Source organism: Cyclobacterium sp. 10D3-21 (assembly GCF_055809755.1).
In genome coordinates this window covers 6,727,056-6,784,726 of record NZ_CM147924.1, presented here as the reverse complement: position 1 = coordinate 6,784,726, position 57,671 = coordinate 6,727,056, and the positions used below count along the sequence as shown (strand labels likewise).

The following is a 57,671-nucleotide window of genomic DNA, read 5'->3' as shown; positions in this document are numbered from 1 at the left end:
TCCCATGTTTTGGAATGGGAAGGCCAGTTGATGGCCACGACTTTCCCCGATTCTTTGTCGTGGTAGATCAAAGACTTCTTGCTTTCCAAGTGAAGCATATGGGTCAGGTCAAGGGTATTGTTATTGAAACCTTCAGGGTATTTCCATTCAGCTTCTCCTGTACTAGGAGAACGTAGGATAAAATTATCCGGACTGACGCTTAGTATAGTGCTTCCAAGATCCACGGCAAAGGAATAGTAGATAAGATGGCCATAGTTGGGCTCGTCATAATTGAAAACCTCCCAGTATTCATTACAAGTATTTGGATCTATGGAAAGCAAATTTCTACCTCCACGTACCACCATCAGCACCAGCTTGTCATCTCTGAAAAGGAAATTTCTAATATTGTCTACTAATAACTCCTCGCATGCGATCTCGTCATTGCCTGTTTCCAAACTTACCTTGTAGAGGGAAGTTTCCCTTTTTCTTAAGCCAAACCAGTTACCATCTACCTGCCCGGATGGGAATGTTCCGGAAGGCTTTTCAAATAGCACATTGCCATCTGAAGGATCCACTTTGATTATCGTTGGATTGTTAATGTCGTAGGTCATGGCCCAAATATGGTCTCCAATTGTTTTCATGGTAAAGGGGCCTCCTATACTTTCTTTATTAATGTTCCAGTTGGTTTCCTGATTGTTTTTGTTCAAAGATACAATTCCCTTTCCACCATAGGGGCTGTATAGGTAAAGGTCGCTTTCACCCACATGTAAAAACGGGGAAAAGGAGCCGCCAATTTCATCACCTTCCTTGTTAATGGACCAGTTGACGGTAAAGGGCAGGTCTGTAGTGTCCTCTAATAAATCTTCTTCCTCCTCTTCCTCTTGCTCTTCCTCCTCCTTGTCTTTATCATCTATAATCTTTTTAGTGTCTTCCGGTGAGATGCAAAATTGGAAAATCAAAAGTAAGAGTGATGGTAATAAAATGCGTTGCGAATACCTCATGTTGGTTTTTATTTGAAGGATGTAAGGGTTTAATTCGCAAATTAAAAATTAAACTATAACAATAAGGATAAATACAGATTAAAAAATGGTTTTTTCGGAATTGATCTTCCCTATTACGCTTCTATGGTCAATAAGCCTAATATTTCCATCTTTCAGTGTAAAACAATTTTATAACTGAATACCCAGATAGACATTTTAAGCCGGAAGCATCAATAGATTAAAATGGATTAACCCGAAAAATAACCGTCGATTTTGCATCCATCTTGATCTTGATTTGGTTGGTGGAATCTGATAAGACCTTGTTAGCTATTGGGTCAATTACCTGCGCATAATAAGGGAGCTGAATGTTTTTTTCTCCCCCATCCACAGAATGTAAACTCAGCCAATTTCTTCCTACATAACAGATGTCTTCTGTAGTTATGTATTGGTGAACACCAGCCTCTGACCAGACTTTCTTTAGCTCAGAAGGTGTCCATTGCAACTTATCAGGTAGAAATTTGGCGGCTTTTCCCGGGAAGTAAAGGGTTGTTCCTTTATCGTTGGTCCACAAGACTGTTTTTCCCATTCCTTGCCATTTCTTGATCTGTGCAGCTTCTTTATCGGTCAATTGAAGCAATCCCATAAGCCAGATTACCTGGTATTGGCTGTCAGCAATTTCATGTAGATCCGTTCTTAGATAAAGGTCATAGGCACTTCCTGTTTTGGCTATCGGATATCGGTTAGACAATATTTTCTCAGTAAGCCTTCCGTAACTTTTGTCCCAAAAGGAAAGTTCTTCATCTACAATCACCAATACAGAAGGCTTCATTTTTTCAGGATTTTTGGACGGATAGTCTTGGTGAAATTGCTGGGTTTTTTCCAATACCTGAAGCATTTCAGGATCACTAAACCAGCCTCCCCACATGTCAAACCACCAACCCCCATAGCCATAAGCCAGCATTCTTGCTGCATTTTTCCATAGCAATGAGACAGAGGCATCATGTTCTTTAGGGCCAAGCCAAACCCCACCTTCATATTGGCCAGGAGGGGCTATTCCTTGAGAGCGGTCTTTTAGAAGCGTAGTAATAGAAGTCCGTGTATCGTTTTCTGCCAGCCAAAGTTTGCCATGCTTGTGAACGGAGTTCACCGCCACCATAGGTGGCCAGTCTTCCCCAATGGCCCTATTGTATACATTTGGGCTGGAGAGGTAATCTAGGTCCGGACAATCCAATAGCTTTGCCAGAGAACCATGGCCTCTCCTTGGGTCAGTGACAAAATAATGGTACCCATAAAATGCCCCCGTCAACAATTTGCCATCACTTTTCTCTTTGACAATCTTGCAGAAATAGGCAATATTGTCCACCAAAACTTCAGTGTGGAACCGATAGGTGTCGATGTAGTTTTGGTCTTTATTGGGATCTCTCCATGAGATATCAGTGACAGGCTCATCGATATTGCTCAGCTTGGCATTGTCAAAAGTGACAGACGGTGCATTCCATGCCGCTCTCAGCGCAGGAATGGTAACATATTTATTCAATAACCAGTTACGGAAGGCCTCAAGTCGAACAGGGTTTTGGTCCTGATACTGTTTAGGATGGTAAAACCATTCTTCGGTAAATCCACTGGCCACATGAATTCCCGCCAGGTTATTGCGGTATTTGGATTTTAGCAACCACTCCAGGCAATCCTGAAAAGCGATTTTTGTTTTTTCTCTCCACTCCTCCGAAGCATAGCTTTGGCGAAATAATGAACCATCTGGCAATTGTGCTGCCGCGGTGGGGTTTGCTAAAGTCCACCAGCGAGGTGGATCCAGGTAAAAACGGATGACTACTTTGGCTTTTGGATCTGCATTAAGTATTTTTTCAAAATCTACTTCTATACTTGAAAAGTCATAGTCTTTCTCTCCCTTCCATATTGAATTTCTAAATGCACCAATACCTGAGATGGTATTAATACCTCCTTCTCCCAAGTAGGCCGGTAAATTGTAAAGATGAATACCAGTAGCTGCTATCTCATTATAATATTCTTCCTCTCCCAAATAGGACATGTAGGCAAAGGGAGGGTATTGCTCTCCATCAATAATCAAAGAAGGGCTTCCATTCTCCCAGTGAATTTCCGATTTTATTTGTGCGCTTACTTGATGAGCTATAGGAAGGAGAAAGAGTAAGAGAATTAAAAGAGATAATTTTTGAAAGTTTCGGGTCAATATATTTGGGTCTTTTATCATGAAAAGGATGGTATGGCGCTGGTCTAATTGAGAATGCTTCAGTTCTTAAAATCAAACAGTCATTCTGGAAGATGTATTTTTTTTCTTGAGACAATGATCTTTTAAAAGTAACTGTAAAAGCCATGCAATTCCAGATTTTCCCTTCAAAAAGTTTCGCTTATTGGTAAACGGTAAAAATTACCCAAGGAGGTGTTGGCCATTATAATCTTTCGAGCCATCTAAAATTCATTCTATAGACTTTGCCAATACCCATTTTTATTTGGTATTTTTAGTTTCATCTAAACAATTTAAATATGGCATACGATGAAAGGCTTGCAGATAGGGTTCGGGAATATCTTTTCATAGTGGGACAACTGGAAGTGGAAGAAAAAGCGATGTTTGGAGGCCTGGCTTTTTTAGTCAATAAAAAAATGTGCGTGAATGTAAGTGGTCCAAGGCTCATGTGTAGGTTTGATCCCGAAAGATTGGAAGAGGTTGCAGAAAAAAATGGCTTTCAATCCATGGTCATGAAAGGGCGGGTGTACAAGGGCTATTGTTACGTGGATGCTGCCGCGATTACCTCAAACCAAGAGTTGGCCTATTGGATTGACCTTAGCCTGGACTTCAATGAGAAAGCCAAATCTTCAAAAAAGTAGTGTTAAGCAGTAGATAGATTCGGTGGTTGTGGTTTCAAGTGAGAAGAGTTCAACTAAATTATGTTTTTCGCCGTTATTTTTCTTGTTTGGACGAGAACCCGAGAGTGATCAATTAAGTTAAAGATACTATAGCTTATTTTCTAATGATACCTTCAACCTTCTATAAAGGATATTTTTCGCGCATTATTCCCGCACTCATTGTCGTGTTTGGAATATTGTTACCTATAGAGAATGTTTTTTCTCAAAAAGTTAGCCTGGACCCGATACCGTTAAAGGTAGTTTCTCAGGTTTTCAGCCCTGATGAATATTATATCTCAAAAGTTATAGATGAGAGAAAGGATCTTAATCCTACTGCATTTTTGGTCCCAGATGTTGAAAGCGGAAGTAATCTGCTAACTGTAAACCTTGAAGGAGGAACCATAGCGGCCTTGGAACAGTATATTCTGGACGCTTATCCCAGCAGTAAGAAACTTCGGTCCGTAGTGATCAAAATTAAGGATGTCAAAATAATTGAAAACATTAAGGATGCTAGAACAGGCTTAGTAGAAGGAGATATTCACCTGGACTTCACCTTTGCTTTGGAAAGGGGAGATGAATTGGTTGATTTGTTGGGTTTTCAGGGAGGCATAAGTTACCAACGAGGGGTAAGACAGTTTAACTTATTGGAGCCGTTCCTAAGGAGGTCGGTGAATTTGGCCATGAAATATTTTGATGATTGGATAGAGAAAGACGCGCCGAATAACAATGTCCTGGCACAATCGGTGCGATTGGAAATGAGGGATTATAGCCATTTGGGTGAGAGTGACACTGTTTTCTATGCTACTGACAGGCCATTGACCTGGAAAGATTTTACAGGGAGACCTGCTTTTAATAATTATGCTGCTTCTATTTTTGCAAGCATCGGCTATGAGTCGAATAGTAGCGTGGAAAATGGAGTAGTGATTGTAGATTTGGTCTTTAAAACCTATATGTTGAAGAGTTCTTCCTGGGTAAGGTCTGCAAACAGTAGCTACGGTTTAAATCATGAACAAAGGCATTTTGATATCGCTAAAATAATCATTGAACGGCTCAAAAATACGCTACAAAAAGTTGAACTCAATCCCAATGATTATGAGCGCAAGATCTCTTTTCATTACCTGGAAGCTTTTAGAGAAATGAACCGTATGCAGGAACAATATGACGGTCAAACTTCCAATGGCTCCAATGCTTCAGCTCAGGAGAAGTGGGACAAAAAAATAGATGCCGAATTAGATGAATTAGGCGTAGATTAGTCCCAGTAGTAAAAGGGGATCGAAATAAATTTTTTCTTGAGCAGGTACGCACAGGACAGGTATTTGACCAAATAATTTTATCTTGGCTTATTAACCAAAATGACTATCCAAATGAGTTTCATGCACAAGGCTGTAAGGCCAGTTTTTTCAATTCTACTTTTCCTGGCAATGTGTTCCAATGCCAATGCCCAACTTCCACCTGCCTTTAACAATGGCAGGGATTATAAAGTAGCCGATGATTCCCGAACGCGGAAATACATTGCTCCAGTTAAAATATTTTGGAAATCTACGGAGAATACGGATTTAATAAAAAATGAAAATCACCTCCTGAACCAACCAATAGGCCAAGCCATTCTTACAAACAAGCAGGATTTTTTGGTCATGAAAAGTACGGCAACTGAAAAGCCAGGTATCTTGTTGGATTTTGGTGTCAACCTACATGGCGGAATTCAATTGGTAACGGGCATGATAGGATCAAAAGATCCTGTGCGCGTGCGAATAAGATTGGGAGAGTCAGTAACTGAAGCGATGTCGTCTATTGACACCATCCATGGGGCTACAAATGACCACGCCATGCGTGATTTCATCGTGTCTTTGCCATGGCTTGGAAAACTTGAAATTGGGAACTCGGGATTCAGGTATGCACGTATTGATCTGGTTGACCCTAATAAAGAGTTGCTGCTAAAAGAAGCCAATGCCATATTGGTGTACAGAGACATCCCTTACTTGGGTAGCTTTAAGAGCAATGATAAACGTTTGAATAAAATTTGGGACATGGGGGCTTATACGGTTCACATGAATATGCAGGAGTACCTTTGGGACGGCATAAAAAGAGACCGTTTGGTTTGGGTGGGAGATTTGCACCCTGAGGTTTCCACAATCAGTGCGGTCTTTGGGTACAATGAGGTAGTGCCTAAAAGCCTTGACCTGATCCGTGACATTACGCCTATGCCTGAATGGATGAATGGGATCAGTACCTATTCAATGTGGTGGATCATTATCCACCGTGACTGGTACCTGCATTATGGAGATAAAACTTATTTGAAGGAACAAGAAAACTATTTGAAACTACTTACCAGGCACATGGCAAGTAGGGTAGAAGGCAATAAAGAAAAATTAGATGGTACCCGTTTTCTGGATTGGCCATCAAGTGAAAACCCTGAAGCCATACATGCTGGTTTGCAGTCCATGTTGATTTGGGCTTTTGATGCTTCTGAAGAAATATATACAGTACTTGAAAATCCAGAAATGGCCAAAGAAGCCAAGGACATGGCGGCTAAGTTAAGAACCTACCGTCCTGATCATGCAGGATCAAAGCAAGCTGCTTCTTTAATGTCCCTGACAGGAATAATGGATCCTACTAAAGCCAATCAACAGGTAATTTCCAAAAATGGAGTGGCTGATTTCTCTACTTTCTATGGCTATTATATGCTGGAGGCCAAGGCCAAGGCTGGAGACTATGTTGGGGCGATTGAAAATATCAGAGAATATTGGGGTGCGATGATTGACCTGGGAGCAACCACTTTTTGGGAAGATTTTAATATCAAGTGGTTGGAAAACGCTGCTAGAATTGATGATTTCGTGCCTGATGATAAAGTAGATGTTCATGCCAGCTATGGTGGGTATAGCTATGACAAGCTCCGCCATAACCTAAGTCATGGTTGGGCATCTGGTCCTACAGCCTGGATGAGTAAACATGTGCTTGGTGTCAATGTATTGGAACCGGGATCTAAGACCATCCTCATTGAGCCGCATTTGGGAGATTTGGATTGGGTGGAAGGTACCTTTCCTACACCTGATGGCTTGTTGTATATCAGGCATGAAAAACAAGGCGACGGTTCCGTTAAGACAAAAGTATCGGGCCCTGAAAACGTCAATATTGTTTATTCTAAATGAGGTAAGTTTTTATTTCTGAAACTTCGCTAAAAGCAAAAAAAGCAACTGCCCGAAGGACAGTTGCTTTTTTATGCGATTTTATATTTGTGGATCAACTACCACAAGCTTCACACTCATCTGGATTGTCCAAAGAGCAAATAATGGCCTCTTGCTGCAGCTTTTTGCTGTCCACGTCTGCTGTTGCTGCTTCAGGCTTGTCTCCATTCAATTGGGATTTGTCTACCGTAAACTGAATGGCACTACTTGCCGCTTTAGAGCGTAGGTAATAAATACCTGTTTTCAAGCCTTTTTTCCAGGCGTAGAAATGCATTGAAGTTAATTTCCCAAAATTAGGCTCTTGCAAAAAGAGGTTCATGCTTTGAGACTGACATACATAAGCACCTCTGTCGGCAGCCAAATCTATGATCACTTTTTGAGAGATTTCCCAAACCGTTTTGTAAAGATCCTTCAAGTTTTGAGGAATGTCAGGCATATTCTGAATCGAGCCATTGGCAGCGATCAGCCTGTTTTTCATCCCATCCGTCCAAATACCTAACCTGATCAAGTCTTTCATCAAGTGTTTGTTGACAACTACAAATTCTCCTGACAAGGTTCTTCTTGTATAGATATTAGTAGTGTATGGTTCAAAACACTCGTTGTTACCTAAGATTTGAGAAGTAGAAGCTGTAGGCATAGGCGCTACCAAAAGGGAATTCCTTACCCCATACTTGTTTACTTTCTCTTTGAGCGCTGTCCAATTCCAGCGACCTGATTTTGGCGTTACACCCCACATATCAAACTGGAATTGCCCCTTAGATACTGGAGAGCCTTCATAGGTCTCATAAGTACCATTGATTTTCGCCAGTTCCATGGAAGTCTCCATTGAAGCAAAATAGATGGTTTCAAAGATGTCTTCATTAAGTCCTTTGGCTTCTGGAGAATCAAAAGGCATCCTCAAAAGGATGAAAGTATCTGCCAATCCTTGAATTCCTAATCCAACAGGTCTGTGCCTAAAGTTGGATTTTCTGGCTTCCGGTACAGGGTAATAATTGACATCAATTACCTTGTTTAGGTTTTTGGTAACCACCTTGGTAACTTCGTAAAGTTTCTGGTGATCAAAATATTTTTTACCGTCCTTTCCTATAGATACAAACTTGGGAAGAGCAAGGGAAGCAAGATTACAAACGGCTACCTCATCCGGTGAGGTGTACTCCATGATCTCAGTACAGAGGTTGGAGGATTTGATTGTTCCCAGGTTCTTTTGATTGGATTTGCTGTTGGCAGCATCCTTATACAAAATATAGGGGGTTCCTGTTTCAATTTGGGATTCCAAAATCTCAAACCAAAGCTCTTGTGCTTTAATTACTTCACGCGCACGGCCTTCTTTTTCGTATTTTTCATAAAGTCTCTCAAACTCTTCACCATAACAGTCGGCAAGACCTGGTGCTTCGTGAGGACAGAATAGAGACCACTCTTCATTGGCTTCCACTCTTTTCATAAATAGATCAGAGGCCCAAACCGCATAGAATAAATCTCTTGCACGGAGTTCGTCTTTACCGTGGTTTTTCTTTAGGTCAAGGAAATCCTTGATGTCTGCATGCCATGGTTCCAGATAAATAGCAAAGCTACCTTTTCTTTTTCCACCACCTTGATCCACATACCTAGCGGTCATGTCAAAGTTTCTCAACATTGGTACAATCCCATTAGATACACCATTGGTTCCTCGTATGTAGGAGCCTTTGGCTCTCACATTGTGAATAGAAAGACCGATGCCGCCTGCTGATTGGGAAATTTTAGCACATTGTTTTAAAGTGTCGTATATCCCATCAATGCTGTCGTCTTTCATTGTAAGCAAGAAACAGGAAGACAACTGTGGCTTTGGTGTGCCGGCATTAAAGAGGGTAGGAGTAGCGTGTGTAAACCATTTCTGAGACAAGAGATGGTAAGTCTCAATAGCTGCATCAATGTCTTCTTTATGGATGCCTACAGACACCCGCATAAGCATGTGTTGAGGCCTTTCTACAACTTTACCATCTAGTTTGATAAGGTAACTTCTTTCCAGGGTTTTGAATCCAAAGAAATCATAATCGAAATCTCTACTGTATTCGATAACCTGGTCTAATTTGGCAGCATGTTTTTTAATAATCCCGTAAACATCCGGTGCAATCAGCGCTGCATTCTCATTTGTTATTGGATTGATATAGGTATACAGCCGTTTCATTGTATTGGAAAACGACTGACTTGTAGTCTTATGAAGATTTGATATGGAAATTCTTGCGGCAAGGATGGCGTACTCTGGATGCTTCACAGTCAAAGAAGCACATACCTCAGCGGCGAGATTGTCCAGCTCTGTGGTGGTTACCCCATCATAAAGCCCATCAATCACTTTTTTGGCAATCTCAATGGGGTGGATGTAACGCGCATCCAACTCATAGCAAAGGTTTTCTATTCGGGCTGTGATTTTGTCAAATCTGACGGATTCCCTTCTACCGTCTCTTTTTATTACTAACATAACTATTGATGATTAATGGTTAAAAAATGATTAAAAGTCCTCTTCAACAGAAAATTTATCTGAAGAAGTTTCGTCTTTGTTTTTCATTACCCCTGCTTTTTGATAATCACCAACACGCTTTTCGAAGAAATTGGTTTTTCCTTCCAAAGATATCATGTCCATAAAATCAAACGGGTTCTTGCTGTTCCATACTTTAGAACATCCCAATTCGAGTAGCAGTCTGTCTGCCACAAACTCAATGTATTGGCACATTAACTCAGAATTCATGCCAATTAATCTTACAGGCAATGCGTCTGTAACGAATTCCTTTTCAATTTCTACAGCATCTTTGATGATTTCTGTAACTTGTTCTTCTGGTAGTTTATTGACAAGGTGTTTGGTATAAAGGTGACAAGCGAAATCGCAATGCAAACCTTCATCTCTTGAGATTAATTCATTTGAAAAGGTCAAACCTGGCATCAAACCTCTTTTCTTCAACCAGAATATAGAGCAAAATGAACCGGAAAAGAATATTCCTTCAACTGCAGCAAAAGCCACCAGTCGCTCCATGAAATTACCATTGTCTATCCAGCGTAAAGCCCATTCAGCTTTCTTCTTTACACAGTCCATATGTTCTATGGCATTGAAAAGGTGATCGCGTTCCTCTGGGTTTTTTATATAAGTGTCTATTAATAGACTATAGGTCTCACTGTGGATGTTTTCCATGGCAATTTGAAAACCATAAAAAAACTTTGCCTCTGTATATTGTACTTCTGAGACGAAATTTTCTGCTAGGTTTTCATTGACGATTCCATCACTAGCCGCAAAAAATGCCAGAACGTGGGATATAAAATGTCGTTCTCCATCACTTAGGCTCTTCCAATCATTAAAGTCTTGCCCTAAATCTATCTCTTCAGCGGTCCAAAAGCTGGCCTCCGCCATTTTATAATATTCCCAAATGTCATCATGTTGGATAGGGAACAATACAAATCGACTATTATCTCCCTGTTCTAATATTGGTTCTGACTTCATTAGTAGAAATGTTTTAATCTGAATAAAAATTATTTGCTAGCCTGCACCGTATTTCTTCTTACTGTCTAGAAAAAAGGCTTTTAGGCTGAATTGTTATAAATGACTTAACAAATATGGGCAAGAAAATTGAAAAAGTAAAGCCGGATTCAGTTAAAAACCATAAAAAGTTGAACGCTGGTCAATAGGCTATAAATGACAAACAAATAGTAGATTAACCGATTATACCTAAAGTTAAGATTTAATCCAATTGGGTCAAATATGCAAGGTTAACTTTTTTTAAATAATTTTAAAATATTTAAAATAGGCTTAAAACGGGTCTTTTTTTGACCGGTGGTCAATTTAATGGCTTTGTAAGCGACTTTGAATGCCTTATAAATTCCTGTCAGTCAATCCTATAAACCTCAAAATCTTATTTGTAGGGCTATTAATGGTGTTTGAGTACAGTTAAATGGGGTTAGCCCAGTTTAATAACTAAAATGTTTTAGCTTAAAGTGCAGAAACTTAAATTAATATTGGGTATTTATTTTATCTATATGGTATATTTTCTTATCTTTGCACCTCATTTTGATAATTGAATTATATCAAACCATTATGTACGCAATAGTTAACATTTCCGGTAAGCAGTTCAAAGTAACAAAAGATCAACAAATCTTTGCACCAAAAATGCAGGGCGAAGTTGACGCTTCCGTAGAATTCGATCAAGTGCTTTTGGCAGATGACAATGGCACTGTATCGATAGGAGCGCCATTACTATCAGGCGCTAAGATATCAGGGAAAATCCTTGATCATGTAAAGGGTGACAAAGTAATCGTCTTCAAGAAGAAAAGGAGAAAAGGTTACAAAAAGAAAAACGGTCACCGTCAACAATTTACAAAAATATTAATCGAAAATATCACACTGTAATCCTTCGGGTTGCAACCTTAAATAATAATAAGTTATGGCACATAAGAAAGGTGTAGGTAGTTCTAGAAACGGTAGAGAGTCTGAAAGTAAGAGACTTGGTGTAAAGAAATTTGGTGGTGAATCAGTTATAGCTGGTAACATTATTGTAAGACAAAGAGGTACTAAGCACCATCCTGGCGTAAATGTTGGATTGGGTAAAGACCATACAATCTTTGCTTTGGTTCCTGGTAAAGTAGCTTTCACAAAAAATCACGAAGGTAGATCTTTTGTAGGAGTAATTCCGGCTGAAGCTTAATCTTACTAAGAAATTAATTATTTAAAGGTCATTCTAACGGATGACCTTTTTTTTGTTCCTCAGTTTTAAGATATTCGTAGTATTAATTTTCACCTCTCCGAATGATGGAGTTAAACAATTTGAAAATGAATTTCACAGAAAACTACAATGGAATTAAGATTGACGTTCAATCAGTCAATAATGAAATCAATGGTGCCGTACAAGAAGAAATAAGGACCTCTATAGATAAACTCTCAAAATTTACCCAAAACATCAATGCTGTCGATGTTTATTTCAAAACTGAAGGAAGTGGAGGTAATGCTACTAGCGTCGTTGGGATGCGCGTAGGAATACCTGGCCCCGATGTGTTTGCCGAAGAAAAGGGAGAACATTGGATCCCATTGCTAAAGGAAGTGGTGGACAAATTGGTTAGACAATTGAAAAAAGCAAAATAAATTAAAAAGCTTCAGTCTTAAAAAAGGCTGAAGCTTTTTATTTGTTCCCAAAAACGCAATCCATTCTCAGGGGAAATTAATACAATCACTACTATTCCGAATACTGCACCATAGAAATGTGCATCATGGTTGATATTATCGCTACCGGCTCGGCCTTTATAAAACGCATACCCCAGAAAGAGTATTCCTAATATAAATCCTGGCAGGCAAAATATGCCGAAAATGCAAATATCAGAAAGGGGCATCAAAATTATACTGGCAAAGACAGTAGCCGAAGTACCGCCCGAGGCACCCAAAGCATGGTATCCGGGATTGTCTTGTTCTTTAAGGTAGGTAGGGATATCCGCAATGACGATGGCTGAAAGGTAAAAGGCTAAATAAGCGATTAGACCCAGTTCAAATCCAAATACGTAAGTGAGGTAGGACTCTACTACATTTCCGAAGAAATAAAAGGTGAACATGTTAAACAAGAGGTGGGTACCATCTTTGTGAATAAAGCCCGAAAACAGAAATCGCCCATAAGATCCCTCTCTTTTGATAAGGTAGGGGGTGAACAATTGTTTGTTTACAAACTCAGGGTTTTTCCAGCCATAATAAGAAATAAGACAAGTGATGATGATAATGATTAATGTCAATGATAATTCCATGTTTTTATTTTTCCCTATTGGCTAGGTTGTGTGTAAGGTTTTGAAGGAGTTGTAAGCCTTCTGCGTTTTTTACTTGTAGGCTGGAAAGTTGGTTGAAACCTTTTTCAAAATAGTCGTCCATTAGCGCCATTGTTTTTTCTTTGATTTGAAGTTGATCAAATAGGGAGGTTACTGCCTTGACCTTTTCTTCAGGGTTAAAGGTTTCTGCTTTAAGCCATTTCTGGAGATTTTCGCTTGCCGATCCTGTGGCAAGTTCGTTGGCTTTAACCAAAAGGTATGTTTTCTTATTGGCCAATATATCTCCTCCAACCTGCTTGCCGAATTTCTCCTTGTCAGCATATACATCGAGCAGGTCATCTTTTAGTTGAAAGGCTATCCCTATATTTACTCCGAAATCATAAAGGTAAGTCGCATCCTCTCTCGAGGCACCAGCCAAAACCGCTCCCAACTGCAAGGCAAAACCCAACAAGACGGCAGTTTTCAAACGTATCATATTTAGGTATTCCGCTTCGCTAACGAATTCCCTCTTTTCGAAATTCATGTCCAATTGCTGGCCCTCACAAACTTCAGCTGCCGTCTTGCTAAACAATTGTAGGCTTTCTTTTAGGTGCTCGGCTTCGATTGATAGGAATAAATTATAGGCTTTCACCAACATCACATCGCCCGATAAGATAGCCGTATTGTCATCCCATTTCTCATGAACAGTAGCTTTTCCTCTGCGTAGAGGCGCATTGTCCATGATGTCATCGTGCATGAGTGTGAAGTTGTGAAAAACCTCTATGGCTGCTGCAGGAGTAAGTGCCTTCTGGTAATCTTCCTTGTACAAACCGTAAGCAAGTAAGGTTAACAATGGCCTTATTCTTTTACCTCCCAAGCCCATCAGGTAAGCTATCGGATCGTACAATTCGGGAGGATTTCCCTTCAAGTCTAGTTCTTGAATGTGTTGCTCGAGGGTAGTTTTAATGTCATCGAGCTGGTTGTCATTTATCATTGCTTACAAATTCCAAATCTATCGTTCTTCTATCGATATCGGTGCGGGTTACTCTAACCTGTACCTTATCACCCAGTGTTATCATTTTCTTATTTTTGGCACCGATCAGCCGCATATTTTTATTGTCAAAGTCGTAGTAATCGTCTGTCAAATCCTGAACCTTTACCATGCCTTCACATTTGGTTTCAGAAATTTCTACATAGACTCCCCATTCGGTGACTCCGGTTACTATGCCAGCGTAGGCCTTGTCTTCAGCCAATTTCATGTATTCAACTTGCTTGTATTTAATGCTGGCTCTTTCTGCATCTGCTGCTCTCTTTTCCCGTTCTGATGAATGGAGACACTTTTCTTCCCATGCCTGATTTTCTGGTGGCTTGCCACCGTCCAGGTAATGTTGGAGAAGTCGATGTACCATCATATCAGGATATCTTCTGATAGGCGAAGTGAAATGCGTATAATGATCAAATGCAAGACCGAAATGTTGCTTAGGCTCGGTGGTGTATTTTGCCTTTGCCATACTTCTTATGGCCAGTTGTTCAAGAATGTTTTGTTCAGGCTTACCAACAATCTCCTCCATCAGTTTGTTCAGACTATTGGATACTTTTTTTTCATCAAGGAACTTTACCTCATGGCCAAATTTCGTTGCGAAATTGGCAAATGTTTCCAGTTTTTCAAGGTCTGGATAATCGTGAACCCTGTAAACGAAAGTGCTTTTGCCTTTGTTTTTATTGTAAATAAAAGTTGCGACCGTCCTATTGGCCAGAAGCATAAATTCTTCGATCAACTTGTGGACATCCTTTCGCTCTTTTATGATGATTCCTATAGGTGTTCCAGTTTCGTCCAATTTGAATTTTACCTCAACTGTTTCGAAATTGATCGCTCCTTTTTTGAACCTTTCTTTTCGAAGTAACTTAGCCAGGGAATTGATTTTCAATAAATCCTTGGCATATTCACCGCTTTCCGCATCCATATTTTCCTGCGCTTCTTCGTAGCTAAAGCGTCTGTTGGAGTGAATGACCGTGCGACCAATCCAGAAATCTTTTACTTGTGCCTGGTCGGTTATTTCAAATACACAAGAAAAGGTGAGTTTGTCTTCATTGGGGCGCAAGGAGCACAGCCCATTGCTTAGCCGCTCTGGAAGCATTGGGATGGTTCTGTCAACCAGGTAGACAGAGGTAGCCCTATCATAGGCTTCCTTTTCCATCAATGTCTTGGGCGTTACATAATGCGTTACATCAGCGATATGCACGCCTATTTCCATATTGCCATTTTCCAAATAGTGGAATGAAATGGCATCATCAAAATCCTTCGCATCCGCAGGGTCAATGGTAAAGGTATCAATACCTCTAAAGTCTTTTCTTCTTTTTATTTCGGCTTCCGGGATGGTGTCAGGCATGGTTTCAGCCTCAGCTTCAATCTCCTCCGGGTATTCAAATGGTAGTCCAAATTCAGCCATGATGGAATGAATTTCTACTTCGTGGTCTCCAGCTTTACCCAAAACGCGGATAATTTTCCCTGTAGGGTTTTTATCCCCTTCACTCCATTCAGTAAGCTTTACTACTACTTTCTGGTTATGTTGCGCACCTTCGAGATCCGATTTTTTCACAAAGATGTCATGATGCATCTTCTTAAAGTCTGGTACTACAAAAGCAAAGCGTGGTGAGATTTCTATCCTCCCTACAAATTCATCTCTGCTGCGTTCTAGAATTTCCAGAACTTTTCCTTCTCGACGGTTTCCTCTACCTTTCTTTGGTAAAATCATTACCCTAACCTTGTCACCGTCAAGCGCAGATTTTAAATCTGCTTCTTTGATCATGATGTCGTCTTCTTTCTTTGCATGATCATTAGGGATCACGAATGCAAACCTGGCATTGACAAAATCCACTTCTCCTGTTATGAATTCAGGATCCGCTGCTGAGGAATAAAGGTTTCTGGGGCTGCAGCTTATCCTGCCTTCATCAACTAATTCCTGTAGGGATGGGCTTAAAAGTTTTTTGGTACCTGCATCCCGAAGTACTAGTTTTTTGATGAGTTGTTTTTCAGCATAAGCTTCGCCGAAATTATTGTCAAAAAATTGCGTTAATTTTAATTTTAGATGTTCTAAATCTGTGGACTTGTTGCCCTTGCTTTTAAATCCTGATTTTTTTCTTCCTGAATTTCTTCCCATAAAAATATAATGTAATTATAAAGGTAAGGATATTTATTCTAAAATATTGACCTTCCTTATGTAGTGATGTTTATTCTGCAGCTGTATCCAGATTGATGATTTCGAATGACAAGTCTCCGGGCAAACCCTGGTAGGCAAGATATATCCTGGCCGTAACCTCTACATCCCGTATGCAATATTTGCGAATATTATCGAGATCATCTTCTTTGTAATAAACGGTGTTGACCATGCTACCGTCTATGCCTTCCTTTGAACTAGGGATGTCAAAAATTGTCGCTAGTAAATCCAGTCGGGTATAATGTTTATAGTCCCCAAATTTCCACAATTCTAATGTGTCAAGATGCCTTATTTCCCAGGGTTTTTTTCCTGAAAGCTGCAATACTTCAGGAAGCGGGAGTTTGTTGATAAGCATTCTTCGGCAGATATATGGGATGTCAAATTCCTTGCCATTGTGTGCACAAAGGATCCAGTCTCTTTTTTCTAACAGGTTTCGGAATTCGAGCAAAGTGTCATGTTCCGTTAATCCTGCATAGGATTTGGTTCTATAAATAAGCTCGTCTTCCTCTTTTTTATAGGTGAAATAACCTACTCCGATGCAAATGATTTTTCCAAACTCTGCATAGATACCGGCTTTTTCAAAATAGAGTTCATCTGCTTCTCGTTCGTCAGTTTTTTGTAATTGCAGGGCCTTTTTCTTCCATTCCTCTTGCAATCTAGGCGGTAAACTTTCAAGGTTTTCCGCTCCGGAGATGGTCTCAATGTCCAGAAAAAGGATGTCATTCAGATGTTCGAAAAAATCGGCCATAAGCTTCAGGTATGTAAAATGCCATGCATGTCCAGTTCTGGTATGTAAGTCATGTGTTTCTCCTGGACGCTGCCTGCTACAAATATAAACTTTTTGTCAAATATTTGGTCCAGAATATAATAACTAACCCAGAACTCATTGTTTAAAAGAAATAAAGCAGGGTCAATTGCCTCAACCCTGGTAATGCTAGTTGCTTCCAACTTCTCAATCATGTGCCGCATCACCGAGGTTTTCTTTTCTTCTCCCGACACAAGGCCGTAGCCCTTTGCTGTGATCATTAAGGTTTCCAATTCAATAAGATTTTTATTGATCAGATAAACAGCCCAGCTTTCATCCGTTCCCTTACCTTCCTTTACAATGGCCATTTTTACCCCTGTCACAGGGTGGAATTTTATGTCTTTTTTCATTTTTGTTCTTCACTTATCAATAGCTCCATCTCGAATAGTCGGCCAATATGAAATTTCACCCTATCCTTCACTTGGGAAAGGGGTACTTCTTTCCCAAGTTCCAATTGCATAGATGTGACAGCTTTATCACTTATTCCGCAGGGAATAATGTGATTAAAGTAACTGAGGTCAGTATTGACATTGAATGCAAAACCGTGCATGGTCACCCATCGGCTGGATTTAACACCCAATGCACAGATCTTTCTCGGGTTCTTTTGTTCGATATGATCTATCCAAACTCCAGTTAATCCTGGAATTCTACCTGCCACAATCCCATAGTCGTCAAGGGTAGCAATTACCGCTTCTTCCAGGAACCGTAGGTATTTGTGAATATCTGTAAAAAAGTTATCCAAATCAAGAATAGGATACCCAACAATTTGCCCTGGGCCATGATAGGTAATGTCTCCACCCCGGTTTATAGGGTAATAACTCGCTTCGTATTGTTTTAATCCGGCTTCGTCTAAAAGAAGATTTTCTACACGTCCACTTTTTCCTAAAGTGTAAACATGTGGATGCTCTACAAACAGTAGGTAGTTGTCCGTGATTTGCTCTTGACCAGGTTCCGATTTTCGGTTAGCGATCTTAATTTCAACCGTTTGTGCGAATAATTTTTCCTGATAATCCCAGGATTCCTGGTAATCTTTGGTGCCTAAATCCCGAAAAATAACTTTTTTATTTATAAATTGATTCACCTTATGGAATGGTTTTTTTCAAATATAGTCAATATCAAACAATGGCTGAACACAATGACAAGGGAACGAAGGCTGAACAGCTCGCCAAAGACTGGCTGGTAGCTAACGGCTATCTGTTTATTACCGCCAATTATAGGTACAAGCATGCTGAAATAGATCTCATTATGGAGAGAAAAGGGATATTGGTCTTTGTAGAAGTTAAATATCGCAGCGGAACAGGTTTTGGGTATGCTGAAGAATTTGTAGATTTTCGGAAAAGACAATTGATAATTAGAGCTGCTGACAATTACATATACGAAAAAGACTGGAAGAAAGATATCCGTTTTGATATTGTTGGTGTATATCAAAATAAATCAGGAGCGATTGCATTCAAGCATTTTGAGGATGCCTTTTATTGAACGTGGCTATAGATAAGGTTTCCCTCTTTGTCCCATTCCCCTCTGATATAAGGTTTGAAACTGTTATTTAACGCTTCATTCTGATATTGAATTTCACGTTTCTTTATTGTCTGATCACTCTCTCTGGGCCAGTATTCTGTCCAAATGCCTATGCGCTCTCCAAATTTATATTCCCCGGCCACAGCCACCTGTCCATCAGGATAAAAATGAAAAAAATTCCCCTCCTCGAGATCGTATTCAATAGGCGTTAACTTTTCTATTTTGCGCTCTCCTCGATTGTAATAGGTAATTCTTGAGGCCTTTGGCCATCCCTCTGAATATTTTTTCTTGTCTAGAAGAATGTTTTTAGCGTCAAAAATCATCCATCGTCCGTGCTTGGTACCATAAAAGTACATACCGGTTTCAACCACATTTTCCCCGATTCGCTTTTCATAGGGGCCATGTAGCAGATAGCCTTGAGAGGGATTGAAGTTGCCAGTCTTGATGGCTTTGTTTTTGGAGTCATACCAAAAGATATCCCTGATATAAGGGTCTATTTTTCTATTTCTTGTAGTATAATTAAAATATTGATAAGTAACCTGGTCCCTAAAACTACTTTTTATTAAACCCTTGCTGGTTTTTTCACCAAAATGAAAATTCTTTTTCTTCTTCTTCTTTTTCTTCTTTTTTTCTTCCTTTAGATTGTCTTCTGCATCGGAAAATAAAAGTACTGGCGTAGAGGTAGGAAGAAGTCTATTTTCTTCCACTCCTGATGAGTCCACCGCAACTTTCGTTGAATCTTCCTGACCAAAACCAACCGAAGTAATAGAAAAAAGCCCTACAAATAATAAGTAAATGAGTTTTTTCATAACAATTTAAAAACGAATATAAAGGCCCAGTTGTTGTAGTTAGGTGCAAAAAACCAAAACATTCAGCCTAATTATCAATGGTAACATTTCTCAAAACTAGTCAAAGATTTAGGAATCGTTGTCATTATGCTTATTTTTGCAAAATTAAAAAGGAGACAGAAAGGCCATCATTCATTACATAATAATTTATTGGTCAAAAGGTCCTATTAATCTGATTATCAAACGTAATTTAAATAAAATATAAATGAATTCCATCTTATCTGATCGTATAAACAATATGGAAGAGTCAGCTACGCTGGCCATGGCAAAAAAAGCCAGGGAATTAAAGACTCAAGGAATAGACATTATAGGTCTGAGTCTGGGAGAACCTGATTTTAAAACGCCTAAACACATACAAGAGGCTGCCAAAGATGCCATCGATGAAGGGAAGTATTTTTCTTATCCTCCAGTAGCTGGTTATCAAGATCTTAGAGAAGCCATTGCTAAAAAACTAAGAGATCAAAACAATATATCAGAAGCGAAGGCTGAAAATATAGTGGTGTCTACAGGAGCAAAGCATTCTATAGCCAATATCTTCATGTGCCTTATCAATGAAGGTGATGAGGTAATCATTTTTTCTCCCTATTGGGTTTCTTATTCTGAGGTAATCAAATTGGCCGGTGGTGTTCCCGTACTTATAAAAGGTAGCCTGGAAAATAACTTTAAAGCTACCGCTAAGCAATTAGAGGAGGCCATCACAGACAAAACCAAAGCGGTGATTTATTCTTCACCTTGTAATCCTTCAGGTTCTGTTTTTAGCAAGTCTGAGTTGGAGGCCATTGCTGATGTTATCAAGAGCAAAGAAAATCTTTTGGTAATAGCCGATGAAATTTATGAGTTGATCAACTTCACCGGTGTTCACGCAAGCATTGCCTCTTTCCCAGGAATGTTTGAGCGTACGATTACTGTGAATGGATTCTCTAAAGGTTATGCGATGACCGGTTGGAGAGTTGGCTATATCTGTGCTCCTTTGTTCATTGCGAAAGCTTGTGAGAAGATTCAAGGCCAGTTCACTTCTGGCGGTACAGGTATTGCCCAGCGTGCAGCCTTAGCAGGTCTGATTGGAGATCAAAAGCCAACAGAAGAAATGGCAGCAGCCTATCTTAAAAGAAGAAACCTGGTTTTGGAATTATTGCGCGATATACCTGGTATCAAAACACACGTTCCTGAAGGAGCATTTTACTTTTTCCCTGACGTTTCTGCCTTTTTTGGTAAAGCTGCAGGTGATCAGAAAATTGAAACTGCGGATGATTTTTGCCTTTATGTACTTAAAGAAGCAAATGTTTCATTGGTAACTGGAGCGGCCTTTGGTGCGCCTGAGTCAGTGAGGCTTTCTTATGCAGCATCAGAGGATGAATTGAAAGAAGCGTTAAAGCGCATCAAAGAAGTGCTGGCAAAATTGAAATAATTTTAAATACTATCCCTGGGAATTTTCCCGGGGATTTTTCTTACTTTTCCAAGATGCAGGCAATCGTAATTACACCCGTGAAAGATGCTCTGGAGGCTACTCTGGAAACAATTGAGGCTATTTCAGAAGCAAATGGGGTTTATGATTATTGGGTTTTTAATGATTACTCTACTGATCAGACCAAAAAGGCCTTAGAAACCGCCAGTAGTAGTAAAAGCTTTAAGTTAATAAATTTGGAGGAGGTAACGTCAAACCCTTCTCCCAATTATAAGACAGTGCTGCAGCTTGCTCAAAAAACAGCCTTGGAAGCGGGGTTACCTCTGATCATTGTGGAATCTGATGTTAAAGTAAATAAAGACACTTTAGAAAAACTGGTGCACTTCGCCAACGATAATCCAAAGGTAGGTCTTGTCGGTGCCATCACGCATGATGCTGAAGGAAAGGTAAATTTTCCTTACCTCAAGTTCAAACAATTAAAAAGTAAAGAGCCAACAAAAACTACACGTAGCCTTAGCTTTTGTTGTACGTTAATCAATACAAAATTTTTACAGGAATACGATTTTACTGATCTGGATAACAGTAAGGATTGGTATGATACCCATATAAGCCAAAAATCCATTGCTTTGGGCTTTGACAATTACATACTTCCTGATTTGGCTGTTTGGCACAGGCCTCATGCCAGCCGTCCCTGGAAACAACTCAAATACAAGAACCCAGTGCTTTACTACTTTCGCAAGTGGTTTTTAGGCAAGGATAAAATTTAAGGGAATTTTTTTTTATCGATTTAGCTCAAATTATGCAATACGGTTCGTATTGGCATTTCCTGACTTTCAGGAAATGATTCCATTACTTAATTGAAGGTTTATTGCCTATTTCGGTTTTATATCAATAGCATACTGGCAATAATTAAGCGCGGTCTTTTTCACCTGTGTTCAAATCCTTATTGTTCTTTAACAAAAAAAAACTACAGTAAATTGTACTATTTAAATAAAAAATTATTTATAACTTTTCTTAATTGTGGATTTACAAAGGTGTTTTTTTAAGTTCATTAATTCAGTTTCAACTTATTGCGCTTATTTAAAAAAAGAATATTTCTCACCCACATTTATTTAATTATAAATATTATAATGCCTTTTTTACCTTAATACAATAAAAAACAAGTGATAAAAATTAAAAGGTATTTTTTTTATCTCCTTTTTAAAATCTACTTTTTATGAAGGAAAATCATATTTTTTCAATTTATATAAATATTGCTTTGTAATTATTTCTCTAAAATATCGAAGTATACTAAGAAATATTTTTTGCTTTCTTGACCGAAAAATGCGTATCTTTGTTTCGGGTGATTAAGCAACTTTTTATACTTATTCTTTTATTAGTAATTAAATGGAGGTTATTTCGAATTAATTTTTCCTAACCTCCCTTTTCTGAATGGGTTATCTCTTAATCTTGCGAATGAGTTGGTTTCATTAATACTGAGTAATTTAATTGTCTCTATGAAATATATCTTTGCGTTAACCCTTTCCTTACTGGTTTTTCATATCACAGTAGTAGCGCAAGAATCCACTGATTCAACAGAATACTATAAAACATATCCAGACAAATTGGTGCTAAGAACCTATATATCTAGAAAATATACTGGTCTAGGTTTAAAAGTAGGAGATGAAAATTATTGGTACAGGCCAAATTCCACCTTGAATATGGGAGTTGGTGCTACCTACGACGGCTTAACATTGAATCTTGCCTATGGTTTTGGATTTTTAAACCCAGATAGGGATCGTGGAGAATCCAAGTATTTGGATTTGCAGGCCCATGCATATCCTAAAAACTGGGTCATAGATTTTTTCGGCCAATTCTATAATGGCTATTATTTGGAGAGAGGGAGTATTTCAGCAAGCCCCAATGAATCAAGAATGTTCCCTGACATGAAGCTAAGAGTTTTGGGAGCTTCCGTTCAGTATTTATTCAATGGAGATAAGTTTTCCTATAGGGCAGCATTTTTGCAGAATGAGTGGCAACAAAAGTCCGCAGGTACTTTTATGGCTGGAATGGAAATTTATGGTGGACAAGTGAGGAATGCCAATGGAATCCTGTACGCGCAATCTGTCGCCAAAGATTTTAAGCAAATTAAATATTTCGAACTGGGGCCAAATTTTGGTTACGCTTATTCCTGGATTATAAAGAAACACTTTTTTATCACCCTATCTGCTGCTTCCAGTTTGTCTTTGGGGAGAACCTATTTAAGCTTTGAAGATGGGACAGAGAATAGCAACTGGTCTATTCGTCCAAATTATTTATTAAGAGGTTTTACCGGTTACAATTCGGACAGGTGGTCTCTTAATGTCAATTATGTATACAATCAGGTGAATTTAACTTCTGTTGGTGGGTATAAGACCAATCTGGGAACGGGAAATTACCGGTTAAATCTTATTTATCGCATTAGTCCCGGACCTGCTCTAAGAAAAAAATTAGGCTTGGTTGATAAACTTAAAGGGAAATTGAATTCAAAATAAGGCACTGTTTTCATTGAATAGACCAGCAAGCCTCTATTTTTTTTATTGTTAGAGGTCAAATTTCTAATTTTTAATTTTGTTATTCGGCTATCATTTCCTGAAAAAATTGGTTTAATCATTTGGGTTATAGGGTATTTGGTAATGGTCGATTATATGGGGTTGATTCAGAATAAACTACTCAATAATATATGTTTAACAGAATAGAAACATATACATAACATGTACGGTGCATTTAGGTTGTGGTTATTGTGCTTATTTGCCAATATATATTGCGAGGGTAGTGGTACCTTTTTGATGTATTGAAGTATAATAAGAAATAGAGTATAAACTATAAAAATAATTTATGGTGAACAGGTTTACAAAAATTAGAAACTGGTATTGTTTAGTTATGCTATGGTTCCTGATCGGATCCGTAGTTCCAGAGGCTTTGGCCCAAAGTAGAAGGGTTACAGGTAAAGTCACTTCTCAGGAAGATGGCTTAGGTATTCCCGGAGTAAATGTGCTCGTTCAGGGAGGTCAGTCGGGAACGGCCACAGATGTAAATGGTGATTACTCAATTTCCGTTGCGGATAACAGCACGGTTCTGGTTTTTTCATTTATTGGGTTTGAACCTATCAATGAAGTTGTAGGTAACCGTTCTGTCATTAATGTGCAGCTAAAAGAAGATGCCTCTGAGATGAATGAGGTGGTAGTCACAGCGCTTGGCATTAAAAGAGAAGAGATTTCTTTGGGTTATTCTATAGAGCGTGTCGGTGGTGAAGAGCTGACCAGAGTAGTCCAGGAAAGTTTTCTTAATGGCATGGCTGGTAAAGTTGCTGGGGCAACCATCAGTACTACTGGTGGTACGGGTTCTTCCGTAAGCATGGTGATTAGAGGTGCCACTTCGTTGAGTACTGATAACCAGCCACTTTTTGTAGTGGATGGTGTCCCAATCGCCAATACGCTTAACAATGTGTCTTCGGTTGGTTCCGAAAACAGGGTGGATTATGGAAATGCCATTTCGGGTCTTAACCCTGATGACATTGCAGACATTTCTATCCTGAAAGGACCAAGTGCTGCAGCTCTTTATGGATCTCGTGCAGGAAATGGGGTAGTGCTTATTACCACTAAAGGAGGTAACGTCGACCGATTAACAGTGAATGTAAGTACCAATACTGTTTTTGATGTGCCTTATAAATACCTTAAGTGGCACAGTAAATTTGGTGCGGGACAATTCTCTGCTATTCCACCAGAAATAAGTGGCACGCCATTGTCTAATCCCTTCGGAAGCTTGGTTCAGGAAAACGTAAATGCTGCCTTTGGAGCTGAATTGGATAAAGGTTATGAGCAGGTTCAGTGGAACAGTCCTTTGGATGAAAATGGGAATCCTATTGCTATTCCTTTGGTCTCCTATCCGAATAACGTGCAAAATTTTGTTCAGACGGGGGTTACCACATCCAATAGCTTTTCAGTGGCCAATAGTAACGATGCCATGAACTATAGGATCTCTTATTCCAACATGAGGAATAAAGGCATTATACCGAATTCAGATTTGTTCAGGAATACCTTAAATATTAATTCCAACCTTAAGGTAAATGATAAGTTGAATTTTAGTACCAATATAGATGTCAGTCGAAACAACTCTAACAACAGGCCTGCCGGAGAGCGAGGTACTAACCCTTTACAATGGGCTTATGAAACCTCTCCTCATGTTAATATCCTGGACTTAAAAGACTATTGGCTTCCTGGTCAGGTAGGGCTGGAGCAAAAAACCATGGATGCCGGTCAAGAAGTACGGGTTACAGACAATCCTTATTTTCTAGCCAATGAGGTAAACAACAGTTTTAAAAGAGACAGGGTGTTTGGGAATGTAAAGGCGGATTGGCAGATTTCCCCTTCCTTTAACTTCTTTGCCCGTTATTCTTTGGACTTGTACAATGAAACCAGAGAAAGTAAAATAGGCCGAAGTTACAGCCAAGAACCGGAAGGCGCCTATGGGATCACAGAACTTCATGGCTTGGAAACCAATGCAGATTTCTTACTTACCTATAATAAGGATGTAAATGATTTTGGAATTACCCTTTCAGGTGGTGGGAACATTCGATATCAAAATGGAAGTAATCTATTTGCAGGGTCTAAGTCCGGGGTGGGCTTGATTACCCCTGGCGTTTTTACACTTGGGAATATAGCTCCTAATAATATTGAGTACGGCAATAGTAGCTTTGAAAGAGGAATTCACAGTTTATATGGATTGGCAAACTTCTCCTATAAGGACATGCTATATTTGGATTTAACTGCCAGAAATGACTGGTCGAGTACACTTCCTGACGCAAACCCTTATTTCTATCCATCTGCTGCGCTGAGCGTATTGGTCAGTGAAATGCTTGATTTACCTGAGCCTTTTAGCTTGGTGAAATTGAGAGGTGGATATGCGTCTGTAGGGAATGATGCAAATCCTTACCTACTGTTAGCGACTTTATATAATGCAGGAGCATGGGGAAATATACCAAGATCATCCTTGCAAAATAGTTTGTTAAACCCTTTTCTGAAACCTGAAATAGCCACCTCTTTTGAGGGAGGAATTGATTTACACTTTTTCAATGATCGGATAAGATTTAGTGGAACTTATTATAAAGTTCAGAATGAAAATCAAATCCTTGGCATTGATTTACCACCATCCACAGGTTATACTTCAAAAAAAATCAATGCAGGTCTTTTACAAAGTGAAGGTGTTGAGCTAACCCTCGGATCGGACATAATTAGAAACAATAATTGGAATTGGTCAGTGGACCTTAACCTGACCAGAAACAGGACCAAGATTATTGAACTGGCAGATAATATGCCGTATTTTACTTTATGGGAAGATGCCAGAGGCGGTTCATGGACCTATGTAGGAGAAGAGATTGGCGATATTTATGATGCTGAGGTAGTAACGGTTAAAGATCCTGAGTCACCTTATTTCGGTTTTCCGCTTTTGGATCAAACCGGTAAATGGCAAAGCATTGATGCGGTGAGTTCAAGAAATAAAATTGGCAATTTTAATCCCAAATTTATTTTGGGAATGCAGACCTCTTTGTCTTATAAAAACTTTCATTTGAACATGACGTTTGACTGGAGAAATGGAGGAGATTTTGTTTCACAAACCTATAGATTTGGTGAAGAACATGGAAGGTCATCTGTCTTCTTGGACAAACTGATCAATCCAGGAGAAATGGAAGGGAGTGAATTGAAAGACTACCTTATAGATAACAAGGAATCTATGGTTTTGATCAATGGAAATAATTTCCCATTGGTTGGAGGACCGACCCCGGAATACGGAAGTTTTCCTTTCACATTCGGCCCATTTACTTTGCCGCATGGAGGAGTATTTATCCCAGGTGTTTATGCCACAGAATTTGATTCCGATGGCAATCCTACAGCCTATGCAGAGAATCTGGGAGAGAATATTGGACAACCTGGAGGAACTTTAACCTTGCCTTATGCAGGTAGTACAGCCTGGAGTTTTGCAAGAGCCTTTTTATATGATGCATCTTTTCTGAAGTTGAGAGAGGTTTCTTTTGGTTATGATGTACCAAAAAACTTTGCGAATTCACTAAAAATGCAAAATCTTAGTTTCTCTGTTTATAGCAGAAACATTATTCTCTGGACAGCTGCAAAAATTAATATAGATCCAGAGATGGCTTTTCAACCATCGGCAGGCACACAAGCAGGGACCCAATTTAAACAGGGAATAGAAAGATGGAATGTGATGCCTTGGGTGATGCCAATAGGGTTTAAAGTAAATGCTACTTTTTAAGTGTTAGTTTTCAACTGATAAACGAAATTACTATGATTATCAAGAATAAATTATTATTCGGTTGGGCACTTTTGTTGCTGTGTACATTTTCCTGTAAGGAAGACCTCATAGAGATGAATATTAACCCAAATGGTGCAAGTCCTGAATCGGCCAACCCCAACCTTGTGCTTTCAACAGTGCTGACAGAAGCGGGCAAATCTGTGCTTAATCTTGGGTATCAAGACATCGCAGGAGTGATGCAACACACCCAGAAAGATGGCTGGTCAGGATCGCACAATTCCTATGACTGGAACCGAAGCAATAGCTGGTCTGGCTATTATGCGATATTAAGAAACAATCAGTTTGTTTATGACAGGGCCGTAGAGCTGGATCAAGAACTTCATCAGGGAGTCACTTTGGTGATTCGCGGGATGATGTTCGGTTTAATTACGGATCTATGGGGGGATGCGCCTTATTCAAAAGCCCTCAAAGGAAATGAAGGAACTCCTGAAACTACTTTTCCTGCCTATGATACCCAGGAGGAAATTTACCGAAGTATATTAGCAGAATTAGAGACTGCCAACCAATTGCTATCAAAGCCAAAAGCTGCCTATAATAGCTCCATTGAGGAACCTGACGTTTACTTTAATGGAGATCCTTCCAAATGGCGAAAGATGGCGAACTCACTTAAGCTTAGGTTCTATATGAGGCTTTCTGAAAAATTGCCTGATTTTGCGAAGCAAGGTATTGAGACAATACTTGCCGACCCAGGCACTTACCCAATTATTACGAATCCTGGAGATGACGCCACCATGGGTTTTGAAAGTATAAGTAAGGAAAGTAGCTGGCCAAACAATACCAAGTTTGATGTAGATGCAAGCAATTACCGTAGACTAAAAATGTGTCAAACTTTGGTGGAAGCCATGAGAGCTAAAAATGACCCTCGACTTGGAGTATGGGCCAATCCTGTGGAAATCCCACTTGTAGTGGATGCCAGTCTACCAGAAGGAACAGATATAATAGAAGATGGAAAAAGGTACCTCTCACCAGATGTATTGGAAAGCAGAAATGTTGCGCTAGAGGATATCAGTCAGAATGCTGATTATGTAGGAATTCCTCCAGGTATAGCTGGTGCACAGGTGTATAACATGAGCCCGGATGCCAATCAGGCGGCATTTAACCCTCATGTTTCTTGGCTAAATGACCGGTATAGAGAACCTACTGGGGATTTATTGAAAGCAAGGTTAATCACTGCATCAGAAGTTAATTTCATTTTGGCAGAGGCTGCTTTAAAAGGTTGGGCCGTGGGAGGTACTGCTGAAGAGTATTATAACAAAGCCATTCAGTCTTCTTTTACTACATGGGGATTGTCTGGTTCGGTAGAGACATACCTCACGCATGAAAATGTGAAATTTGATGGTACTGTCAAACAATTGATAGAGCAGAAGTGGATCGCTTCCTGGACGGCAGCTGCAGAGTCTTGGTTTGACTACCGAAGAACTGGTTACCCAGAATTGGAAGCAGGACCTTATACTATTAGGTCAGTATTGCCTGTTCGCTTGTATTATATGGTAGAGGAACGAAACCTCAATGAGGCAAATGCAGAAGCTGCCATGAGTCGATTAGAAATCACCAACTTCTCAGAGGTTGATGGAGCCAATAGTGCTTGGTCTAAACCTTGGGTAATTCAAGGAACTGGCAAGCCTTGGTAATTTTGTAACCAATATCAAAATTTTAGATTTAGGGGCTTTTCGAAAGAGAAGCTCCTTTTTTAGCTCAAAAGAGCCAATTACTTCTGCCTGTTTTGAGCTAAATTGCAAAAAAATACTCAAACTTATGAAATTCCCCAATTCAGAGATTGTTAAATATTTACTCTTTGTTTTGCTATTGGTAGCATTTGGCTCCTGTACCAAGAATGTCTCCATAACGAGGTTGATGCCAGCAGAGATTAACATACCGAATCAGGTACAGCGTTTACTCATTGTGGATAGGACCAAGCCTGAAAGTCAGGGAGTGGCAATAATTGAGGGGATTCTTACTGGAGAAATGCCATTTGAAGTAAAAAATGCCATAGATGGTACCTTGGCGTCCATTCATCAGGAGCTGAATACTTCTCCCAGGTATGAAATTGTACGGGCAAATGAGAGACTGATAGGAGGGCTTTTTTCACAAACTTTCCCTGCACCTCTCAATCGGGAAATGATCCGAAGCCTCTGTGAACGTTATGAAACGGATGCTGTTTTGACTTTGGAGAAATTCAGTTCAGATTTTGTAATCACAGACAAAAAGATCACCATCAAGAAAAAAATCGGAAAAGATGAGAATGCCAAGACCATAGAAGTGCCCGGTATAATGGTGGAAGGGTTGGCTTCTGTTCAAGTAGGATTTAGATTGTATGACCCTGAAAGCGGCAATATTTTAGACCAAAGTGACCTTTCCAAAACCAACTTATGGTCAGCTGAGGCGGAGACCCGAGCCCAGGCTTTGCTGCTTCTAATCGAAAAAGCCCAAGCTACCAGGTATGTGGGGCAAATGGCTGGTGCTGCTTATGCAAGGAGAATCGCTCCCATGTACATAGACATAAACCGCACTTTTTATGCCAAATCAAAGAAGTACCCTGCCTTAGAAAAAGGGGCGCGCTTTGCCGAAGTCAATGAATGGGAACAAGCCATCCAAAGTTGGCAAGGAGGCCTTTCCCTTCCAGGAGATGATAAAACCTATGGCAAACTTTGTTACAATATTTCTTTGGGGCACGAAGTCCTTGGCGATTTAATGTTGGCCAAGGATTGGGCCGCGAGGGCTTATACGGAGTATGGCTTTAAGGCGGGAAGGACTTATGCCAAGGAACTCGAACAAAGAATGATGGAAGATGCATTGCTAAATCAGCAACTAGGGACTTCTTCGGATCAGTAAAAATTATAAAAATAAACCCGAATGGGGCAATTGGCTGAAATAAAAATATTAGCCATGGCCCCACCCGGGTCAAATCTTAATTAGGGGATTTAGCAGTTGTCAACTTAGATGACTACTTCCCTTATTTTGCAATTGTATTACACCAATTCACTGGTGGATTTTTCCATTGCTCTTAATTCCCTGGCAGCTTCCACCATTAGTTTCAGTGCTTTTTCTGTTTCGTCCCATTGTCTGGTTTTTAAGCCACAGTCTGGATTCACCCAAAGTTGAGCGGTTGGAATCACATCTTGCGCTTTTTTTATCAGCTGTACCATTTCGGATTTGGTAGGTACTCTTGGTGCATGAATGTCATAGATGCCAGGCCCAATTTCATTGGGATACCTGAAGTCTGCAAAGGCATCCAAAAGTTCCATTTGTGAGCGAGAGCATTCGATGGTAATCACATCAGCATCCATGGCAGCAATACTTGGCATAATGTCATTGAACTCCGAGTAACACATGTGGGTGTGAATTTGGATAGCATCGCTGACACCTGAAGAGGCCAATCTAAAGGCTTCAACAGCCCAGTTGAGATAGGCTTCCCATTCCGAACTCCGTAAGGGAAGTCCTTCCCTTATAGCTGGTTCATCAATCTGTATGATTTTGATACCTGCGCTTTCAAGATCCCTTACCTCATCCCTAATCGCCAGTGCAATCTGTCGGCAGGTTTGGGAGCGAGGTTGATCATTGCGGACAAAAGACCATTGAAGGATAGTAACAGGACCTGTCAACATCCCTTTTACACGTTTTTTTGTTAAGGATTGGGCATAAGATGACCAGAAGACCGTTATTGGTGCAGGGCGGAAAACATCCCCATAAATGATAGGTGGCTTTACGCATCTACTACCATAGCTTTGCACCCAGCCAAACTGGCTGAAGGTGAATCCTGCAAGTTGTTCACCGAAATATTCCACCATGTCGTTTCTTTCATACTCGCCATGTACCAAAACATCCAGCCCAATTTCCTCTTGTTTTCGGATGACCTTTTCAGTAGCCTCTTTTAACAAGTTTTCATACGTTTTCGAGTCAATAAAACCTTTCTTAAATTGAGCCCTCCAGTTTCTTACTTCTTTGGTTTGCGGAAAAGAGCCAATTGTAGTTGTTGGTAAAGAGGGTAGTTTTAGTATTTTTTGCTGCAAGGTTCTTCTTGTTACATACCTACTGTCTCTTTTATCATCTGAAGGCGAAATGGCATTAACCTTTGATTTCACGGTTTCATTGTGGATGAGACTTGAATTTTTGCGACTAGCAATCGCTGACTTGTTCACTTCAAGCTTCAACAGGGTGTCTTTATGAGGATTTGGCAAAGACAATTCCTTCAGTAATACAACTTCCTTTAACTTTTGTTTGGCAAAAGCCATCCATTGTTTGATCTCCGGTAAAAGAATTTCTTCTCGGGTTTCTGCTTCCAGGTCATAAGGGACATGTAACAAGGAGCATGAAGGCGCAAGCATAACCCTTTCACTACCTATACTGTTAATGACATGATTGATGACCCCGAGCGAATTTTGAAAGTCATTTTTCCAAATGTTTCGACCGTCCACAATCCCTAAAGAAAGGCTTAACTTTTCCGGAATAAGCAACAATATTTCTTTCAATTGATCTGGATTACGTACCAAATCCAGGTGAAGTGCGCAGATAGGAAGGGACAAGGCCAGATTAATATTGTCATTTAAGCCTTCAAAATAAGTGGAAAAAAGGAGCTTTAGTTTTGGAAAAGCTTTTCTAATGTTTTGGTATACCAATTTATAAGCCTCTTTTTCCTTTTCATTAAGGTCAAGACCCAAAAATGGTTCATCAAATTGCACCCAATCCGCACCATTTGTTTCCAGGTCTTTTAAAATTTCCAGGTAGACAGGGAGTATATTATGAATAAGGTCAATTTTATCAAATCCGCTTGTTTTTTCTTTTCCAAGCAATAGATAAGTAACGGGGCCTATAAGAACTGGCTTGGCATTAATGCCTTTTCTTTTGGCTTCTATAAACTCATCCACAACCTTGGTGGAGAGGTATTTAAAGCTTTGTTTTTCAGTGAATTCAGGTACCAGATAATGGTAATTTGTGTCAAACCACTTGGTCATTTCCATAGCGGTAATGTCCAGTCCATCCTTTTGGTAACCTCTTGCCATGGCAAAATAATGGTCCAATGGGCTAAGGTTTGGGTTTTCTAAAAGAGGTCGATACCTGTCTGGAATAGCCCCTACCATTAGGGACATGTCAAGCACCTGGTCATAGAAAGAAAAGTCATTGACCGGAATAAGATCAATCCCGATGTCTTGCTGGGTTTTCCAATTCTGAAATCGGATTGCTCTTCCTGCCTCGGCAAGTTCTTCCGATGAAATTTTGCCTGACCAATATTGCTCGCAGGCTTTTTTGAGTTCTCTTTTGCTACCGATTCGCGGATAGCCAAGAATGTGCGTTTGCATGTTCTTTTAACTTTTAAATTAATAAAATGAGTTAAAAGCCCTTTGCGTTATTTCGAAATTGCTAGGAGAAAAGAAGGGTGGGTAGATTTAGGAAATTACCAAAAAAGACGCAATTATCCCCGGGAAAACAATTGTATTTAAGATGATAACACCGAACCTGACATCACGCTTCGAATCGCGAAAGCATTGTCAATTCGAAATAGGCAGGTCTCCTGACTTGTAACATTTTTACCTTCCTTCCCATTCTTAATTCAAGAACAGTGGATTTGCTAAGGGTAAAAACCTTTGTAGTTACTTACAGTTGCGCGACAGTTCGTGATTCTCACACGATTCCCTATTAATTCACGTTAAGTAAAACCTATTTCGGTTGATGAAGAAATAATAAAAGAACTTATTGAACTCAAATGTAGGTCAGATAAATCACATTTCCTGCAAGAATGGTGAAATGGCAGGAAAAAAGTAGGGGTAATATTACACGCGGTGTAATTTATAGGGATAAACACCATCAGCATTCCATTGACAGACATATAAATTCTTGTCCCTGTCCAAACAGACATCATGGCAATGTTTGAAGACCGGTAGTTCCTGAAGCATCAGTTCTAATTGGCCATTTTTATAGACAGGTTCAGTGCCTCCGGGATTGGAAACCACCTTGTTGTTTTTGTCCAAAATGGTTACAAAACCTCTGTTTAGGCGCATGTTATAATTGCCTTTTTCCATTCCAAAACACACTCCTGAATACAAGTTTTCACCATCTAAAACCGGACGGCTTATAAATGCACCGGGTAGGTAATGAACTTCAAGATACTCACCAGCTAAAGTGAATCGTTTGAAAGTATTCTTTATTCTTGCAGAACATAGTAAGGTAGGGTTGGAAGGGTCTCTGTAATCAATGGCTACCCCATGGGCTTGTTTGAATTTGTCCGGCTGAAGAAAACTATCCCCTCCAAATTTTCGAATAAATTGGCCATTCTGATCGTACTGTAAGATAAACTGAGAACCATAACCATCGGCAACATAGATGTCTCCATTTGGGCCAATAGCTGTTTCTGTAGGACGGTAATAAGCATGTTCTGTATATGCCCCTATCTTGGAAGGGTGGTCCAGCTCCATTAGTATTTTACCATCCATGGAGCATTTCACAACTTTTCCTAAGCCAGTATCTGTGATAAATAAAAACTCCTCGTCTCCCTCTTCTGTAAGGGTCAAACCATGTGCTCCAGAAAAGTTCAAGGTCCAGGTATCCAGAATATTGCCTGAGGTGTCATAGATTAGGATATTGTTTTTTGGATGGTCCGTCAATAAGATCAATCTATTATTTTTATCAAGGACCATTTCATGGCAATTGTTTACAGGGTGACTGTTGCTATTGGCTTTGCTCCAGTCTTTTTCTACCCTGTATTTGAAGTCACCATGCCCCAAAATATCCTTCTGGATTTGTGCTGAATTTGAATTGATATTGAAAAGTGGCAATCCGGTAGTGAATACTGCGCCGCCACTTGTGATAGTTGTTTGAATGAATTTTCTTCTTGAATACATGAATTATAATTATGACAAAAGTTCTTTGATTACCTGTCCGTGGACATCTGTAAGCCTGAATCTCCTGCCTTGATGTTTGAATGTGAGCTTCTCATGGTCTATGCCCAATAAGTGTAGTAAGGTGGCCTGGAAGTCATGTACGTGTACTGGGTCTTTAGCTACATTATAGCTAAACTCATCTGTTTCTCCGTACACCATTCCTTTTTTTACTCCGGCCCCAGCCATCCACATGGTAAAGCATCCAGGATGATGGTCTCTGCCATAATTGTCAGCGGTGAGTCTTCCTTGAGAGAAGCTGGTTCTCCCAAATTCTCCACCCCATACAACCAAGGTGTCTTCCAAAAGTCCCCTTTGTTTGAGGTCCTGAATCAAACCTGCTGTGGCCTGGTCTGTGCTTAATGCTTGACGTTTGATGCCTTTAGGCAAACTGCCATGTTGGTCCCATCCCATGTGGTAGAGCTGGATGAATTTTACATCACGTTCGGCAAGTTTTCTGGCCTGAAGGCAATTGGAAGCATAGGTGCCAGGAATTCTTGCATCTTCTCCATAAAGCTCGTAAATATAATCCGGCTCTTTGCTGGTGTCTACCGCTTCGGGTACAGAGTTTTGCATTTTATAGGCCATTTCATATTGGCTGATCTTGGACTGAATTTCCGGATCTTGCCACAAGTCAAACTGGTGTTCATTTAACTTGCCGATATGGTCCAGGGCACGACGCCTGTCATGGTCATGTACCCCATGCGGATTATTCAAGTATAAAACAGGATCTTTGCCCGAACGAAATTGAATGCCCTGATGATGGGAAGGTAAAAACCCATTTCCCCAGGCGGTGGAGTTTAGTGGCTGTGATCCGGGACTTTTGGAAAGTAAAACCACAAAATTGGGCAAATTTTCATTGTCACTTCCCAAACCATAACTCAGCCATGATCCGATAGATGGTCTACCACTCAATTGAGAACCTGTTTGCATAAACATGACGGCAGGTTCGTGGTTGATGGCGTCGGTGATCATGGATTTGACAATACAAATGTCATCCACCACTTTGGCCGTGTGAGGGAAAATTTCACTTACCCAAGCTCCTGATTGTCCGTATTGCTTAAAATCATAAATTGATTTCACCAGGGGAAAAGTAGACTGATCTGCTACCATTCCAGAATTTCGCTGGGTTCCCTGAACGGAAGGAGGGATTTCTTTGCCATGCCATTTTTCCAGTGAGGGTTTGTAGTCAAAAGTTTCGATCTGTGAAGGGCCTCCCGATTGGAAAAGATATATCACCCTTTTGGCTTTCGCAGGAAAGTGCGTACCTGTAGAAAGTCCCTGGGGTTTGTAGAGTCCAGAGCTGTCAGGAGCTTCGGCAAACCCTGCCTTTTGACCAATAAGGCTGGATAGCGCGATGGCTCCAAAACCCAAAGAAGTCTTTTTCAAAAAGCCACGTCTTGTCTCTCCGAATTTGTTTATGTCGTTCTCGTTCATGGCGATTATTATCTTATGGTATACCCTTCCGTGGTATTCATTATTCCATTGATTACGGTAGCCAATGAGGCTACCCGAACTGGATCTAGCGTACTGTCTACCGGTTTGCTACCTGTGCTAAGGTAGGCCATTGCATCACTTTTATTCAGACCAAAGCGTTCTTCTTCCTCTTGATAAAATTGTTGAATGATCTCCATTTCCTGGGCGTCAGCTTGTCTGCCTGTACTTAATTTAAATGCCTTGGCCAGTTGCTCTTCCGGGCGATATTCTTTTATGAGTTTTTCTGCCGTCACTCTTGCTGCTTCTACAAATTGTGGGTCATTTAACAAGACCAGGGCTTGTAATGGCGTACTCGTTTCTGTTCTCCTTACCTTACACTCTGACCTGTCGCTTACATCAAAGATCATCATAGAAGGTGGTCCTGAAGTCCTTTTCCAAATCGTGTACAAGCTTCTTCTGTAAAGTCCATCACCTGGTTCTTGTAAATACCTGTACCTCCAGGATTTGGTAGTAATTTCATCCCAAAGCCCTTCAGGTTGATAGGGGTATGCACTTTCGCTATTCCTGTTTTGTGCTAGCAATCCACTTATGGCAAGTGCATTGTCACGGACCATTTCTGCAGTCATCCTAAAACTAGGGCCTCTTGCCAACAATAGGTTGTCTGGATCTTCTTCCAACAAATCAGGCGTGTTTTTAGAAGATTGCTGATAAGTGGCAGACATCACGATAAGTTTGTGCATTTTTTTGATGTCCCAGCCAGATTCTCGGAAAGTAACCGCTAACCAGTCTAGTAGCTCAGGATGTGAAGGCATGCTTCCTTGATTGCCAAAGTCATCAGAGGTAACGACCAACCCTTTTCCAAAATGCATCTGCCAGATTCTATTGATAAATACCCGGGCAGTCAAAGGGTTGTCAGCATCAAAAAACCACTTGGTTAATCCCAATCGATTTTTTGGCCATTTTTCATCATAGTGAAGAACAGGTTCAGGAATGCCCGGTTCAACTTGTTCCGTAGGCGCATTGTACATTCCTCGGTCTAGGATAAATGTAGGTCTGGGTTTCTCCAAATCCCCCATTACCATTATTTCTTTGATGTCTGTTGTGGTTTTAGCTCTTTCTTTCCGCAATTCTACCATCGATTTTCTAAGGCCAGTGGCTTCGGGATGGTCGGATTTGAAAAGGTAATCGGCGATCAATTCTTTGCTGAATTTATCCCCTTTAACTGCAATAGAGGCTTTGGCTTTTTCTGGATTGGTTTCATACAATACCTCCAAAGCACTTAATTCCTGGTCATAGATCTTCAATTCATCTAGCCCACCCTCTAGGAAAGTCTTCATTTTGTCCCTTACACCCAATACAAAGCCCCTAAATCCGTAAGTATGAATGTCGGGTTTGAATAAAATGGATTTATAAATATTATCGGCAGTAACTGTTACTGGCACCTTTTCCCCGTTGAGGTAAATACCGACTCCATCAGCTTTGCCCAATCCATTGTAAGTAATGGTGAGGTCTGTCCATTTTTTTACAGGGATTGCAGCGACTGTCTTTACCTGTATGGCATTGTCCGGCCAGCTGTAGGCCATGATAAAGTTCAGTTTATTGTCTTCCAGAAATAGAGAATAGCCTTTTAGCCCCAGACGGATGTCTTCACAGTGGGTAAACAATACCGCTTCATGGTAAAGCGTGTCGGGGAATACCGATAGGCTTACAGAGAAAGGATCTGTCTGGTCAAACCAGCCGACTTTATCCGGTAAGCTCAAAGTGGTATAGTCATTGATGAAAACCCCTTTTCCGGCAGCACCATCTTTAATTACTGGTTCTTTTATCACCGCCGCTCCAGGGTTATTGGTCTTTCCAGGGCTTTTAAAAGTGGATTTATTACTTGTTGGAAGCATCGATTCAAAACTGTAAGCTGCTACAAGTTTTGAGGAAAGACTTTTTTGGATTTTGCCTGGTAGATCGGCCTCTTTCAAAGGCTGCTGTACCCCCTCTTTTTTGGCTACTTTTCGCAAATCGTCCAAATGGGTTTCTTTGGACTTAATTTCACTGTCTATATAATTTAAAATCTTGTCTTGTTCTTCGTTTGTAAGCAATAAGGCAGGGCCAGGAACTTGACCTGGGCCATATACCGCAGTGCCCAACTCATTGGTACTGTTGAAAAATGCGGACAATTGGTAAAAGGACTTTTGACTTATGGGGTCATATTTATGGTCATGGCAGCGGGCACATTCCATACTTAAGCCCATGATTGCCTTTCCAACGGTGGAGGTACGGTCAGCTACATATTCTGCTCTGTATTCTTCGAAGACGATACCGGCCTCAGAATTCTTCTTATGAAGGCGGTTAAAGGCAGTTGCCAATATGCTTTCTTGCGTTGGGTCCTCAATGAGGTCTCCCGCCAGTTGCCAGGTGATGAATTGCTTATAGGACATGTTTTTGTTGAAAGCACGGATAACCCAGTCTCTGTAAGGACTAAAATCCCTGTGTTTGTCGTCCAAATAGCCATCTGAATCAGCGTATCGGGCCACATCCATCCAGTCTGCCGCCATCCGTTCGCCATAAGCTGCAGAAGAAAGCAACCTGTTAACTAACTTCTCGTAGGCTCCCGGGTCATCATTTGCCACAAATTCTTCTATTTCTTCCAGAGAAGGAGGAAGACCTGTCAGGTCAAAACTTACCCGACGGATAAGGTTTTCTTTGCTGGCTTTTTCTGCCGGCTTTCGGTTTTTGCTTTTCAGTTTGGCGGCTACAAAATGATCAATTTCATTATTGGCCCAGTCTTTATTCTCGATGTCAGGAACATTGGGTGTTTCAGGAGGAATAAATGACCAATGAGGTTTGTATTTTGCACCTTGTTCAATCCATTTGGTTAGGGTAGCAATCTCTGCTACACTGAGGCTAAGGTTTGATTCAGGTGGAGGCATCATCAGCTCCTTGTCTTCGGTCAGAATTCGGTTTACTACCTCACTTTTACCTGGTTTTCCTGGGACAATGGCATAATGACCAGCATTGCTCTTTAAGCTGGCATATGCAAACTCTTCCAAGTCAAGTCTTAAATCCGCTTCCTGATTGGCAGCGTCAGGACCATGACAGGCAAAGCACTTGTCTGAGAGAATAGGCTTGACGTGGTAATTAAAATCAATGGCCTCTGGAAGGTCTTCATAGGCCAGTTGGATGACTTCAGGTTTCTCCCAGCCACAGCCCACCAAGAAAAGGAGGAATAAGGTGAAAGAAAAGGATAACCTGTATATGATTTTGGGTATGACTTGTGTCATTTATTGTAAATTGAAAATTTTATATGACAATTATTTAGCCAAATGTCATTTGCATTCAGCATAATTTAACGGGTAATTTTTGTCAATAGTTAACCTTAAAGTTATTGAATATCTTTAAGAAATAAAATTACAATTTTACGGTGATGGTAATGACAAATTTTGTCTTGTGAAAATGGCTCGATAGGTTTAATTTCTGCTCTTAACAGGCGTTTTTGTTGTGTATTCGATGGTCATCAAATCAAGGAGTTGTACAATCGCATTTCTTTAAAGGAAAAGGAAAGACCTTTAAAACGATCAACTAAAAATGCAAGCTGACTTTACAGGGAAAAGTATAGGGATGCATTTTTAAGTTTATGGCTTGAAGGAGGTGAAGGCTGCGGCAAAAGAATTTCATTACCAGGAAATGTCGAATCTCACAAAACCCATTTCATCCTCGATATTTTCAAACAGCCATAGTTTCCCGTCTTTGGCAAAATGAAAAGAAGGATAGCCATTTAATTCAGGGACTTTGCCTTCTGCAATTAAATTGAGGTCCTTGTTTAGTACACTTAAGTAGACCTCTGCATCTGAGGGTTGAGTAAATAATTGCCCCTCTTTAAGTTCAGCATTGTCATCATATTTCATTAGATAGGAAAAACGGTAGTAAACCTTCTTTTTTTCATCCCAAACGGGTTTCATATAAGTTATATCTTCTTGAATTTTACGCAAGTAGCCTTCAAACTGAAGTCTATCTCCAACTTCAGCGGGATAAGTTTCACTTTTTTCATTTGCAGTTAGTCGACTGTTGAAGGTGATGTGCCGGAGCGAGTCAGTTATTTCGTTCAGAACATATAACTCACTACTTATCCCAGTTCCCAATATTACTTTCCCTCCTTCTATAGTGAGGTACCGCTGTGTTGTCAACATCATCCTCGTATTCCCATCATTAAGAAATATTTCAAAATTTTTAGCTTTTTCAATACCAGGAATAGCTTTTTTTATCAAAGTTTTGTTTTTCCGATCCATTATCCCCAATAAAATGGTCTTGTTTTCCCGGTTGGAGATCAAGAACGCAATTTTATTACCCTCTGGAGAAATAGCGATCGTATTTTCAGTCCGATCTCTATCATCTAACTGCTCTAATTCTTTACCTATTTTAGTAATATTAAAACCTTCCAGCTTTTCTCCCTGCCAATTGAAAATATTCTCATTAGGGTAAGTGCTAAAAAATAGCAGGTCATCATTAATGAGTGAAAATGCCATTATATATTCGCCAATCCCGTTAGGCCCTTCCTTTTCAAAGGGATATTTTTTTTCAAATTCCAATGAATTTAGGTTGATTTGCTCAATGGTGGATTCCTTAGGATTGAAATTAAAAAGGTATTTTTTATCCTCACTAAGTGCACTTAACCTTAATCTATCATTCAGGAATAGTAATTCCTGACCTGGAGCTATTACGACGGTGTCCATGGTTGTTTCCAGCTCTGGGAGTTTGTCATCTGTCCCCTTTTTAGGATCGCTACAAGCAAAAGTTAAAATGAAAGCGATGCCGTAAATGCTATATTTCATTCCGTTAGGGATTTTGGCTTTTCTGAAAAACCATGAATTATTTTATCTTGATAGATTCAATGTGGTTTTTTATTCTTTTTGAAAATCATTATGGAAAGTTTCCAAGGAAATCTAATAAAACACCAATATGATGGTAAACCTTAATTACACAAGGTTTTGATAATAAGCAATTTAAATCCTTTTCCAAATAGACCTATTTAATACATTTCCTAATGCTATAAAAGAGCACCAATCCGTTTATCACCAATTAATATCCAACCTTACAAAACCCATCTCGTCTTCGATATTTTCAAATAGCCATAGGTTGCCGTCTTTGCCAAAATGAAAGGGAGGGTTCCGGTCCAGTTCAGGGACAGCACCTTCTGCAATCAAATTAAAATCCTTGTCCAAGACACTTAAAAAAACCATTGCTCTGGTGGGTTGAGGGAACAATTGATTCTCTTTTGGTATGGCGTTTTCATCAAAAATATATTGATAAGAAAACCGGTAGTAGACCTGTTTTTTATCATCCCAAACAGGTGCTTTGTAACTGATGTCTTCCTGAATCTTTTGAGCGTACATCATAAATTGACTTCCACTTGAAACTTCTGGCGGATAGGTTCCAGTTTTTTCATTTGGAATAAGCTGGCTATTAAAAGTTATATGTCTTAGCGAGTCTGCGTTTTTGTCTAACACATAGAGTTCACTACTTGCCTCGGTTCCTAGTATCGCTTTTTCTTCTTCAATGTTTAAATAACGTTGAGTACCAACAATGGCAACTGTCCTCTCTTCTACCAATGCAACATCAAAATTTTTGGCTTTCTCAATGACTGGAATTGGGAGTTCTTTAATTGTATTATTGGCTGGTTCTATTAAAATAAAAGTACGTTTTTTATCTTCAAAATTGTGAATTAGAGAAGCAAATTTACTACCATCTGAAGCTATACTAACCGTTTTATAGGGCCTGTCACCTTCTTTTAACTGGCCTAAACTAATTCCTATTTCTTTAATACCAAAGCTTTCTAGTTTTTCTCCTTGCCAGTTAAAAATACCATCGTTATAAAAAGTGCTAATAAAAAGCTTGTCTTCGTTAATGAGTGAAAATGCATGTATACTATGGCCAACTGCATTTGGGCCTTCTTTTTCTAAGCGGTGCTTTTTTTCAAATGCTAAAGTATTAAGGTTGATTTGCTCAATGGTATATTCCTTCGGATTGATATTAAAAAGGTATTTTTTATCCTCACTTAATGTACTTAAGCTCAAATTACTATTTAGGAATAATAATTCTTCTCCTGGATCTATTACGACCGTGTCCATGGTGATTTTCAGGCTGGGTAGTTCACCATCGGCTCCTGTTTTTGGGCTGCTACAAGCAAGAGTTAATGCGAAAACTATGCTATAAATGCTATATTTCATTCGGTTAGGGTTTTTTAGACTAAAAATTTAGCGGATAGTTTTTAGTTTTCCTAAAAATTGAAAAACTACTTTGTTTTAATAAGGACCAACATTAACTTCTTCAATAATTAGTCAAGAGTATTTTCTTGACTCGGGAAATGATATATCTCGCAAGAAAAGGTCAATTGCACATTTAGGGATTGTCTTTGTTCCTTTGGATGTGGTTTAAAATAAATTTATTGAAATAAATCAATAAATTAGGTATTCCATAATAAAAGATACGCACATGTTTAAAATACATCGAAGCTCAATTCTATTTTTCTCTATACTAGGTTTATTTCTCCTAACGACTAACCTTCAAGCCCGTCAATTGCGCTTAGACATTGACACACTGCTTGTGGGTGTGGCAGGAAGTGAGCCGTTTGTCTATGGTGAAGGACAAGAAGTAAGTGGCATTTCCGTGGAAATCTGGGAAGAACTGGCGGCCAAACAAGGATGGAATTATTATTTCAAGTCTTTTAACACCGTGGATGATGCTTTACATTCCTTGGAACAGGGGGCTTTGGATTTGGTGGTTGGGCCTATAAGTATTACTTCCAGCAGGGTGGAAAACTTTAGGTTTTCCCAACCTTTTTATAATTCAAGTTTGGCCATCGTGTCCCGTTCTGAAAAGCAAGGGTATTGGGACAAGATCAAGCCGTTTTTTAGTATTAAATTGTTGATTGCTGTGTTTGTTTTTTTATTCATTCTTGCCATAGTGGGTACCCTATTGTGGTTGGCAGAAAGAAACCATTCCAAAGACCAATTTCCAAAAGATCCAGTAAATGGGATAGGAAATGGGATGTGGCTTGCCATCGTCACCATGAGTACCACAGGATATGGAGACAAAGCACCGATCACACTGACGGGACGAATTATTGCAGGCAGTTGGATGATTATCTCAATTATTTTTGCTACCTCTATGGTAGCTGGTATTGCCAGTACCCTTACTTTGGCCTCCTTAGGCAAATCCCCAGTTTCGAACGTTGAGCAATTGATAAATAAAAATGTGGCGACTATTTCAAATTCTCCCTCGCAAATATTTTTGGAGGAACACTATGCCAAACCTGTGGGAGTATTTACGCTGGAAGAAGCCATTTCCAAGTTAAAGAATAAGGAAGTAGCTGCTGTGGTTTATGATCGCCCACAGTTGTTGTATTACCTTAAAAAGCATGGGGATGAAAATTTGTTTATGGCCAAGGCGGAATACTACAAACAAGGATATGGCTTTGCCTTTCCACTTCAGAGTGCTTTGGTATATGATGTCAACAGGGCCTTGCTCGAAATGTCGGAAGATCAGGATACGGATGAAATAATTGATCGATACCTGAGACGAGATGAATAATGGAATTGACGTGATAAATTAATTAGCAATGGTATTTCATACGGTAGAAAAGCTTATGCCAATACGATATACCATTGCCAAAACTAAACCTTTTTAAAGTCATTGGTTTTAGTCACCATGTCCCATAGGGTTATGCCTATGCTTACCGAAATATTTAGCGAATGTTTGGTTCCAAATTGAGGTATTTCCAATACCTGGTCTGCCGCCAGTACAACATCCTCTTCTACGCCAAATACTTCGTTTCCGAATATAAATGCATAAGGTTTACCCGGTTTTGGCGCAAACTCATTGAGCGGGATGCTGTGAGAAGCTTGTTCGAGTGCGCAGATAAAATAGCCCTCTTTTTTTAAAGCCTTAATTACCTCTATTGTGCTTTCATGATGTTCCCAGTCTACTGATTCAGTGGCGCCCAAGGCTGTTTTTTGAATTTCTCTATGCGGAGGTTGACCAGTAATGCCACAAAGGAAGATTTTTTTTACCCGAAAGGCATCAGAAGTTCTAAAGGCTGCACCTACATTGTTTAGGCTACGAACATTGTCCAATATCAGGACCATTGGGTTTTTTTCTACTTCTTTGTAATCCTCAACAGAGAGTCGGTTGAGTTCTTCCATGCTGAGTTTTTTCATTGGGATTTAATTTGATAATTTAAAATGCTGATTTATTGATTGGTAGGGCTAAGAAAGCCCAATGAAGTTCAAATTTACTTAATTCCAGACGAAAAAAACAGAGGTAACAAAGGCCTTGTAAAAGATTTAGGTTTTGTTTCCCTTACATTCTTAATTAAATTCAGGTCCTAAAACAGAAAAATGACAATGGGCAAGACGAAAGCCAAGGAAACCCCTTTAATGAAACAATACAATGCCATCAAGGCAAAGCATCCCGGAGCCATTTTGCTTTTTCGGGTAGGGGATTTTTATGAAACCTTTGGAGAAGATGCGATAAGGGCCAGTAAAATCCTTGACATTGTACTTACCAAACGTGCCAATGGTTCTGCCTCCCATATTGAGCTGGCAGGTTTTCCTCACCACTCTTTGGATACTTATCTGCCCAAGCTTATAAGAGCGGGTAACAGGGTCGCCATATGCGATCAATTGGAAGATCCAAAAGAGGTGAAAGGGATCGTTAAAAGAGGCGTTACAGAATTGGTTACCCCAGGCCTGGCTTACAACGACAATGTGTTGGACAAGCGACGAAATAATTTTTTAGCTAGTATTCATTTCAGTAACGATCAGTTGGGGATCGCATTCCTGGATCTCTCTACGGGTGAATTTATGTGTGCTGAAGGGCACCAATCTTATATAGAAAAATTGCTTCAGAGTTTTAATCCTTCTGAAATCATTCACTCTAAGGCTGCTAAGGCCGTTGCCGGTAACTTATTAAAAAATGATTTCCACACCTTTCATTGTGAGGATTGGGTGTACCAGCAAGCTTATACCTATGAAAAGCTGACGAACCATTTTGGAACCAAGAATTTGAAGGGTTTCGGAATAGAAAACATGGAATTGGGTAGCACCGCCGCTGGAGCCATATTGTATTATTTAGAAGAAACAGAGCATAAAGAAGTCAAGCATATCGCTTCCATTTCCAGAATAGCAGAAGAGAAATATGTCTGGCTGGATAAGTTTACCATCAGGAATTTAGAATTGGTTTACCCTCAGCAAGAAGGAGGCGTGCCACTCATTCAGATTCTGGACCGGACGCAGACGCCCATGGGCAGTCGAATGATGAAAAAATGGTTGGTCCTGCCATTGAAAGAGAAAGGATTGATCGTAGAAAGACAAAAGTCAGTCAGTTTTTTTTATGAGGCTTCAGAATTAAGGGAGGAGTTGTTTTCCCATCTCAAACATGTTGGAGATCTTGAGCGATTGATTTCTAAAGTGGCTGTGGGCAGAATCAATCCCCGGGAGATGAACCATTTGAAAAAAGCCTTGCTCAGTACCTTGCCCGTTAAAGAATTGCTGGGGAATCAGCAAAATGGTGCGCTAAAAAAACTCGCAGACCAATTGAATCTTTGTTCCTATCTGCTGGAAAAAATTGATAAGGAATTGATGGAGGATGCTCCTATGCTTACCCATCAAGGAGGGATTATCAAGAATGGGGTAGATCCTGATCTGGACGAATACCGCAAACTGGCCAACTCTGGCAAAGATTATCTGGTCCAAATTCAGCAAAGGGAAGTTAAACGGACAGGCATCACTTCATTGAAAGTAGCATTCAATAAGGTTTTTGGCTATTACCTGGAAGTAAGCAATACCCATAAGGACAAAGTGCCACCAGAATGGATTCGAAAGCAAACGCTTGTCAATGCTGAACGGTACATTACCGAGGAGCTTAAGGTGTATGAGGAAAAAATATTGCATGCAGAGGAGCGTTTAATCGCGCTGGAACAAAAGTACTTTCTCTTGTTAGTACAAGATGCGGGAGATTATGTAGCGCAGATTCAGCAAAACGCAAGGGTTTTGGCCACCCTGGATTGCCTCCTGAGTTTTGCAGAAGTAGCTGCTGAGAACAACTATTGTGCACCTAAAATAGCCGATACGGACGCCATAGAAATCAAGGATGGCAGACACCCCGTAATAGAAAAGCAATTGGCAATAGGGGAGGATTATGTGCCCAATGATATTTATTTGGACAATTCCACACAGCAGGTCATTATCATTACCGGCCCGAATATGGCAGGTAAGTCCGCATTGCTTCGGCAAACTGCTTTGATCGTGTTGATGGCCCAAATGGGTAGCTTTGTACCCGCCTCCTTTGCAAGGATTGGCATAGTAGACAAAGTCTTTACCCGGGTAGGTGCTTCAGACAACCTCTCCAAAGGGGAGTCTACCTTTATGGTAGAGATGACTGAGACGGCCAGCATTTTGAATAATCTTTCTGACAGGAGTTTGGTACTTATGGATGAAATCGGAAGAGGTACTTCTACCTATGACGGGATATCCATTGCCTGGTCCATTGTAGAGTATCTGCACAACCATCCCAAATGCAAAGCCAAAACTTTGTTTGCAACACATTACCATGAGCTAAATCAGCTGGCCAATGATTTTCCCAAAGTGAAGAATTTTAATGTGGCGGTAAAAGAGTTGGGCAATAAAGTGGTCTTTATGCGCAAGTTGCAGGCAGGAGGGAGTGAGCATAGTTTTGGTATCCATGTGGCCCAGATGGCAGGAATGCCAAATCCTGTGGTGTTGCGCGCTGCAGAGATTATGAAATACCTTGAAAAGGACAAACAGCTTCACCAGCACAAGGAAAACATCAAAGACATACCAAAAAACAATTATCAATTGAGCATGTTTGAATTGGACCCAAAATTCAAGGAAGCGAAGGATTTATTGGAGGCGCTTGACATCAATACTATTTCTCCTGTGGAGGCATTGTTAAAATTAAACGAAGTAAAAAAGATGTTGGAATAATTTAGTGCCTTTATTGTCAGGCAGGTAGCATTATGTTGATAAAAATTTCTTTCGTTGTATTGGACTTTAAAAATTAAGGCGTAAATTTGCATCACAATCACGGAAATAAAAGTTTTTCTGTGTACCAATGACAAGCGAAAGTAGCTCAGCTGGTAGAGCACGACCTTGCCAAGGTCGGGGTCGCGAGTTCGAATCTCGTCTTTCGCTCATATAAAGCCCTTATTTAAGGGCTTTATTATTTAGATGGCGATTTTTGTGGAAATGGGTTTTCCTTTTTCTATATTAGTTGTCGCTAATGTTGCCGGGATGGTGGAATAGGTAGACACGCAAGACTTAAAATCTTGTGGGGGTAACCCCGTGCGGGTTCGATTCCCGCTCCTGGTACAATACTTATTCTTTATTAAGGCAAACATTTAAAAAGCCGCTTAAATTTATTTTTAAGCGGCTTTTTTATTGGTGATTTTTTAACGGTTAATGGCAGGCCTATTTTTTATGCTGGGTATAACATAGGTGGAAAATTTTATTTCTTTTGGGTTCCAATCTTTTTACAAGTGATGAACTTATTCTAATAAAAATGTATATCTAATATTAGATCTGCGGAAGTCCGAAGCCCTTGACTCGTTGGCAACATTTTTGAAGAAACACGTTCGAATTACCTTTTAAAATATTGAATCGTTAAAAAATTATTTCAATGGTTTATATCATTGTTATTTCTTTCAATAGCATGAACCTGAAGAACTCTATGGGATTTTTCAATCCTATCAGGCTTATGATGAGTGTGGTGAGTATTTTGAAAGAGGGAGGCAGTATTTAATATGGGTGTTCAGAAAGATGCACTAAAGGACAATATGAACGATTTGATAGATCCTCTAGATGTGCGGATTAACAAGATAAATGATAAAGGCGATCAATATAAAGATTGAAATATTGATTTGGGTAGATAGTAAATTCCATCCTATAACAATTTTTGAAACTCATATTTTGCATGAATTTTATATGAAAAAACTTGCAAAATGAAACCTGTAATGTTAGAATTGTGTTGAAAGATTATAAGCAATGAATAAACTCAACGAATTAAAGCGACATTTAAAACCAGGAAGGGTCTACAGAAGAGATGATCTATTGAAATGGTCAACCTCTGTGGATCGCCATTTGCAAGAGTTAGTTGTAGCAGGAACACTTAAAAAACTTGCACAAGGCCTTTATCACTATCCTAGAAAAACAGTATTTGGAGATGTGCCGCCAGAAGAGGGTGAGTTGCTTAAAAGCTTCCTTAAGGAAAATCGTTTTTTAGTCACCACCCCTAATGCCTATAACCAATTAGGAGTTGGAACAACACAGCTCTATAACAAGCGAGTAGTTTATAATTACAAGCGTCATGGAAGATTTGAACTCGGCGGTCGCAAGTTTGATTTTGTGCAAAAACATAATTTTCCTAAAAAGGTAACACCTGAGTTTTTGGTTGTTGATCTGGTGAATAACCTGGATACATTAGCTGAAGATAAGACCGAAGTCCTGGAGAATGTATTTAAAAAATTGGAATCTATGAACGTGTCCAAATTGAAAAAGTCAGTGACTGAATACGGGAGTGTTCGAACTCAAAAAACCTTGCTTCCAAAATTACTAATCCTGGAAAGCAGTGCTTATGCCAGCTAATTACCTGCACAGTCGCCCTGATTTTATAGATCTGATCAATATCATTTCCGTAGAGAAAGGAATTGATCCTTATTTGATCGAAAAAGACTATTGGATTATGCATGTTCTTTTTGGCTTAACTCAGCAGGACTTTGAATTTGATCTAAAAGGTGGGACTTCTCTTTCCAAGGGGTATCAGGTTATTGATCGTTTTTCTGAAGACATTGATCTCTATATAAAACCCCAGAAGCACCTAATGGTCAATGAGACCAGTGAGAAAAAAAATGCCATAAAATCCCGACAAGTATACTACGATTATTTAGCACGCAAAATCCAAATAGACGGCATTATTGAAATTGGACGAGATTTTGAGTTTGATGATACCGCTAAATATCGAAGTGGTGGTATTCGCCTTTTTTATGATGCTGTTGTTGATAGTGTAGATGGTGTTAAGGAAGGAATTCTATTGGAAGCCGGATTTGACACGGTCACTCCTAATAGCCCTAAAACCATTAGTTCATGGGCTTATGATAAGGCTTCAGAAACTGAAGGCATAAGGATAATCGATAATCGTGCAGTAGGTGTTAAATGCTATCATCCTGGGTATACATTTGTCGAAAAGCTTCAAACCATAGTAACCAAATACAGACAGGAGCATGAAACAGGTATCCAAAAGCAAAATTTAATGCGCCAGTACTACGATCTTGCCAACCTTCTGAAATTAGAAGAGGTGCAAGAATTTATTGGTTCAAAAAACTATGAAAACCATAAAATAAAGAGATTCCCTAAAAAGGATTTAGAAACACCTCTTCAAAAGTGCGAGGCATTGCTTCTTCCAGATGACAAGATGAAAGCGTTTGAAGAAAGATATATCGCAACCAAAGCACTTTACTATTCTGGTCAACCACCATTCAAAGAATTAATTAGCACAATCCAAAACTCAATAGCGCATTTTTAGTCCTAATGATTAAGGGCTCTTGGGACAATAACTGGGAGAGACTGAACACTAATATTGATTGCAGTATCACAATAAGAAAGATAATTTACAATACAATTAAGTTAGATTGATCACATTGTCAGGTCGGCAACGTGATAAAAACGAATGCGCCTTCTCTGTGATGCAGTACTGCTAAAGCCGGTTTAACTGGTCCCTAAATGGATTTACAAGAAATGGACTTACCATTTCAGTAATAGTTTCATCCTAAATATACAATAGACCTTAAGAAAAACAATTACCCTAACTGACAAGCAAGATGATTGGATTAAATCTCAGATTAAAAACGGTGATTTTGCTAATAAAGGCGAATATCTCCACGACCTTGTGAGGAAGGATCAAAACCAGAATGAAGCATGTCTGAAGACCAAAGCGGCTATTGAGTAAGGGTTTAATAGCGGAATTAGCGATTTAAATGTTTCTGGTATCATGAAAGAGGTGGAAGAAAGGATGCCTAAGGATGGCCGATTATAAATTATCTAGGACAGCATATGGATTACCAAAAACACCTTTAAATCAATTTGTATATTTGTCAATTTCAACCAATTTGCCCGCCGGAATTGCTACTTCTCTTGATGTCTTTTCCTCGAATTGCTATTTTGGATTTTCTTACTCCCAATACCCATAATACCTCCCCATCCAATACGCGACCAGGTAGTAGGTGCCACTTACTTCTGTTTTCCCGCCACCTCCGATGTCTAGCTGTTTTGGATTGGTATTCCACCTGAAAGTGTTTCCTTCAGGCGAGGGTAGGGCTGTATAGGCCTGCGGGCTTCTTCCTCTGCCTGGGAACTCATCCACTTTCAAGTCCCAACGGTGACTGTTGTCTACTGACCAGGTTATCAAATCCAAAGGAAAAGTCTGTATTTCCCTGAGGGCGATGTTCAAATCCATATCTTCTTTTAATAGTGCGCTAGCAAAAACATTCCAAACCGGCATATTGTCTGAGCGGACTGCTTTCCAGGACCTGTTGAGACTTTGCAAGTACAAGGGGTAAGAAAGATCGTCTTTAGGTGTGTAGTTGAGCAAGTTGTAGTAGGGAAGGAAATTTAGAATGTCATCAGAGTGACTGATGTCAAATGGGTCAGTCATCTTGGCCTCAAGTGCGTTGATGGCATAACCTTCTTTTTCTATAAGGTGTTGGTAGACTTTTTTGTATTTCGCCTTTCCTGTAAAATGATAGGCCGTTTGCAAAGAGGAAAGGATCTGCAAGGAGTTTAGTCCTTTTTCATACAACCAATTGGAAGATCTGTTCAGGGAGTCAGGGGTCCATATGGCCCACCTTGTTGGTTTTCCATCGTAATCGATCAATTGCAAATCATTGTCGACAATGTGACCGACGATACGATCAATAAGGTTTACTACTCTTTTTTTATCGTCTTCGTCAGCTACCAGGTCGTGGTACAAAGACATGGAAAGCAGATGCCCTACGATCTCATCAGAACTTGTGTCGTCTAACCATTGCCATTTGCCGTCTGGTGATGGGTGCCAGTTTTTTGGATGAGGAGACCTTGAAGGGGCCAAAAGATCTTCTGACCTTACATAGGACCTGGCGGGATAGCCTGGTATTCCTGTGACTGTCTCCAGTCTTTCCAGGGCTTCGAAAGTTCGCTTTGCCTTTGTTTTGGCATCTTCACTTTTGGTGACGCCATATCTGAATGATTCGGCAATCAGGTAGCAGGAAGTCCAGAGGCCGTCATTGTCTTGGTTTTCCAAAAAGCTACTGTTGATGTCTCCTGCTATTGCCAGTTTGGACCTGTTGACGATGCCGATTCGGTTGTGTCTTTTTTCGATAATCTCTTCTATATCATTGGCTTTTTCTTCCAGAGTCATGGCTTTCAGTCCTATTTCGGAGATGCCATTGGGCGTCGCCACCCATACTTTTCCCGGTTCGAGAGGGAGGATATCATTGACCTGGTTATCAGACAACCATCTTTTGCTGGTGTAATACCTCCAGTTTTTTCCTTTGCGGATCAAACCTTTCGGCGTGCCTATCCATAACAAGCTATCCGTTTCGAGTATTTTTGTTGCAGGGCCGTAGGGGAGACCATCTGCGCCCCTTTTTAGCCAATGATTGCCATCAGCGGCAAGGGAGGCGATTGCCTTTGGCGAGCTAAATAAAATGTCTTTACCATTTAATCCGGTGGTTACTGTCAGGTATTGGCTGTCATGCCCGAGTGCCAAACCTATTTTATCCATGTCCAGCCAAACTCCTGATTTTTTTTGCCAAAGACCTTCGTCAGCTGCAATCCATATTATGCCTTCATTGTCCCGGGTTATTGCATTGATTTTTATGTCAGAAAAGGTGGCGACTTTTTCCCATGTTCCATTCCAGCTATACAGTCCGTGGGTGGTTCCAGCCAATAAGGTGTTGCTATCTATCCAATATGTACTTGTGATGGATTGACGTCCGTCTGTTCGTGGAGGGTTTGGTATTCTATCGCCTTTTTCAGACCAAATGGTTTTGTCATTGTTCATCCATACTGTTTGGGAGTTGTCCGAAGTAGCATTGATTATACCTGAAACAAAAGGTTGTCCTGTCCATTTGTCCTTTTGGTGGTAAAATATACCATGGGAGGTAACTGCTTTAATTGTATTGCCGTGTTTGAATAATTTCAAGACGTCTAAACCAGCATTAAGAGGGAGTTCAATTTTTTTACTGACTTCCTGGTAATAGGAGCCAGAAGCTATTTTCTGAGAAAAAACCTGGGCTGTGCTGAAGTGTAAGCAGACCATTAAAAAAACAATAAATTTAAAGACTTTCATGTTGTTAAGATTTCAATCAGACTGAATGAGGTTGCAAGGGTGATTTTTACGTTTCATTGAAATATTGAAACTCCTTGATTTACTACTTATATTAGGTGTAATAAGGCTATTTAATTCGAATTTGTAAATGAAATTGACCTATTGGTGTCATTCTGCTACTTCTTTCGGCGCGTCAATTTAGGGCGAAACTGTTTTTAGTAAATTTAACCCGGATTATGTAATAGAATTCGTGATAGCCTGTCCCGTGTTTACGGGAAGTGTTGCAATCGCAAGAAAATCAGGCTGTTTGGAGATTTTAGCATAGCACCGCTATGGTGAAATTGAAAACAGCAACGAAGTGGCTGATTTTAAAGCGATTTCAGCACGTAATAGAATGTCTATTGCATATTTCGGGTTTAATCAACTCTGTTGTATATTGGAGAGGGGGCGCAGGAAGAGAGGGCTATGTCATTGCATGGGGTGGCGACCAATAATTTCATGCCCTTGTCTCTGTATTCTAATGTGGAGGAAATAGGGGCAATACTATTATTGATAGCTACAGGGTTTAAGTCATCAAGTTCTCCCCAAGGTTTATCGTTATCTATAAAAAGATTTTGGTTAGGCATGAAGGTGATATTGTTGCCGTCCAGTTGGTAAGTGCCGGTTGAGAAAAAATAATACCCTACTAGTTCTCCTGAATTTGGCTGTCGGTAAGCAATGGATTTGGTGAAAGTCCTGTCTTCATTGATTACAAGTGTTGCGACGCTATTCAGTCCATAGCCCTCATGCAAATTTACAACTTCCCAAGTATCATAAAGGCTGCCATTTGAAAAATTATCCTCCCAGTTTGTGCAGGAGCTTATGCTTGTAGCAAACCAAATTAAAAGGGTTAGAAAATTTGTACGTTTCATGATGGTTAATAAAGGTGTTTAATTGTCAAGACGATTTACTTTTTACATTTGTCCTAATTGCTTGCAACTGAGATTTAAAATTAGGGTTTTTAATTGAAAAGTGTAAATGAGTAGGTAGTCAGTCTATTATAGACTGAATGCTAACAAAGTTAGGAAGAGATTCAAAAAGTAAAAAAGTGGTGTATTTCGGTAGGATCCATCACGAAAAAGTAAGGGTCGGTTTTTTTAGTCTTGTATAAGGCTATGAAAAGGTCATGTTGTCAAAAATATGCAGTTCAATGTGCTCGCCGTTGTCCATAAAGTAGCAATCTGCCAAATTTTCAACAGGGAGTTTATTGTTAGCGTCTTTTTCGAAATGACCCAGTTTTCCTCTTCCGTGATAATGGTAAGGTAAGCTGTAAAAAAAGCGAATCGTATATTTCTCTACACTTTTTATGGCTGTTTCGAAAGCCATATTACGGTAGGTGATAAAGTATTTTACAAGATGATTTCGGATTTTATTTTGGGCTGACTTGGCCAATAAAGGAGGTAAAAAGAACCTGTTGGCAATTTTTTCTCCATTGGGATCATCAGACCCAAATGGGTAATGGTGGATGTCTAATAAATCAGCAGTTACTAATTTCATTGGATATAAGTTTAAATCTTAGTTGATAACCTAAAAACACAACCTGTAATAGGTATAGCTCTTTTATCGGTTACCATTAAATTAAAGCATGTTTAATATCTAAAATAAATATTTTAATATCAATATAAGCATGTATACCTAGAAATCCAATGAAAAAAGGTAAAATTAAATTGTTAAAGTTATAAAAAATCTTTAATCTCTGAAAATGATAAGGGTTTATGATAGAAGTTAAAGGGGAGGGGTAAAAATAACTTGTGCCTTGAGAAGTATGTTCAATAAGTATTTAAGGTGTTTCGGGGGATGAGAGGCAATCTGAATTTATTTAACTTTTGTTATATGGCATTATAAGAGGCTATTCTTTCACACAGTAATTCTCTTTCACACAGTAATTCATAAAAAATGCCAGACCGGGTTATCCCAGCCAGGCTTCTCGTCGGGGTGGCCGGATTTGAACCGACGACCCTCCTGACTCTTGTCAGGATACGCTGTATCGTTTGTTATTGACTATTTATCGTTAAGTCCTTTTAAGTACCTACGGCTTCCATTTTTTTTATTTGAGTTTCTTTTCGAACGGCAGAAGGACGATCATCAAAATATTCAACATGAACTATTTCCCATGGAATCCCTGCTTTTGTAGATTTATTCCGACCCGATTGATGACGCTCAAACCGCTCTATATGGTTTTTACTCTGACCCACATAATAACGGTCAAGTGAAACAGAATACAATATGTAGACAGAATAATTCATAAAAAATGCCAGACCGGGTTATCCCAGCCTGGCTTCTCGTCGGGGTGGCCGGATTTGAACCGACGACCCTCCTGACTCCCGTCAGGATACGCTGTATCGTTTGTTATTGACTATTTATCGTTAAGTCCTTTTAAGTACCTGCGACTTCCAATGTTTTTTATTTGAGTTTCTTTTCGAACGGCAGAAGGACGATCATCAAAATATTCAACATGAACTATTTCCCATGGAATTCCTGCTTTTGTAGATTTATTCCGACCCGATTGATGACGCTCAAACCGCTCTATATGGTTTTTACTCTGACCCACATAATAACGGTCAAGTGAAACAGAATACAATATGTAGACAGAATAATTCATAAAAAATGCCAGACCGGGTTATCCCAGCCTGGCTTCTCGTCGGGGTGGCCGGATTTGAACCGACGACCCTCCTGACTCTTGTCAGGATACGCTGTATCGTTTGTTATTGACTATTTATCGTTAAGTCCTTTTAAGTACCTACGGCTTCCAATGTTTTTAATTTGAGTTTCTTTTCGAACGGCAGAAGGACGATCATCAAAATATTCAACATGAACTATTTCCCATGGAATCCCTGCTTTTGTAGATTTATTCCGACCCGATTGATGACGCTCAAACCGCTCTATATGGTTTTTACTCTGACCCACATAATAACGGTCAAGTGAAACAGAATACAATATGTAGACAGAATAATTCATAAAAAATGCCAGACCGGGTTATCCCAGCCTGGCTTCTCGTCGGGGTGGCCGGATTTGAACCGACGACCCTCCTGACTCTTGTCAGGATACGCTGTATCGTTTGTTATTGACTATTTATCGTTAAGTCCTTTTAAGTACCTACGGCTTCCAATGTTTTTAATTTGAGTTTCTTTTCGAACGGCAGAAGGACGATCATCAAAATATTCAACATGAACTATTTCCCATGGAATCCCTGCTTTTGTAGATTTATTCCGACCCGATTGATGACGCTCAAACCGCTCTATATGGTTTTTACTCTGACCCACATAATAACGGTCAAGTGAAACAGAATACAATATGTAGACAGAATAATTCATAAAAAATGCCAGACCGGGTTATCCCAGCCTGGCTTCTCGTCGGGGTGGCCGGATTTGAACCGACGACCCCTTGCACCCCATGCAAGTACGCTACCGAGCTGCGCTACACCCCGAGATTTAATTAATTGTTACTATTTTAATTTTAACGGGAGTTCGATCAGACGACCCTCCTGACCTTTGTCAGGACACGCTACCGAGCTGCGCTACACCCCGAGATTTATTTAATTGTTACTATTTCAATTTTAATGGGAGTTCGTTCAGACGACCCTCCTGACCTTTGTCAGGACACGCTACCGAGCTGCGCTACACCCCGAGATTTAATTAATTGTTACTATTTTAATTTTAATGGGAGTTCGTTCAGACGACCCTCCTGACCTTTGTCAGGATACGCTACCGAGCTGCGCTACACCCCGAGATTTACTATTAAAACACCCTTATTTGTTTGCCTAAATAGGAAGGGCAAATTTAATTTATTTTTAATTAATTAAAAATGATTCATTTCAAAAATATTGTCAAGAATAGAACTTGAATGAATGCTAAAAAAATGATTTACTTTTTTTAATTTTTTTTAATTATATAAGTGCTTGATATAGAAGATCATTTTTTTTCAATTGAAAAATATTTGAAAAAACCATAGCCTCTTGTTTGGAAAAAATTAAGTAACCTGTTATGTTTGCATCTCAATTAAGGCAAAGGCCTTAAAAAACAACAAATTCCTCCTTAGCTCAGTTGGTTAGAGCATCTGACTGTTAATCAGAGGGTCCTTGGTTCGAGCCCAAGAGGAGGAGCTAAAGCCAGCACAGATAGTGTTGGCTTTTTTCGTTATGGATCAGTATTATGTCTATATCTTATATTCTGAGTTAATCGATAAATTCTATGTTGGACAGACAGGGGACATCGACAAAAGACTCCTATTTCACAACGATTCTCAAAGGAATAACATCTGGACTAAAAGAGGGATACCCTGGGTACTCAAACAAGCGATTCCCTTCAACTCTAGAACAGAAGCATTGAAGGCTGAAAAATTTATAAAAAATCAGAAATCTAGAAAAGTAATTTTAGATATTATTCAAAACGGATACAATAAATAATTTAGAGCATCTGATCCCGGTCGACCGGGAAGGGTCCTTGGTTCGCCTGTCCCGAGATCAAAGTGAATCGGGAAGCCCAAGAGGAGGAGCTTAAAAGTCCACTTACATAAGAATGTAAGTGGACTTTTTTTTAGGAATTTTTATAATAAGAAAGACCTAAAAGTGGGGGATTGAGATGAAATAAATAGGGACAAAAAAATAGCAGCAGAAAATAGTTTTCCGCTGCTATTTTCAATTTAGCAGTCAAAATTAAATTGCCACCTATTTTACCAATAGTCCAAGTTCTGCTATTGCAGCAAATGTATTGCCTCCGGCAATTCTTTTGGCTTCAAGTTTTATATATCTTGTTTTTATAGGGCTTCTAAAGTCATGCCGTCTCAAAGTAGGGTCATTGATTAGGTTACCAAACTCAAAACCCTCTAGAAGTTGCCAGTTTTTTCCATCTGAGCTGTAATAAATATTTCCTAACTCTATCATGCCCTCTTTGTCCTTTGATGGTGGCAAATAGGTGAATCCTGTAATGGTTTGAGAGGTGCCTAGGTCCACAGTTATTTGTTGTCCCCTATTTTTACTTCCTATTGCCTTGTAATAACTTTCTTGTTTACCGTCAATTGCGTTGAAAGCATCATGATTAACTTCAGAAGAGGATGTGCTTACAATTTTCCAATCTCCATTGACGGCTCCGAAGAGGGAATTAGTGATTGCACCACGATCATTTTTACCAAATGCTGCTGCTGTTACTTCTCCATGAGACAAATGAAAAGGTCCTTCATACAAATTAGATTCGCTGTTGGGCTCACTTCCATCTAAGGTATACCTTATGCTTAGGTCTTTATTGAGGCTCCCGGCAATATCTTGTTCATAGGTCTTCCAGCCAAAATCCACTTTTTTTGGCGCAATGCTTATCATACCTTTTAGGTTTCTTTCAATGGTTAATTGTGGAGGACGGGTTTCATAATAGTAAGCAGCCACCTTATTGATGGCGGGAATATACCTTTCTTCATCTACTGTAATCCGGAGCTTATTGGTGCTTACTTCAGGAAATCGGAGGATGTTTTTATAGCCTATATTGTATCCATGTGCCATTTCTTTCCATTCCCCATCAAGTAAAGCTTCCAATGTGAAGGCCGCCACTCTTTCACCTTGAGATTTGATTGCTTCTTGGATAACCAATCGATTCATTTTTATGGGGGCTTTCAAGCTAATCTCAAATGATTTTGATTGGTCGAGTAAAATAAAGCTTTGGTCATCATTGTCCAAAACCTCTTTGGGTCCTTTGGCATCAATTAATAAATCTTTACTATAAGTATTCCTTATTCTCTTGCCTACTTTCTTAAGTACTTTTACATCCCTATCAGGAAAAAGCCCTTGGATGTTAGGGGGGATGTTGAGAAGGAAGATTGAGTTTCCACCAACAGCTCTTTCGTACATGTCAAAAACGTCATCAGCACTTCTTACTCCTTGTTCGTGGTCATTTCGGTAAAACCAGCCTTCTCTAATGGAAGTATTTGTCTCTGCAGGTTGATAGTGCAAATATTTAGCCGTGTATAAATTTTCCAAAAAAGCAACTTCTTCCCCGGTAATGTCTTCAAACCGATTCATCTGATTAGGGTTTTCCTGATATGGGATAACATTCCATTCT

General features: G+C 39.7%; 45 protein-coding genes, 4 tRNA genes and 1 riboswitch (2 of these 50 cut by a window edge). Of the genes, 22 read left to right on the top strand and 27 right to left on the bottom strand.

Going from position 1 to position 57,671, the window contains the following annotated elements:
- A protein-coding gene (locus AC0L7T_RS26475) for an outer membrane protein assembly factor BamB family protein (protein WP_473339690.1) crosses the window boundary here: on the bottom strand, positions 1-980 show its 5' portion. The gene continues 280 nt to the left of window position 1, outside the view; only the first 980 of its 1,260 coding nucleotides appear in the window; it begins with the start codon at positions 978-980; its stop codon lies beyond the left edge, outside the window.
- 217 nt (positions 981-1,197) lie between these two features.
- Positions 1,198-3,186: a beta-galactosidase gene (locus AC0L7T_RS26470; protein WP_473339689.1), complete on the bottom strand. Its 1,989-nt coding sequence runs from the start codon at positions 3,184-3,186 to the stop codon at positions 1,198-1,200.
- A 293-nt stretch (positions 3,187-3,479) separates the two neighbouring features.
- Between AC0L7T_RS26470 and AC0L7T_RS26465 the strand changes: the two genes are divergently transcribed.
- The 3 genes from AC0L7T_RS26465 (at position 3,480) to AC0L7T_RS26455 (ending at position 6,988) form a co-directional block, all read left to right on the top strand.
- The gene (locus AC0L7T_RS26465) at positions 3,480-3,821 is read left to right on the top strand and encodes a TfoX/Sxy family protein (RefSeq protein WP_473339687.1); all 342 of its coding nucleotides are present in this window, start codon (positions 3,480-3,482) and stop codon (positions 3,819-3,821) included.
- A gap of 143 nt (positions 3,822-3,964) precedes the next feature.
- Positions 3,965-5,092 (top strand): hypothetical protein, encoded by a 1,128-nt coding sequence (locus AC0L7T_RS26460; protein WP_473339686.1) that lies wholly within the window; start codon positions 3,965-3,967, stop codon positions 5,090-5,092.
- Positions 5,093-5,203: 111 nt separating this feature from the next.
- Complete coding sequence (locus AC0L7T_RS26455; protein ID WP_473339685.1) at positions 5,204-6,988, top strand: alpha-L-rhamnosidase-related protein; 1,785 nt, start codon at positions 5,204-5,206, stop codon at positions 6,986-6,988.
- Between the two features lie 91 nt (positions 6,989-7,079).
- Here AC0L7T_RS26455 and AC0L7T_RS26450 read toward each other — a convergent pair whose 3' ends face one another.
- Together AC0L7T_RS26450 and AC0L7T_RS26445 are read right to left on the bottom strand one after the other, a co-directional pair.
- Positions 7,080-9,479 (bottom strand): ribonucleoside-diphosphate reductase subunit alpha, encoded by a 2,400-nt coding sequence (locus AC0L7T_RS26450; protein ID WP_473339683.1) that lies wholly within the window; start codon positions 9,477-9,479, stop codon positions 7,080-7,082.
- Between the two features lie 30 nt (positions 9,480-9,509).
- On the bottom strand, positions 9,510-10,490 hold the full coding sequence (locus AC0L7T_RS26445; protein ID WP_473339681.1) for a ribonucleotide-diphosphate reductase subunit beta: 981 nt from the start codon (positions 10,488-10,490) through the stop codon (positions 9,510-9,512).
- Positions 10,491-11,081: 591 nt separating this feature from the next.
- Between AC0L7T_RS26445 and rplU the strand changes: the two genes are divergently transcribed.
- The 3 genes from rplU (at position 11,082) to AC0L7T_RS26430 (ending at position 12,122) form a co-directional block, all read left to right on the top strand.
- Entirely contained in the window at positions 11,082-11,393 is a 312-nt protein-coding gene (gene rplU / locus AC0L7T_RS26440; RefSeq protein ID WP_473339680.1) for a 50S ribosomal protein L21, read from the top strand.
- Positions 11,394-11,427: 34 nt separating this feature from the next.
- Entirely contained in the window at positions 11,428-11,688 is a 261-nt protein-coding gene (gene rpmA, locus AC0L7T_RS26435) for a 50S ribosomal protein L27 (protein WP_473339679.1), read from the top strand.
- A 125-nt stretch (positions 11,689-11,813) separates the two neighbouring features.
- Positions 11,814-12,122 carry an HPF/RaiA family ribosome-associated protein gene (locus AC0L7T_RS26430; protein WP_473339677.1) on the top strand — a complete coding sequence of 103 codons (309 nt, stop codon included), beginning with the start codon at positions 11,814-11,816 and terminating at the stop codon, positions 12,120-12,122.
- Between the two features lie 17 nt (positions 12,123-12,139).
- Here AC0L7T_RS26430 and AC0L7T_RS26425 read toward each other — a convergent pair whose 3' ends face one another.
- The 6 genes from AC0L7T_RS26425 to lipB form a co-directional block, all read right to left on the bottom strand.
- Positions 12,140-12,769 carry a rhomboid family intramembrane serine protease gene (locus tag AC0L7T_RS26425; RefSeq protein WP_473339676.1) on the bottom strand — a complete coding sequence of 210 codons (630 nt, stop codon included), beginning with the start codon at positions 12,767-12,769 and terminating at the stop codon, positions 12,140-12,142.
- A 4-nt stretch (positions 12,770-12,773) separates the two neighbouring features.
- Complete coding sequence (locus tag AC0L7T_RS26420) at positions 12,774-13,760, bottom strand: polyprenyl synthetase family protein (protein ID WP_473339674.1); 987 nt, start codon at positions 13,758-13,760, stop codon at positions 12,774-12,776.
- Positions 13,750-15,927 carry a ribonuclease R gene (rnr, locus tag AC0L7T_RS26415; RefSeq protein WP_473339672.1) on the bottom strand — a complete coding sequence of 726 codons (2,178 nt, stop codon included), beginning with the start codon at positions 15,925-15,927 and terminating at the stop codon, positions 13,750-13,752. The genes AC0L7T_RS26420 and rnr overlap by 11 nt, the downstream gene beginning before the upstream one ends.
- Positions 15,928-15,997: 70 nt before the next feature.
- On the bottom strand, positions 15,998-16,732 hold the full coding sequence (locus AC0L7T_RS26410; protein ID WP_473339671.1) for a 3'-5' exonuclease: 735 nt from the start codon (positions 16,730-16,732) through the stop codon (positions 15,998-16,000).
- Positions 16,733-16,737: 5 nt separating this feature from the next.
- On the bottom strand, positions 16,738-17,139 hold the full coding sequence (locus AC0L7T_RS26405; protein WP_473339669.1) for a hypothetical protein: 402 nt from the start codon (positions 17,137-17,139) through the stop codon (positions 16,738-16,740).
- Positions 17,136-17,870 carry a lipoyl(octanoyl) transferase LipB gene (gene lipB / locus AC0L7T_RS26400; RefSeq protein WP_473339668.1) on the bottom strand — a complete coding sequence of 245 codons (735 nt, stop codon included), beginning with the start codon at positions 17,868-17,870 and terminating at the stop codon, positions 17,136-17,138. Before lipB ends, AC0L7T_RS26405 begins: the two co-directional genes overlap by 4 nt.
- Positions 17,871-17,911: 41 nt before the next feature.
- On the opposite strand from lipB, the gene AC0L7T_RS26395 reads away from it, so the two are divergent.
- Positions 17,912-18,268: a YraN family protein gene (locus AC0L7T_RS26395; RefSeq protein WP_473339667.1), complete on the top strand. Its 357-nt coding sequence runs from the start codon at positions 17,912-17,914 to the stop codon at positions 18,266-18,268.
- On the opposite strand, the gene AC0L7T_RS26390 is transcribed toward AC0L7T_RS26395, so the two are convergent.
- Entirely contained in the window at positions 18,262-19,116 is an 855-nt protein-coding gene (locus AC0L7T_RS26390; protein ID WP_473339666.1) for a toxin-antitoxin system YwqK family antitoxin, read from the bottom strand. The two genes, AC0L7T_RS26395 and AC0L7T_RS26390, sit on opposite strands and share 7 nt — an antisense overlap.
- 244 nt (positions 19,117-19,360) lie before the next feature.
- On the opposite strand from AC0L7T_RS26390, the gene AC0L7T_RS26385 reads away from it, so the two are divergent.
- The 6 genes from AC0L7T_RS26385 (at position 19,361) to AC0L7T_RS26360 (ending at position 29,740) form a co-directional block, all read left to right on the top strand.
- Positions 19,361-20,563, top strand: a complete 1,203-nt coding sequence (locus AC0L7T_RS26385) for a pyridoxal phosphate-dependent aminotransferase (protein WP_473339664.1) — start codon at positions 19,361-19,363, stop codon at positions 20,561-20,563.
- A gap of 53 nt (positions 20,564-20,616) precedes the next feature.
- Entirely contained in the window at positions 20,617-21,327 is a 711-nt protein-coding gene (locus tag AC0L7T_RS26380) for a glycosyltransferase (protein ID WP_473339663.1), read from the top strand.
- Positions 21,328-22,056: 729 nt separating this feature from the next.
- Positions 22,057-23,073 (top strand): DUF4421 domain-containing protein, encoded by a 1,017-nt coding sequence (locus AC0L7T_RS26375; RefSeq protein ID WP_473339662.1) that lies wholly within the window; start codon positions 22,057-22,059, stop codon positions 23,071-23,073.
- A gap of 343 nt (positions 23,074-23,416) precedes the next feature.
- The gene (locus tag AC0L7T_RS26370; protein WP_473339661.1) at positions 23,417-26,848 is read left to right on the top strand and encodes a SusC/RagA family TonB-linked outer membrane protein; all 3,432 of its coding nucleotides are present in this window, start codon (positions 23,417-23,419) and stop codon (positions 26,846-26,848) included.
- 32 nt (positions 26,849-26,880) lie between these two features.
- Positions 26,881-28,539, top strand: a complete 1,659-nt coding sequence (locus tag AC0L7T_RS26365; protein ID WP_473339659.1) for a SusD/RagB family nutrient-binding outer membrane lipoprotein — start codon at positions 26,881-26,883, stop codon at positions 28,537-28,539.
- Positions 28,540-28,663: 124 nt separating this feature from the next.
- Positions 28,664-29,740 (top strand): DUF6340 family protein, encoded by a 1,077-nt coding sequence (locus tag AC0L7T_RS26360; RefSeq protein WP_473339658.1) that lies wholly within the window; start codon positions 28,664-28,666, stop codon positions 29,738-29,740.
- Between the two features lie 137 nt (positions 29,741-29,877).
- Here the strand turns inward: AC0L7T_RS26360 and metE are convergent, their stop codons facing one another.
- The 6 genes from metE to AC0L7T_RS26330 form a co-directional block, all read right to left on the bottom strand.
- Entirely contained in the window at positions 29,878-32,205 is a 2,328-nt protein-coding gene (gene metE / locus AC0L7T_RS26355; protein ID WP_473339656.1) for a 5-methyltetrahydropteroyltriglutamate--homocysteine S-methyltransferase, read from the bottom strand.
- Positions 32,206-32,390: 185 nt separating this feature from the next.
- Positions 32,391-32,582, bottom strand: a riboswitch (cobalamin riboswitch).
- Positions 32,583-32,676: 94 nt separating this feature from the next.
- Entirely contained in the window at positions 32,677-33,744 is a 1,068-nt protein-coding gene (locus AC0L7T_RS26350) for an NHL repeat-containing protein (RefSeq protein WP_473339654.1), read from the bottom strand.
- 9 nt (positions 33,745-33,753) lie between these two features.
- The gene (locus tag AC0L7T_RS26345) at positions 33,754-35,217 is read right to left on the bottom strand and encodes a DUF1501 domain-containing protein (RefSeq protein ID WP_473339653.1); all 1,464 of its coding nucleotides are present in this window, start codon (positions 35,215-35,217) and stop codon (positions 33,754-33,756) included.
- Between the two features lie 8 nt (positions 35,218-35,225).
- Complete coding sequence (locus tag AC0L7T_RS26340; RefSeq protein WP_473339652.1) at positions 35,226-38,492, bottom strand: DUF1553 domain-containing protein; 3,267 nt, start codon at positions 38,490-38,492, stop codon at positions 35,226-35,228.
- Between the two features lie 393 nt (positions 38,493-38,885).
- Positions 38,886-40,040, bottom strand: a complete 1,155-nt coding sequence (locus tag AC0L7T_RS26335; RefSeq protein WP_473339651.1) for a DUF4221 family protein — start codon at positions 40,038-40,040, stop codon at positions 38,886-38,888.
- 240 nt (positions 40,041-40,280) lie between these two features.
- On the bottom strand, positions 40,281-41,435 hold the full coding sequence (locus AC0L7T_RS26330; RefSeq protein ID WP_473339650.1) for a DUF4221 family protein: 1,155 nt from the start codon (positions 41,433-41,435) through the stop codon (positions 40,281-40,283).
- Positions 41,436-41,700: 265 nt separating this feature from the next.
- Here AC0L7T_RS26330 and AC0L7T_RS26325 point away from each other — a divergent pair, with 265 nt between their 5' ends.
- Positions 41,701-42,798 carry a transporter substrate-binding domain-containing protein gene (locus AC0L7T_RS26325; protein WP_473339649.1) on the top strand — a complete coding sequence of 366 codons (1,098 nt, stop codon included), beginning with the start codon at positions 41,701-41,703 and terminating at the stop codon, positions 42,796-42,798.
- 83 nt (positions 42,799-42,881) lie between these two features.
- Here the strand turns inward: AC0L7T_RS26325 and AC0L7T_RS26320 are convergent, their stop codons facing one another.
- A complete protein-coding gene (locus AC0L7T_RS26320; RefSeq protein WP_473339648.1) occupies positions 42,882-43,424 on the bottom strand; it encodes an RNA methyltransferase in 543 nt (180 codons plus the stop codon).
- A gap of 186 nt (positions 43,425-43,610) precedes the next feature.
- Here AC0L7T_RS26320 and mutS point away from each other — a divergent pair, with 186 nt between their 5' ends.
- From mutS to AC0L7T_RS26290, 6 genes are all read left to right on the top strand, one after another.
- On the top strand, positions 43,611-46,211 hold the full coding sequence (gene mutS / locus AC0L7T_RS26315; protein ID WP_473339646.1) for a DNA mismatch repair protein MutS: 2,601 nt from the start codon (positions 43,611-43,613) through the stop codon (positions 46,209-46,211).
- 134 nt (positions 46,212-46,345) lie between these two features.
- Positions 46,346-46,418: transfer RNA gene (locus AC0L7T_RS26310), tRNA-Gly, on the top strand.
- A 93-nt stretch (positions 46,419-46,511) separates the two neighbouring features.
- Positions 46,512-46,595, top strand: a tRNA-Leu gene (locus AC0L7T_RS26305).
- A gap of 307 nt (positions 46,596-46,902) precedes the next feature.
- Positions 46,903-47,025, top strand: coding sequence for a hypothetical protein (locus tag AC0L7T_RS26300; RefSeq protein ID WP_473339645.1), 123 nt, complete (start codon positions 46,903-46,905; stop codon positions 47,023-47,025).
- Between the two features lie 242 nt (positions 47,026-47,267).
- Positions 47,268-47,867 (top strand): DUF6088 family protein, encoded by a 600-nt coding sequence (locus tag AC0L7T_RS26295; protein WP_473339643.1) that lies wholly within the window; start codon positions 47,268-47,270, stop codon positions 47,865-47,867.
- Positions 47,857-48,804: a nucleotidyl transferase AbiEii/AbiGii toxin family protein gene (locus tag AC0L7T_RS26290; RefSeq protein ID WP_473339642.1), complete on the top strand. Its 948-nt coding sequence runs from the start codon at positions 47,857-47,859 to the stop codon at positions 48,802-48,804. The genes AC0L7T_RS26295 and AC0L7T_RS26290 overlap by 11 nt, the downstream gene beginning before the upstream one ends.
- 645 nt (positions 48,805-49,449) lie before the next feature.
- Here the strand turns inward: AC0L7T_RS26290 and AC0L7T_RS26285 are convergent.
- From AC0L7T_RS26285 to AC0L7T_RS26250, 8 genes are all read right to left on the bottom strand, one after another.
- Positions 49,450-51,606: a transcriptional regulator gene (locus tag AC0L7T_RS26285; RefSeq protein WP_473339641.1), complete on the bottom strand. Its 2,157-nt coding sequence runs from the start codon at positions 51,604-51,606 to the stop codon at positions 49,450-49,452.
- 395 nt (positions 51,607-52,001) lie between these two features.
- On the bottom strand, positions 52,002-52,496 hold the full coding sequence (locus tag AC0L7T_RS26280; protein WP_473339639.1) for a hypothetical protein: 495 nt from the start codon (positions 52,494-52,496) through the stop codon (positions 52,002-52,004).
- Between the two features lie 241 nt (positions 52,497-52,737).
- A complete protein-coding gene (locus AC0L7T_RS26275) occupies positions 52,738-53,121 on the bottom strand; it encodes a hypothetical protein (RefSeq protein ID WP_473339637.1) in 384 nt (127 codons plus the stop codon).
- Between the two features lie 524 nt (positions 53,122-53,645).
- Positions 53,646-53,870: a GIY-YIG nuclease family protein gene (locus tag AC0L7T_RS26270; RefSeq protein WP_473339634.1), complete on the bottom strand. Its 225-nt coding sequence runs from the start codon at positions 53,868-53,870 to the stop codon at positions 53,646-53,648.
- A gap of 110 nt (positions 53,871-53,980) precedes the next feature.
- A complete protein-coding gene (locus AC0L7T_RS26265) occupies positions 53,981-54,226 on the bottom strand; it encodes a GIY-YIG nuclease family protein (RefSeq protein WP_473339633.1) in 246 nt (81 codons plus the stop codon).
- 110 nt (positions 54,227-54,336) lie between these two features.
- Positions 54,337-54,582, bottom strand: a complete 246-nt coding sequence (locus tag AC0L7T_RS26260; RefSeq protein ID WP_473339633.1) for a GIY-YIG nuclease family protein — start codon at positions 54,580-54,582, stop codon at positions 54,337-54,339.
- 110 nt (positions 54,583-54,692) lie between these two features.
- The gene (locus AC0L7T_RS26255) at positions 54,693-54,938 is read right to left on the bottom strand and encodes a GIY-YIG nuclease family protein (protein WP_473339633.1); all 246 of its coding nucleotides are present in this window, start codon (positions 54,936-54,938) and stop codon (positions 54,693-54,695) included.
- A 39-nt stretch (positions 54,939-54,977) separates the two neighbouring features.
- Positions 54,978-55,051, bottom strand: a tRNA-Pro gene (locus AC0L7T_RS26250).
- A gap of 601 nt (positions 55,052-55,652) precedes the next feature.
- Between AC0L7T_RS26250 and AC0L7T_RS26245 the strand changes: the two genes are divergently transcribed.
- A tRNA-Asn gene (locus tag AC0L7T_RS26245) sits at positions 55,653-55,726 on the top strand.
- Positions 55,703-56,029 carry a GIY-YIG nuclease family protein gene (locus tag AC0L7T_RS26240; protein ID WP_473339631.1) on the top strand — a complete coding sequence of 109 codons (327 nt, stop codon included), beginning with the start codon at positions 55,703-55,705 and terminating at the stop codon, positions 56,027-56,029. Before AC0L7T_RS26245 ends, AC0L7T_RS26240 begins: the two co-directional genes overlap by 24 nt.
- Positions 56,030-56,290: 261 nt before the next feature.
- Here the strand turns inward: AC0L7T_RS26240 and AC0L7T_RS26235 are convergent, their stop codons facing one another.
- Positions 56,291-57,671, bottom strand: partial view of an alpha-L-fucosidase gene (locus tag AC0L7T_RS26235; RefSeq protein WP_473339630.1) — the 3' portion only. Its footprint extends 602 nt past the window's final position; only the last 1,381 of its 1,983 coding nucleotides appear in the window; its start codon lies beyond the right edge, outside the window; its stop codon occupies positions 56,291-56,293.

Coding starts and splice junctions, on each gene's coding strand:
- AC0L7T_RS26330 (WP_473339650.1), bottom strand. CDS start 41,435: ATGAAATATAGCATTTATAGCATAGTTTTCGCATTAACTCTTGCTTGT.
- mutS (WP_473339646.1), top strand. CDS start 43,611: ATGGGCAAGACGAAAGCCAAGGAAACCCCTTTAATGAAACAATACAAT.
- AC0L7T_RS26270 (WP_473339634.1), bottom strand. CDS start 53,870: ATGAATTATTCTGTCTACATATTGTATTCTGTTTCACTTGACCGTTAT.
- AC0L7T_RS26405 (WP_473339669.1), bottom strand. CDS start 17,139: ATGAAAAAAGACATAAAATTCCACCCTGTGACAGGGGTAAAAATGGCC.
- AC0L7T_RS26380 (WP_473339663.1), top strand. CDS start 20,617: ATGCAGGCAATCGTAATTACACCCGTGAAAGATGCTCTGGAGGCTACT.
- metE (WP_473339656.1), bottom strand. CDS start 32,205: ATGCAAACGCACATTCTTGGCTATCCGCGAATCGGTAGCAAAAGAGAA.
- AC0L7T_RS26285 (WP_473339641.1), bottom strand. CDS start 51,606: ATGAAAGTCTTTAAATTTATTGTTTTTTTAATGGTCTGCTTACACTTC.
- AC0L7T_RS26420 (WP_473339674.1), bottom strand. CDS start 13,760: ATGATAAATGACAACCAGCTCGATGACATTAAAACTACCCTCGAGCAA.
- AC0L7T_RS26375 (WP_473339662.1), top strand. CDS start 22,057: ATGAAATATATCTTTGCGTTAACCCTTTCCTTACTGGTTTTTCATATC.
- AC0L7T_RS26365 (WP_473339659.1), top strand. CDS start 26,881: ATGATTATCAAGAATAAATTATTATTCGGTTGGGCACTTTTGTTGCTG.
- AC0L7T_RS26395 (WP_473339667.1), top strand. CDS start 17,912: ATGGCTGAACACAATGACAAGGGAACGAAGGCTGAACAGCTCGCCAAA.
- AC0L7T_RS26290 (WP_473339642.1), top strand. CDS start 47,857: ATGCCAGCTAATTACCTGCACAGTCGCCCTGATTTTATAGATCTGATC.
- AC0L7T_RS26280 (WP_473339639.1), bottom strand. CDS start 52,496: ATGAAACGTACAAATTTTCTAACCCTTTTAATTTGGTTTGCTACAAGC.
- AC0L7T_RS26370 (WP_473339661.1), top strand. CDS start 23,417: ATGGTGAACAGGTTTACAAAAATTAGAAACTGGTATTGTTTAGTTATG.
- AC0L7T_RS26260 (WP_473339633.1), bottom strand. CDS start 54,582: ATGAATTATTCTGTCTACATATTGTATTCTGTTTCACTTGACCGTTAT.
- AC0L7T_RS26460 (WP_473339686.1), top strand. CDS start 3,965: ATGATACCTTCAACCTTCTATAAAGGATATTTTTCGCGCATTATTCCC.
- AC0L7T_RS26410 (WP_473339671.1), bottom strand. CDS start 16,732: ATGGCCGATTTTTTCGAACATCTGAATGACATCCTTTTTCTGGACATT.
- AC0L7T_RS26295 (WP_473339643.1), top strand. CDS start 47,268: ATGAATAAACTCAACGAATTAAAGCGACATTTAAAACCAGGAAGGGTC.
- AC0L7T_RS26320 (WP_473339648.1), bottom strand. CDS start 43,424: ATGAAAAAACTCAGCATGGAAGAACTCAACCGACTCTCTGTTGAGGAT.
- rpmA (WP_473339679.1), top strand. CDS start 11,428: ATGGCACATAAGAAAGGTGTAGGTAGTTCTAGAAACGGTAGAGAGTCT.
- rplU (WP_473339680.1), top strand. CDS start 11,082: ATGTACGCAATAGTTAACATTTCCGGTAAGCAGTTCAAAGTAACAAAA.
- AC0L7T_RS26275 (WP_473339637.1), bottom strand. CDS start 53,121: ATGAAATTAGTAACTGCTGATTTATTAGACATCCACCATTACCCATTT.
- AC0L7T_RS26325 (WP_473339649.1), top strand. CDS start 41,701: ATGTTTAAAATACATCGAAGCTCAATTCTATTTTTCTCTATACTAGGT.
- AC0L7T_RS26265 (WP_473339633.1), bottom strand. CDS start 54,226: ATGAATTATTCTGTCTACATATTGTATTCTGTTTCACTTGACCGTTAT.
- AC0L7T_RS26425 (WP_473339676.1), bottom strand. CDS start 12,769: ATGGAATTATCATTGACATTAATCATTATCATCATCACTTGTCTTATT.
- AC0L7T_RS26465 (WP_473339687.1), top strand. CDS start 3,480: ATGGCATACGATGAAAGGCTTGCAGATAGGGTTCGGGAATATCTTTTC.
- AC0L7T_RS26470 (WP_473339689.1), bottom strand. CDS start 3,186: ATGATAAAAGACCCAAATATATTGACCCGAAACTTTCAAAAATTATCT.
- AC0L7T_RS26340 (WP_473339652.1), bottom strand. CDS start 38,492: ATGACACAAGTCATACCCAAAATCATATACAGGTTATCCTTTTCTTTC.
- AC0L7T_RS26450 (WP_473339683.1), bottom strand. CDS start 9,479: ATGTTAGTAATAAAAAGAGACGGTAGAAGGGAATCCGTCAGATTTGAC.
- rnr (WP_473339672.1), bottom strand. CDS start 15,927: ATGGGAAGAAATTCAGGAAGAAAAAAATCAGGATTTAAAAGCAAGGGC.
- AC0L7T_RS26385 (WP_473339664.1), top strand. CDS start 19,361: ATGAATTCCATCTTATCTGATCGTATAAACAATATGGAAGAGTCAGCT.
- AC0L7T_RS26390 (WP_473339666.1), bottom strand. CDS start 19,116: ATGAAAAAACTCATTTACTTATTATTTGTAGGGCTTTTTTCTATTACT.
- AC0L7T_RS26445 (WP_473339681.1), bottom strand. CDS start 10,490: ATGAAGTCAGAACCAATATTAGAACAGGGAGATAATAGTCGATTTGTA.
- AC0L7T_RS26255 (WP_473339633.1), bottom strand. CDS start 54,938: ATGAATTATTCTGTCTACATATTGTATTCTGTTTCACTTGACCGTTAT.
- AC0L7T_RS26345 (WP_473339653.1), bottom strand. CDS start 35,217: ATGAACGAGAACGACATAAACAAATTCGGAGAGACAAGACGTGGCTTT.
- AC0L7T_RS26455 (WP_473339685.1), top strand. CDS start 5,204: ATGAGTTTCATGCACAAGGCTGTAAGGCCAGTTTTTTCAATTCTACTT.
- AC0L7T_RS26335 (WP_473339651.1), bottom strand. CDS start 40,040: ATGAAATATAGCATTTACGGCATCGCTTTCATTTTAACTTTTGCTTGT.
- AC0L7T_RS26300 (WP_473339645.1), top strand. CDS start 46,903: ATGGTTTATATCATTGTTATTTCTTTCAATAGCATGAACCTGAAGAAC.
- AC0L7T_RS26430 (WP_473339677.1), top strand. CDS start 11,814: ATGAATTTCACAGAAAACTACAATGGAATTAAGATTGACGTTCAATCA.
- AC0L7T_RS26360 (WP_473339658.1), top strand. CDS start 28,664: ATGAAATTCCCCAATTCAGAGATTGTTAAATATTTACTCTTTGTTTTG.
- AC0L7T_RS26350 (WP_473339654.1), bottom strand. CDS start 33,744: ATGTATTCAAGAAGAAAATTCATTCAAACAACTATCACAAGTGGCGGC.